Origin of the sequence: Flavihumibacter cheonanensis (assembly GCF_022352215.1) — a bacterium.
Lineage (GTDB): Bacteria > Bacteroidota > Bacteroidia > Chitinophagales > Chitinophagaceae > Flavihumibacter > Flavihumibacter cheonanensis.
Window position 1 is genome coordinate 115,343 of the sequence record NZ_JAKRWF010000004.1, and the last position, 57,671, is coordinate 173,013.

53 protein-coding genes and 1 tRNA gene (1 of these 54 cut by a window edge) are annotated in these 57,671 nt (G+C 45.5%); 32 read left to right on the forward strand and 22 right to left on the reverse strand.

Annotation, left to right across the window (positions count from 1 at the left end; all coding sequences use genetic code 11):
- A protein-coding gene (locus MD536_RS16920) for a TraB/GumN family protein (RefSeq protein ID WP_239602290.1) crosses the window boundary here: on the forward strand, window positions 1-90 show its final stretch. It extends 3,357 nt beyond the left edge of the window; only the last 90 of its 3,447 coding nucleotides appear in the window; its start codon lies off the left edge, out of view; its stop codon occupies window positions 88-90.
- On the opposite strand, the gene MD536_RS16925 is transcribed toward MD536_RS16920, so the two are convergent.
- Genes MD536_RS16925 through MD536_RS16945 form a run of 5 tightly spaced genes read right to left on the reverse strand, consistent with a single transcriptional unit; the run spans window position 71 to window position 6,991 of the window.
- Window positions 71-547, reverse strand: coding sequence for a RidA family protein (locus MD536_RS16925; RefSeq protein ID WP_239602291.1), 477 nt, complete (start codon window positions 545-547; stop codon window positions 71-73). The two genes, MD536_RS16920 and MD536_RS16925, sit on opposite strands and share 20 nt — an antisense overlap.
- Window positions 548-606: 59 nt before the next feature.
- Window positions 607-1,323 (reverse strand): MIP/aquaporin family protein, encoded by a 717-nt coding sequence (locus tag MD536_RS16930; RefSeq protein ID WP_317208132.1) that lies wholly within the window; start codon window positions 1,321-1,323, stop codon window positions 607-609.
- A gap of 15 nt (window positions 1,324-1,338) precedes the next feature.
- Window positions 1,339-2,892: a glycerol-3-phosphate dehydrogenase/oxidase gene (locus MD536_RS16935; RefSeq protein ID WP_239602293.1), complete on the reverse strand. Its 1,554-nt coding sequence runs from the start codon at window positions 2,890-2,892 to the stop codon at window positions 1,339-1,341.
- A gap of 32 nt (window positions 2,893-2,924) precedes the next feature.
- Window positions 2,925-4,424, reverse strand: a complete 1,500-nt coding sequence (gene glpK / locus MD536_RS16940) for a glycerol kinase GlpK (protein ID WP_239602300.1) — start codon at window positions 4,422-4,424, stop codon at window positions 2,925-2,927.
- Window positions 4,425-4,471: 47 nt separating this feature from the next.
- Window positions 4,472-6,991 (reverse strand): DUF5686 family protein, encoded by a 2,520-nt coding sequence (locus tag MD536_RS16945; RefSeq protein WP_239602302.1) that lies wholly within the window; start codon window positions 6,989-6,991, stop codon window positions 4,472-4,474.
- A 122-nt stretch (window positions 6,992-7,113) separates the two neighbouring features.
- On the opposite strand from MD536_RS16945, the gene MD536_RS16950 reads away from it, so the two are divergent.
- The 3 genes from MD536_RS16950 to creD are packed head-to-tail and all read left to right on the forward strand — an operon-like array spanning window position 7,114 to window position 9,826.
- Window positions 7,114-7,731: a hypothetical protein gene (locus MD536_RS16950; protein ID WP_239602304.1), complete on the forward strand. Its 618-nt coding sequence runs from the start codon at window positions 7,114-7,116 to the stop codon at window positions 7,729-7,731.
- 12 nt (window positions 7,732-7,743) lie between these two features.
- On the forward strand, window positions 7,744-8,040 hold the full coding sequence (locus MD536_RS16955; protein ID WP_239602305.1) for a winged helix-turn-helix domain-containing protein: 297 nt from the start codon (window positions 7,744-7,746) through the stop codon (window positions 8,038-8,040).
- A gap of 25 nt (window positions 8,041-8,065) precedes the next feature.
- On the forward strand, window positions 8,066-9,826 hold the full coding sequence (gene creD, locus MD536_RS16960) for a cell envelope integrity protein CreD (RefSeq protein WP_239602306.1): 1,761 nt from the start codon (window positions 8,066-8,068) through the stop codon (window positions 9,824-9,826).
- 62 nt (window positions 9,827-9,888) lie between these two features.
- Here creD and MD536_RS16965 read toward each other — a convergent pair whose 3' ends face one another.
- The gene (locus MD536_RS16965) at window positions 9,889-12,306 is read right to left on the reverse strand and encodes an outer membrane protein assembly factor (protein ID WP_239602307.1); all 2,418 of its coding nucleotides are present in this window, start codon (window positions 12,304-12,306) and stop codon (window positions 9,889-9,891) included.
- Entirely contained in the window at window positions 12,242-13,354 is a 1,113-nt protein-coding gene (locus MD536_RS16970; RefSeq protein ID WP_239602308.1) for a hypothetical protein, read from the reverse strand. The genes MD536_RS16965 and MD536_RS16970 overlap by 65 nt, the downstream gene beginning before the upstream one ends.
- A 70-nt stretch (window positions 13,355-13,424) precedes the next feature.
- Here MD536_RS16970 and MD536_RS16975 point away from each other — a divergent pair, with 70 nt between their 5' ends.
- Window positions 13,425-14,069: an MBL fold metallo-hydrolase gene (locus MD536_RS16975; protein ID WP_239602309.1), complete on the forward strand. Its 645-nt coding sequence runs from the start codon at window positions 13,425-13,427 to the stop codon at window positions 14,067-14,069.
- A gap of 97 nt (window positions 14,070-14,166) precedes the next feature.
- Here the strand turns inward: MD536_RS16975 and MD536_RS16980 are convergent, their stop codons facing one another.
- On the reverse strand, window positions 14,167-15,660 hold the full coding sequence (locus tag MD536_RS16980; protein ID WP_239602313.1) for a lipopolysaccharide biosynthesis protein: 1,494 nt from the start codon (window positions 15,658-15,660) through the stop codon (window positions 14,167-14,169).
- An 85-nt stretch (window positions 15,661-15,745) separates the two neighbouring features.
- Between MD536_RS16980 and MD536_RS16985 the strand changes: the two genes are divergently transcribed.
- Window positions 15,746-16,393 carry a hypothetical protein gene (locus tag MD536_RS16985; RefSeq protein WP_239602315.1) on the forward strand — a complete coding sequence of 216 codons (648 nt, stop codon included), beginning with the start codon at window positions 15,746-15,748 and terminating at the stop codon, window positions 16,391-16,393.
- A 414-nt stretch (window positions 16,394-16,807) separates the two neighbouring features.
- Here MD536_RS16985 and MD536_RS16990 read toward each other — a convergent pair whose 3' ends face one another.
- Genes MD536_RS16990 through MD536_RS17000 form a run of 3 tightly spaced genes read right to left on the reverse strand, consistent with a single transcriptional unit; the run spans window position 16,808 to window position 18,734 of the window.
- Window positions 16,808-16,969, reverse strand: a complete 162-nt coding sequence (locus MD536_RS16990) for a hypothetical protein (RefSeq protein ID WP_239602317.1) — start codon at window positions 16,967-16,969, stop codon at window positions 16,808-16,810.
- Complete coding sequence (locus MD536_RS16995; protein ID WP_239602319.1) at window positions 16,966-17,964, reverse strand: cytochrome-c peroxidase; 999 nt, start codon at window positions 17,962-17,964, stop codon at window positions 16,966-16,968. The genes MD536_RS16990 and MD536_RS16995 overlap by 4 nt, the downstream gene beginning before the upstream one ends.
- A complete protein-coding gene (locus tag MD536_RS17000; RefSeq protein WP_239602320.1) occupies window positions 17,961-18,734 on the reverse strand; it encodes an MbnP family protein in 774 nt (257 codons plus the stop codon). The genes MD536_RS16995 and MD536_RS17000 overlap by 4 nt, the downstream gene beginning before the upstream one ends.
- A 19-nt stretch (window positions 18,735-18,753) precedes the next feature.
- On the opposite strand from MD536_RS17000, the gene dtd reads away from it, so the two are divergent.
- The 5 genes from dtd to MD536_RS17025 all read left to right on the forward strand — a co-directional run bounded on the left by dtd (window position 18,754) and on the right by MD536_RS17025 (window position 21,724).
- Entirely contained in the window at window positions 18,754-19,206 is a 453-nt protein-coding gene (gene dtd / locus MD536_RS17005) for a D-aminoacyl-tRNA deacylase (protein ID WP_239602322.1), read from the forward strand.
- Between the two features lie 40 nt (window positions 19,207-19,246).
- Window positions 19,247-19,579, forward strand: a complete 333-nt coding sequence (locus tag MD536_RS17010) for a nucleotide pyrophosphohydrolase (RefSeq protein ID WP_239602323.1) — start codon at window positions 19,247-19,249, stop codon at window positions 19,577-19,579.
- A 63-nt stretch (window positions 19,580-19,642) separates the two neighbouring features.
- Entirely contained in the window at window positions 19,643-21,097 is a 1,455-nt protein-coding gene (locus tag MD536_RS17015; RefSeq protein WP_239602325.1) for a glycine--tRNA ligase, read from the forward strand.
- A gap of 20 nt (window positions 21,098-21,117) precedes the next feature.
- Window positions 21,118-21,405 (forward strand): hypothetical protein, encoded by a 288-nt coding sequence (locus tag MD536_RS17020; RefSeq protein ID WP_239602327.1) that lies wholly within the window; start codon window positions 21,118-21,120, stop codon window positions 21,403-21,405.
- A gap of 49 nt (window positions 21,406-21,454) precedes the next feature.
- The gene (locus MD536_RS17025; RefSeq protein ID WP_239602328.1) at window positions 21,455-21,724 is read left to right on the forward strand and encodes a hypothetical protein; all 270 of its coding nucleotides are present in this window, start codon (window positions 21,455-21,457) and stop codon (window positions 21,722-21,724) included.
- Window positions 21,725-21,726: 2 nt separating this feature from the next.
- Here the strand turns inward: MD536_RS17025 and MD536_RS17030 are convergent, their stop codons facing one another.
- A complete protein-coding gene (locus tag MD536_RS17030; protein WP_239602330.1) occupies window positions 21,727-22,476 on the reverse strand; it encodes a ferredoxin--NADP reductase in 750 nt (249 codons plus the stop codon).
- Between the two features lie 104 nt (window positions 22,477-22,580).
- On the opposite strand from MD536_RS17030, the gene MD536_RS17035 reads away from it, so the two are divergent.
- Complete coding sequence (locus MD536_RS17035) at window positions 22,581-22,952, forward strand: transmembrane 220 family protein (RefSeq protein ID WP_239602332.1); 372 nt, start codon at window positions 22,581-22,583, stop codon at window positions 22,950-22,952.
- 29 nt (window positions 22,953-22,981) lie between these two features.
- On the opposite strand, the gene MD536_RS17040 is transcribed toward MD536_RS17035, so the two are convergent.
- A complete protein-coding gene (locus tag MD536_RS17040) occupies window positions 22,982-25,978 on the reverse strand; it encodes a T9SS type A sorting domain-containing protein (protein WP_239602334.1) in 2,997 nt (998 codons plus the stop codon).
- A gap of 127 nt (window positions 25,979-26,105) precedes the next feature.
- Between MD536_RS17040 and mfd the strand changes: the two genes are divergently transcribed.
- Both mfd and MD536_RS17050 read left to right on the forward strand, forming a co-directional pair.
- Window positions 26,106-29,531, forward strand: coding sequence for a transcription-repair coupling factor (gene mfd, locus MD536_RS17045; RefSeq protein WP_239602336.1), 3,426 nt, complete (start codon window positions 26,106-26,108; stop codon window positions 29,529-29,531).
- Window positions 29,528-30,202: an HAD family hydrolase gene (locus tag MD536_RS17050; protein WP_239602338.1), complete on the forward strand. Its 675-nt coding sequence runs from the start codon at window positions 29,528-29,530 to the stop codon at window positions 30,200-30,202. The genes mfd and MD536_RS17050 overlap by 4 nt, the downstream gene beginning before the upstream one ends.
- Here the strand turns inward: MD536_RS17050 and MD536_RS17055 are convergent.
- Window positions 30,194-30,625 carry a GNAT family N-acetyltransferase gene (locus MD536_RS17055; protein ID WP_239602340.1) on the reverse strand — a complete coding sequence of 144 codons (432 nt, stop codon included), beginning with the start codon at window positions 30,623-30,625 and terminating at the stop codon, window positions 30,194-30,196. The two genes, MD536_RS17050 and MD536_RS17055, sit on opposite strands and share 9 nt — an antisense overlap.
- A gap of 158 nt (window positions 30,626-30,783) precedes the next feature.
- On the opposite strand from MD536_RS17055, the gene MD536_RS17060 reads away from it, so the two are divergent.
- From MD536_RS17060 to rnc, 3 genes are all read left to right on the forward strand, one after another.
- Window positions 30,784-31,020: an acyl carrier protein gene (locus tag MD536_RS17060; protein ID WP_026751146.1), complete on the forward strand. Its 237-nt coding sequence runs from the start codon at window positions 30,784-30,786 to the stop codon at window positions 31,018-31,020.
- 93 nt (window positions 31,021-31,113) lie between these two features.
- Window positions 31,114-32,367, forward strand: coding sequence for a beta-ketoacyl-ACP synthase II (fabF, locus tag MD536_RS17065; RefSeq protein ID WP_239602341.1), 1,254 nt, complete (start codon window positions 31,114-31,116; stop codon window positions 32,365-32,367).
- 55 nt (window positions 32,368-32,422) lie between these two features.
- Window positions 32,423-33,154, forward strand: a complete 732-nt coding sequence (gene rnc / locus MD536_RS17070) for a ribonuclease III (RefSeq protein ID WP_239602343.1) — start codon at window positions 32,423-32,425, stop codon at window positions 33,152-33,154.
- A gap of 298 nt (window positions 33,155-33,452) precedes the next feature.
- Here rnc and mce read toward each other — a convergent pair whose 3' ends face one another.
- The gene (gene mce, locus MD536_RS17075) at window positions 33,453-33,863 is read right to left on the reverse strand and encodes a methylmalonyl-CoA epimerase (protein WP_239602345.1); all 411 of its coding nucleotides are present in this window, start codon (window positions 33,861-33,863) and stop codon (window positions 33,453-33,455) included.
- Between the two features lie 132 nt (window positions 33,864-33,995).
- On the opposite strand from mce, the gene MD536_RS17080 reads away from it, so the two are divergent.
- The 8 genes from MD536_RS17080 (at window position 33,996) to MD536_RS17115 (ending at window position 42,771) form a co-directional block, all read left to right on the forward strand.
- Window positions 33,996-35,186, forward strand: coding sequence for a cysteine desulfurase family protein (locus MD536_RS17080; protein ID WP_239602346.1), 1,191 nt, complete (start codon window positions 33,996-33,998; stop codon window positions 35,184-35,186).
- Window positions 35,187-35,225: 39 nt separating this feature from the next.
- Window positions 35,226-35,558 carry a HesB/IscA family protein gene (locus tag MD536_RS17085; RefSeq protein ID WP_234867889.1) on the forward strand — a complete coding sequence of 111 codons (333 nt, stop codon included), beginning with the start codon at window positions 35,226-35,228 and terminating at the stop codon, window positions 35,556-35,558.
- A 90-nt stretch (window positions 35,559-35,648) separates the two neighbouring features.
- Entirely contained in the window at window positions 35,649-36,374 is a 726-nt protein-coding gene (gene gldF, locus MD536_RS17090) for a gliding motility-associated ABC transporter permease subunit GldF (RefSeq protein WP_234867890.1), read from the forward strand.
- 2 nt (window positions 36,375-36,376) lie between these two features.
- On the forward strand, window positions 36,377-38,083 hold the full coding sequence (gene gldG, locus MD536_RS17095) for a gliding motility-associated ABC transporter substrate-binding protein GldG (RefSeq protein ID WP_239602347.1): 1,707 nt from the start codon (window positions 36,377-36,379) through the stop codon (window positions 38,081-38,083).
- A 6-nt stretch (window positions 38,084-38,089) separates the two neighbouring features.
- The gene (locus tag MD536_RS17100) at window positions 38,090-39,043 is read left to right on the forward strand and encodes a TerC/Alx family metal homeostasis membrane protein (protein WP_239602351.1); all 954 of its coding nucleotides are present in this window, start codon (window positions 38,090-38,092) and stop codon (window positions 39,041-39,043) included.
- A gap of 6 nt (window positions 39,044-39,049) precedes the next feature.
- Complete coding sequence (locus tag MD536_RS17105) at window positions 39,050-41,524, forward strand: bifunctional UDP-N-acetylmuramoyl-tripeptide:D-alanyl-D-alanine ligase/alanine racemase (protein ID WP_239602352.1); 2,475 nt, start codon at window positions 39,050-39,052, stop codon at window positions 41,522-41,524.
- Between the two features lie 41 nt (window positions 41,525-41,565).
- The gene (locus tag MD536_RS17110) at window positions 41,566-42,285 is read left to right on the forward strand and encodes a lipoprotein signal peptidase (protein WP_239602354.1); all 720 of its coding nucleotides are present in this window, start codon (window positions 41,566-41,568) and stop codon (window positions 42,283-42,285) included.
- A 12-nt stretch (window positions 42,286-42,297) separates the two neighbouring features.
- Window positions 42,298-42,771 carry a hypothetical protein gene (locus MD536_RS17115; protein WP_239602355.1) on the forward strand — a complete coding sequence of 158 codons (474 nt, stop codon included), beginning with the start codon at window positions 42,298-42,300 and terminating at the stop codon, window positions 42,769-42,771.
- A 249-nt stretch (window positions 42,772-43,020) separates the two neighbouring features.
- On the opposite strand, the gene fumC is transcribed toward MD536_RS17115, so the two are convergent.
- The 3 genes from fumC to MD536_RS17130 are packed head-to-tail and all read right to left on the reverse strand — an operon-like array spanning window position 43,021 to window position 45,665.
- A complete protein-coding gene (fumC, locus tag MD536_RS17120; RefSeq protein ID WP_239602357.1) occupies window positions 43,021-44,415 on the reverse strand; it encodes a class II fumarate hydratase in 1,395 nt (464 codons plus the stop codon).
- Between the two features lie 42 nt (window positions 44,416-44,457).
- On the reverse strand, window positions 44,458-45,240 hold the full coding sequence (locus MD536_RS17125; RefSeq protein WP_239602358.1) for an enoyl-CoA hydratase/isomerase family protein: 783 nt from the start codon (window positions 45,238-45,240) through the stop codon (window positions 44,458-44,460).
- Window positions 45,241-45,257: 17 nt separating this feature from the next.
- On the reverse strand, window positions 45,258-45,665 hold the full coding sequence (locus MD536_RS17130; RefSeq protein WP_239602359.1) for a cobalamin B12-binding domain-containing protein: 408 nt from the start codon (window positions 45,663-45,665) through the stop codon (window positions 45,258-45,260).
- 87 nt (window positions 45,666-45,752) lie between these two features.
- Between MD536_RS17130 and MD536_RS17135 the strand changes: the two genes are divergently transcribed.
- Entirely contained in the window at window positions 45,753-46,745 is a 993-nt protein-coding gene (locus MD536_RS17135; RefSeq protein ID WP_239602361.1) for an aldo/keto reductase, read from the forward strand.
- Between the two features lies 1 nt (window position 46,746).
- On the opposite strand, the gene MD536_RS17140 is transcribed toward MD536_RS17135, so the two are convergent.
- Window positions 46,747-47,457: a hypothetical protein gene (locus MD536_RS17140; RefSeq protein ID WP_239602363.1), complete on the reverse strand. Its 711-nt coding sequence runs from the start codon at window positions 47,455-47,457 to the stop codon at window positions 46,747-46,749.
- 29 nt (window positions 47,458-47,486) lie between these two features.
- Complete coding sequence (gene gltX / locus MD536_RS17145) at window positions 47,487-49,016, reverse strand: glutamate--tRNA ligase (protein ID WP_239602364.1); 1,530 nt, start codon at window positions 49,014-49,016, stop codon at window positions 47,487-47,489.
- Window positions 49,017-49,058: 42 nt separating this feature from the next.
- Here gltX and MD536_RS17150 point away from each other — a divergent pair, with 42 nt between their 5' ends.
- The gene (locus tag MD536_RS17150) at window positions 49,059-49,706 is read left to right on the forward strand and encodes a polysaccharide deacetylase family protein (protein ID WP_239602366.1); all 648 of its coding nucleotides are present in this window, start codon (window positions 49,059-49,061) and stop codon (window positions 49,704-49,706) included.
- A 127-nt stretch (window positions 49,707-49,833) separates the two neighbouring features.
- On the opposite strand, the gene MD536_RS17155 is transcribed toward MD536_RS17150, so the two are convergent.
- Entirely contained in the window at window positions 49,834-50,718 is an 885-nt protein-coding gene (locus MD536_RS17155; protein WP_239602368.1) for a hypothetical protein, read from the reverse strand.
- Window positions 50,719-50,812: 94 nt separating this feature from the next.
- Between MD536_RS17155 and MD536_RS17160 the strand changes: the two genes are divergently transcribed.
- The 4 genes from MD536_RS17160 (at window position 50,813) to MD536_RS17175 (ending at window position 54,442) form a co-directional block, all read left to right on the forward strand.
- Window positions 50,813-51,586 carry a TatD family hydrolase gene (locus MD536_RS17160; protein WP_239602370.1) on the forward strand — a complete coding sequence of 258 codons (774 nt, stop codon included), beginning with the start codon at window positions 50,813-50,815 and terminating at the stop codon, window positions 51,584-51,586.
- Window positions 51,587-51,602: 16 nt separating this feature from the next.
- Entirely contained in the window at window positions 51,603-52,643 is a 1,041-nt protein-coding gene (locus MD536_RS17165; RefSeq protein ID WP_239602372.1) for an asparaginase, read from the forward strand.
- 73 nt (window positions 52,644-52,716) lie between these two features.
- Window positions 52,717-52,804 (forward strand) — tRNA-Ser (locus MD536_RS17170).
- A gap of 162 nt (window positions 52,805-52,966) precedes the next feature.
- Complete coding sequence (locus tag MD536_RS17175) at window positions 52,967-54,442, forward strand: alpha/beta hydrolase-fold protein (protein ID WP_239602374.1); 1,476 nt, start codon at window positions 52,967-52,969, stop codon at window positions 54,440-54,442.
- A gap of 43 nt (window positions 54,443-54,485) precedes the next feature.
- Here the strand turns inward: MD536_RS17175 and MD536_RS17180 are convergent, their stop codons facing one another.
- On the reverse strand, window positions 54,486-55,820 hold the full coding sequence (locus MD536_RS17180) for a hypothetical protein (protein ID WP_239602375.1): 1,335 nt from the start codon (window positions 55,818-55,820) through the stop codon (window positions 54,486-54,488).
- Between the two features lie 131 nt (window positions 55,821-55,951).
- On the opposite strand from MD536_RS17180, the gene MD536_RS17185 reads away from it, so the two are divergent.
- Complete coding sequence (locus MD536_RS17185) at window positions 55,952-57,664, forward strand: IlvD/Edd family dehydratase (RefSeq protein ID WP_239602377.1); 1,713 nt, start codon at window positions 55,952-55,954, stop codon at window positions 57,662-57,664.
- Window positions 57,665-57,671 lie beyond the last annotated feature (7 nt).

Consider the following 57,671-nt stretch of genomic DNA (forward strand, 5'->3'; position numbering starts at 1 on the left):
GGAGAATACACTGGTGTGTATTATGATGAGCTACTAGATGAATCGAAGCTAATGGAACAGTTTGAAGCCTTTATTCAATCTCTACAATAACTTCTACTTCTATTGCGATATTATTGGGCAATGCATGAAAACCTACTGCAGAACGTGCATGTTTCCCTTTTTCACCAAAGATTTCAACCATGGTATCGGAATAACCATTCATAACTTTTGGCTGCTGGGTAAAGCTGCTTTCACAATTCACCATGCCTAATACTTTGATGACCCGCTTTACTTTTTTGAGATCGCCCAGGTAATCTTTCAGCACTGCAATATGATTGAATGCCACAGAACGTGCAGCTGCATAACCTTCTTCAATAGTCAGGTCTTTCCCAACTTTACCGGTGATGTCTTTTCCAGCTGCATCCGTGGGACCTTTTCCGGAAAGATAGAGCAGCTTACCTGTTTGTACCACATTTACATAGTTGGCAACCGGCTTGGATACGGCTGGTAATGTAACACCTAGTTGCTTTAATTTTTCTTCTGGCGATTGTGCTTGTGTTGTTGACATGATCAGGGTTAAGATGACGAATGATAAATAACGCATGGTATGGAAGTGTGAATTATGAATTATGAACTAAGCAGTAAATGATAAATGGCGGCGGCGATGAAGCTTCCTAAAATGGGTCCCAACAGGGGAACCCAGGAGTAAGCCCAGTCGCTATTGCCTTTACGACCCAAAGGTAGTAGGAAGTGGGCAATACGCGGACCAAGATCACGGGCCGGATTGATAGCATAGCCTGTTGGTCCGCCCAGTGATAATCCGACACCTAAAACCAACAGGGCTACTGGTAATGCATCCAGTGCTCCTAAACTATTGGTTGGTGCTATTATCAGTAACACCAGCAACAGGAAGATGGCAGTGGCTACTGTCTCCGTTAGCAGGTTGCTGACCGGATTTCGGATAGCCGGTCCCGTTGCAAAGACAGCCAGTTTCAATCCTTCATTTTCGGTTGCTTTGAAATGATCTTTATAACAAATCCACATCAGTACGGCACCACTAAAAGCGCCGGCCACCTGGGCAAGTATATACAGTGGTACGTCCGCCCAAGGGAATTTTCCCGTGAGGGCAAGCACTATACTTACAGCCGGGTTCAGGTGGGCTCCACTAAATTTGGATACTGCAAATACACCCAGGAAAACGGCCATGGCCCAGCCGAAACTGATTACGATCCATCCACCATTGTTTCCCTTGGATTCTTTTAATAAAACATTGGCCACCACACCATTTCCGAATGCAAGCAAAATGGCGGTTCCAATGAATTCAGCTAAATAAGGATTCATCATATAGCAAGCGTTGGTTTATTTGGCTACATAGTTGGATGCAATGCTGCAGAATGCATCTGTTTGCTCCTGCTCCCATTGCAGGTCTTCTTTTAATTCTGTTGCCATCAGGTGTGCTACCGTGGAGGCTGCTGTAATAGCCGCTCCGGCATTTAACAGGATGGCTCTTGTTCTTCTGGCTAAGGCATCATCCACTGTCATGCACATTTCTTCCCGCACCGCCCAAACAATTTCTGCTTTTGTATAGGGCAGATCCGGATGAATTTTTTCAGCCAGGCTGGGATTCTCCTGTTGCAATGCCTGGATCTTGGCCCAGTCGCTTCCATAATAGTACCCATGATCTGTATAATTGGGTACCTGCATCGCTCCGTGAATGGCTAAGTCATGCGTTACACAAGGCCGGTCTTCCAGTTTACCCGCCTGGATAGCAACTTTCACGGCATCTTCTGCCATCTTACGGTAGGTAGTCCATTTGCCTCCTGTAATACTGATTAGTCCGGATTCACTGGTTTCAATAAAATGATCCCTCGATAATCCGGACGTGCTGCTGGCATTGCCTTTTACCAGGGGACGTAATCCTGAAAACACCGACAATACATCAGATCGCTGGGGATCATTGGCGAGGTAGAGTTTGATATTATCGAGGATAAACTGAATTTCATCTTCCTTTGGTATAGGTTCCATACTGGGCTTGTCCACCGGTATATCAGTTGTTCCTATGATGGTATGCTGATGCCAGGGAACTGCAAATAAGACCCTGCCATCGGATGTTTCCGGTATAAGGATAGCTGTATCTCCCGGTAAAAATTTCCTGTCTACTACCAGGTGCGTACCCTGGCTCAAGGATAAGACCGGTTCTTTGGAAGGATCATCCGCTTTTCGAAGATGGTCTGTAAATACACCGGTAGCATTTATAAAACAGCCGGCATGTATCGTGTAGGCATCTCCGTTAAGCTGATCAACCGCATCAATGGCAACCAGTTGTTTGTTCTCTTTATGCAGTCGGCCTGCCTTCATATAATTCAGCACAACCGCTCCCTGTTCAGCAGCCGTTTGTGCCATATTGATGGCTAACCTGGCATCATCAAATTGCCCGTCGTGAAATAATACGCCTCCTTTCAATCCTTCCGGATCCAGTGTGGGGGCTCTTTCCAGGGTTTCCTCGCGCGACAGAAACAAGGATGGTCCAAGCCCAAGATCGCCAGCCATCCAGTCGTAGATTTTTAATCCGAGTCCGTAAAAGGGTCCCTGCCACCACTTGTAATTTGGTAACAAAAAGGATTGATTCTTCACCAGGTGAGGTGCGTTCTTACGCAAGCGTCCTCTTTCCTTCAACGCTTCCATTACCAGTTTTACATTTCCTTGTTGCAGGTAGCGTACTCCTCCATGTACCAGTTTGGTAGATCGGGAGGATGTCCCTTTTGCGAAATCTGTCTGCTCTATAAGAATCGTCTTATATCCACGGGAAGCAGCATCGATGGCGATGCCCAATCCTGTAGCCCCACCTCCAACAATACATATATCCCAACGTGCAGTATTCTTTAATTGAAGAATCATTTCCGAACGTACCATAATCATTTTTTTCCGGTTCTTGTTCTGTATTTCTATCGCTCATCTGCCCAGGCGATACTTGCTTTTATTGCCCTTTCCCATCCGCGTGTGAAGGATCTCATTTCTTCGGTTGTGCGTTGGGGATGGAATTCTTTCGCGGCTTTCCATTGCTGCTGAATATCTGCCGTACTTTCCCAATAACCTACGCCCAATCCTGCCAGGTAAGCAGCGCCGAGTGCAGTTGTTTCATACACTTCTGGCCGAATAACCGGCACCTGCAACAGATCACACTGGAATTGCATGAGCAGGTTATTGATAGTAGCACCACCGTCCACTCGTAATTCTTTGATGGGTAATCCAGCATCGGCTTCCATGGCTTTTAGTACATCCATGGTTTGATAGGCAATACTTTCCAGGCAGGCCCTTGCAATATGCGCTCGAGTGGTACCCCGCGTTAATCCAAAAACAGTTCCCCTTGCATGCTGGTTCCAGTGAGGAGCACCCAATCCGGCAAAAGCAGGTACAATGTAAACACCATCGGTATCAGTAACACGAGATGCGAGGTCTTCAATTTCTGCGGATGACCGGATCATATGCAAGCCATCGCGCAGCCATTGTACTACCGCGCCGCCTATGAAAATACTGCCCTCTACTGCATACTCAACTCGATTGTTAAGTTTCCAGGCTACCGTTGTCAGCAGTTTATTGGAGGAGTGCACAATTTTATCACCGGTATGCATCAACATGAAACAACCGGTTCCATAGGTGTTTTTCACCATGCCTGGAGTAGTACATTGCTGTCCGAATAATGCCGCCTGCTGATCACCTGCAATACCGGCAAGCGGAATGTTCGCATTTTTAACTACAGATTCCGTGACTCCATATATTTTACTACTTGGAATGATTTCCGGCAACACAGATGCAGGTATATCAAAGAGCTTGAGTAACTCTTCATCCCATTCACAGGTTTCAAGGTTCATGAGCATTGTGCGACTTGCATTGGATACATCCGTCGCATGTACTTTGCCGTTAGTGAGTTTCCAGTTCAGCCAGCAATCGATAGTTCCAAATGCAAGTTCTCCTTTCACTGCTTTTTCTCTTGCGCCGCTTACATTATCCAGGATCCATTTCAGTTTGGTAGCAGAGAAATAGGCATCAATTACCAAACCGGTTTTGGTCTGGATAAGAGGAGCCAGTCCATCTGCTTTGAGTTGATCACAATAACCTGCTGTTCGGCGATCCTGCCAAACGATGGCATTGTAAATCGGTTTGGAGCTGGTCCTGTCCCAAACCACTGTTGTTTCCCGCTGGTTGGTGATGCCAATGGCAGCAATATCGGCAGTTGTTAAGGAGGCTTTTGCGATGGCTTCTGCCATCACAGAAAACTGTGTGGCCCATATTTCCTCCGCATCGTGTTCTACCCATCCGGGTTGGGGATATAGTTGTGTGAATTCTTTCTGCGCGATATGACAGATCTGACCGTATTTATCAAATAATATAGCTCTGGAGCTGGTAGTTCCCTGGTCGAGTGATAAAATGTATTTTTCCGGCATGCATCGAATTTTGCTTTTTAAGATAAGCAAAATATACTGGTTCGGGCTTAGAATGCCAAACGGAAACTGCCAAAAATGCCAAAGCGACCCACTCTTGCTTCTGGAAGGGGTCGTGGACTTACCCTCCAGACGAAATCCAGCCGGAATACCTTCAGTATATTATCTACCCCGGTACCTAGTTCAACGTATGTTTTTCCATCCAGGTTCTGGAACTGGTTGAACGCGTTATCAAAATTCAACGCGCGGTTCGCTTCAGACAAATCACCACTGATTCCTTTTGCTGTCCAGAACTGACGGAATTTTAATTTCCGGGTCAGTGGTATCAGCCTGAATATCCCATTGCCGATATTATGCTCTACATTGAATCCTATATAACGATCATGGATATACTCAAATCGCTGCATCAGGTTAAATGCATATTTATTGTAGTAATAAATTTCGTTACCAGGTGCAACATTCAATAACATGTAAGGTAGAGTACCGGTAGTTTTTCCTCCAAACAGATTATAGTAGAGTGTTCCCACAGGAGCTACTTTTACATAATCGGAAATGCTGAGATAATATTTATTGTAGCTGTAATCGCTGTTAAATACACCCGGAAAGCCACGTGCATACATAAACTCAACAATAGGATAGGAGCTGCCCAGGCTGAAGCGGTTGAAATTGGTTTCAAAGAATCGCTCATTATAACCAAATCGCAATTTAATTGCCATTTCGAAATTGGTTAAGGGCGTTCCTTTTTCTCCGTTGATCTGGAATATCTCCTTCGGCGGAATATTTTTCAGCGGATCAAAACTTTTATGTGTACCAATAATGGTAGCCGATATGCCGGGACTCCATTCTTTAAAGTATTCCAGCTTCGCTTCCTTGATCTGCATGAACTTGATTGGTATGCCCGGCTTTCGGATAGCAAGTGCAAAGATGTTATCGGTACTTATTTCATCATAATAAACCTGTCCATTATCCAAATCCTTGGTATAACTACCATGAATATACGAGCGGGGTGATCTGCTGAATAAATACTTGGCCTCTGCTTTGTATTTAAACACCCGATCTCCAAAGCCATAGGCCAGGTAGCCATGCAGGTAGAGATCTTTATGAAATTTGGTATTGGTTCCAAGGTCAAAACGGGTACGGAATCCTTCCCAGAGGTTACCCGTGAACCAATTGTACCAGGGACCGATTTCAAAATTGCCCACATTGCGGTAACCGGTAGCCAAAAAGTTGAGCGTAGTTACATAACGTTTGAACAGCGGCATTTTCTGCAGCGTGTCAATCATGTCATAAATCGCTTTCTCATTTTTGGTAAGTGATTCATGCCGGGAATCAGACCAGTAACTGTCCTCTTTTTTCATAGCACCTTCCGCAAACAGGATCTCGGACTGAACTTTATTTTTTGCAATGGAATCCCGGATAAAGGGCTGGTCAACTACCACATTTCTATAGGTAGTGGTTTTTCTGCCAATCACCCCGAACCTCGATTTTCCGATCGGTGCAATATCTGCCACGAATTTATCTTTTGCAAGAAACCAGGTGCTGTCGCTGATCAGCGCATATTCCTGGATCAGGGAAAGTTTGTCAATAAAATTGATATTGGCTTCTCTACTCAGGTGCAGGGTCATTTTCTGGATGGCCCATGTTGGATCATGTACCCAGGCATCCCCTTCAAAGGTATTTTCACCCCGGCGTTTAGGCTGGAACACAAAATGAATCAGTCGCTGGCCGGCTACATATTGGGTGTCAAGTACCGTATAGTTATAATAAGCCGGACCATTATCACTCAACGGACTCACAAACTGTTTGTCAAAAACCGGAATAAAATTGTTGTAGATATTGATATTCTGTTCAGTTCCTCCAAGCAGTTTGGATATACTCTCATTCTCAACCCCCATGGTTTTAACTCCCTTGATAATTTCACGGGTTCTCCAGGGTGATTTCTGATAATAATAATTGGAAATGGTTTCAGTCAGGTAAACCGGGAGAAAAGGCTGGCCTTCCGAGGTATCCACATTATCAAAAATGAAATCAAAGGGCTTAAGCGGACCTAATTCCTTCAATTTTTCCTTATTGATACGGTTCAGGTCAAGTTCCAGCTTGTTGTATAATTCGTAGGTAAAATTGTTGAACCGGTAGCGGTCGTTGTATGGTTTACGCTTGTTGATTCTTTTCCACATGAGGTAGCCGCGATCAATTTTACGCTTCACGACAACTTCCTTGGTGTATTTACCGCGTTCCAATGCCAGCACCAGCTCCATTACCTGGCCGTCGGCCGAAATTTGGGTCATGCCCGGATGAATGGGTATTTTCAGATCCTGGTAACCCACATAGGTTACAACCAGCGTATCAGTAGGCCATTCCGCAAAACGAAATTCAAAATGCCCCGCCGAGTCAGTCAGTTTTCCCTGGGTACTGGCGAGGAATTGAAGCGATGCAAAGGGGATCCTCTCCTCACTTAATTTGTCCTTCACATAGCCCCGGATGGTTTTGGTCTGCGCCTGGGTGAATAAGGTTAATAATAAGGAAAGCACTAGCCCGACTGCACGTAGCCGAATGGGTCTCAGTTCCATAGAAGCGCAAAATTAGGATATAGAACGAAGGATTTACCGAATTTAACAGATGTGTTAAAAAGGAATATTTTGAAATCCGGATTTCCTTTACTTACTTTGAAATTCAAAGTGCTTTAGTAAATATGGAAACAAGTTCATACCAGGACCTTCGGGAGATCCGCCAGATGATGGAAAAAAGCAGCCGGTTCATCAGCCTGAGTGGCTGGAGTGGGATTGCAGCTGGTTTTTCGGCCCTGGCGGGTGCCTTTTTTGCCAACCGTTACATAAAAGCCTATTATGCCAATGCATATGGTACACCGGATGCTTGTCCCGCCTGCCTGAAACAGGACCTGATCGTTATCGCCGGCCTGGTTTTTATCAGCGCCCTGGTACTTGCTTTCTTTTTTACCTATACCCGCTCCAAAAAGGACGGGGTGGCTATTTGGGGTACAACTGCACGCAAACTGCTCTGGAATACCATGTTACCTATGGCCATTGGTGCGGTCTTTATTTTCCACCTGATGGAAATGCAGTACTATTCACTGGTTGGAGCCAGCTCCCTGCTTTTTTATGGACTCGCACTGGTGAATGGCAGTAAATATACCCTGGGTGAAATCCGGTTTTTAGGATATGGACAGCTGCTAACCGGCTTGTATTGCCTTTGGTTTCCAGGTAACGGACTGGCTGCCTGGGCCTTTGGATTTGGTATCTTGCACATTGTATATGGAATTGCTATGTGGTGGAAATATGAAAGGAATTAAGCCGCGACAAACATGAATCCGATAGATCAGTTAAATAAAATTTTCGATAGCCGTATCCGGCTTGGTATCATGAGTTCACTATTAGTGAATGAGAAGATGAGCTTCAACGAGCTCAAAGAACTCATTGGTGTAACTGATGGCAACCTGGCTTCTCACCTTAAAACCCTGGAAGACAGCGGGTATCTAAAAGTTCAGAAAGGTTTTATCGGGCGTAAAACAAATACCTCTTATTCCGTAACAAAAGCAGGCGAAAAAGCCTTCAAACAGCACCTGGATGCATTGGAAAAAATGATCCGATCGATACAGTAAATTTTTTTTACCTAAATACTTTGAAATGCAAAGCGCTTTGAATAATAAGTTTTCTGCTCTTGCTCTGATGGCGATCTATATATGGATCCGCACTGCCCTGATTTTTGCGCTCCTGTTGATGGTGGGTTTTTTATTGCTCCTACCAGAAGACGATATGAACTGGCTGCTGGCATTGGTTCCAGGTTGCTTAATTGCCAGTATTCCTTCCCTGGTAGTAGTATTTGTTGGAACGGTGATCATCACCCGTACAATGGATCAATACCCCCGACGCCTGAAATCTTTCCTGTTGCTGCTGGCAGGAATCGTGCTGATACATTCCGCAGGAATGGCCCTGCTCATTTTCTTCCTGGGAGGCAGACCAGAGGAATGGCAATTGTGGATGGCACTTACAGCCGCGCTGCTACTTTCGGTTATACTTGGCAGTTACCTGACAAGGAAACGTATTTACCATGTGCTTATACTAAATCAATCATACCAATCAATTATGGAACAACAAACCAACTCTCCGATTTTATTTAAAGGAATCATTACCGGGGTTCTGATCCTGCTTATGATGATTCCCACCCTCTTTATTTCCAGCCTGGTGCAGGAACGCAAAGCCCGCCAACGCGAAATTGTGGAGGAAGACAGCAAGCGATGGGCCGGTGCGCAGGAATTATCCGGTATCTTCCTCGTGTTACCTTATGAGCAACCTTTTAAAGATGAGAAAGGTAAAGAAACGATGATCCGAAAAGAGTTGCTGGTACTTCCGGAGGATCTTACTGTTGGCAGTACAATGGAACCGGTTGTACGCACCCGCAGTATTTACAAAGTGCTGCTGTACCGCACAGACACAAAATTCTCCGGTCATTTTGCCATTCAGTTACCTAAAGAAATCCTACCGGAACAGGTTATCTGGAAAGATGCCAGCATCAATTTGGGCTTGTCTGATATCAAGGGGATTGAAGAAAAAGTTGTGGTTAAGCTCGATGCGCAGGAACTGGAATTATCTCCTGGTTTATCCAATAAGGAATTGGTCAAAACAGGGCTTTCAGCACCCGTTGATTTAACCGGTCTGAATCCTGCCAAACTTAGCTTTTCAACACAGTTGAAACTTCGGGGTAGTGAACAATTGCATTTTATTCCCCTTGCAGGTAACAGTACCTACGATGTTCAATCAACCTGGCATAGTCCTTCCTTTGATGGTACCAGTTTACCAGCTAAACATACTGTTCAGGATAGTGGATTTACAGCCAGCTGGTCCTTTAGCAAAGCCAATCTGCCCTTCGGTACCATCCTGCGCGAAGTGGATCTCAACGAGACTGATTTTTCTTTTGGTGTGTCCATGATCCAGCCAGCAGATCATTATGCCAAAACAGAACGCAGTGTGAAATATGCCATCCTTTTTATTGGTCTTACATTTTCTCTCTTTTTCGTAATTGAGCTGATGCAGAAGAAACCGGTACACCCGGTTCAGTATGTACTTATAGGTATTGCACTCTCTGTTTTTTATACGCTGTTGTTATCTGTTTCGGAATTTCTGCCTTTTGATTCGGCCTATGGAATTGCAGCGATTGCCACCATTTTGCTGATCACCCTCTATGCAAATGCGCATTTCAAAAGCTGGAAGACAGCGTCTCTGTTTGCGCTCGTGCTTAGTTGTCTTTATCTCTTTGCCTTCATTCTGGTTCGCCTGGAAGACACAGCCCTCCTGGTTGGAAGCATCGGCCTCTTCCTGATTCTCGCACTGGTTATGTATGGTACACGGAAAATCAACTGGTACCCTGCTGTACCGGTATCCTCCTGATCCCACAAAAAAGGCTGCATCAATTACTGATGCAGCCTCTTCGTTTATGCCTTGCTGTTTGTTTAGAAATCGATACCCATTGCAAAATGCCAGATAGGTTTGCCTTTGAATACGCCATTCATTTCCCAACCGGTATCCAGTCTCAGGAAATATCCCAGCAGCGTGGATCTTGCACCAAACCCGTATCCACCAACAAATGGACCAACACCACCCGCTTTGATCTTAACCAGCACATTTCCTTCTTGGTACACTCTCGAAGGGCGCTGAATGCCATTGTAACTTCCATTCCACGCAGTTCCCAAATCTACAAACTGCACCAACTGGAAATTCCGTAAAAACGCATTGTTGATCGGGCGCTTCAATAGCGTAGTAAATACAGGCAACCGGAATTCACTGTTTATTACTACCGCATTGTTTCCGTTGGTGATATTCTGCCGGTGACCTCTCATGTTCACTGCCAATGCCTGAAAGGCATAGTCGGGGTCCTGCGGTTGTACTTCATTGTTAGCCTTGGGGAATAACCATCCATCCTGTCCACCCAGGTAGTACACGATTTTTTTATCACCCCAGGAGAAGTCTGCAGCAACACGTCCTGCCCAGATAAAGTTCTGGAAGATGGGATAATAATAACGCGCATCCCAACCCAGGTTGAAAGTGTTTCTACCAGCAATGGTTTTATTGGTATTCGCCAGTTGTGTATTGTAATCAATATAGGCTTTGTAACGAAGTCCGTTTAATATGTTCAGGGTTTTCTGAACCGTATTGTCATGTACATATTCGAGACGCAACAAACCATAGGTCTGTTTGGCATCATCAATGGTCAGAGTCTGCGGAGGATCTGAGATGGCTTTGATTACCACTTTGTCAGAACGTACGCCTGCATTGATTCGCAAACTCCGGATTTTATCAAAGGGATAACGTACTCCTACCTGGTAGAGATTGGTGAATAACTTAGCCGGACCGAAAATACCTCCACCCAGGTTGGCTGAGCCCACATCGGTTCGACGATAATACAAGGCACTATAATCAAAGCGATGTTTCAGATAATCCACCCTTGCCAGGTATTCAGAACCGGAATTAAAGAGCGACTGAGAACCCGGGATAAAAATATTCGGTTGTCCTACGTTGATAGGAAATCCTTGTCCGGCTGTATTGATCAATGGCGATCTGAACATACCCGTAAATCGCAGATCTTCCATCATATCATATACAGTCACTTTGAACATGCCATTGAATCCATTATTGGCACTGTTCGTAACTGGCAATGATCCGGTGAAGGGTTCATAGCGGGTTACCAATACATCGTTGTTGAACAAAGAACCGGTTACCTGGTCCACAGAAAATTTCCAGGTATAGTCAAATCGTCCGGCTTTCTTCAACACCGTTGGAGCTTCTTCTTCCAGTCTTTTTTGCCTGTTTCGGGCGATGGCAGCAGAATCTACCGGCTCATCATCAAACTCCGTTTCAAATTCAATGATGGGTACTTTTTTGGCTGTATCAACAGGCGCAGTCGGACGAATTTGTGCAGGAATACCCCTTGCCATTCTTAACTGGTCTACTGTCCGTTTGCGGAAATCTGTTGGCCTTGGATTGATATTCCTCTTACGCAACGTGTTCTCGTCCACCTTCAGCTTATACAGGAATTTTAGCTCTCCTTCCTGGCGTACTTCACTTACAATATCATTGTCTCCGGCCGATTTGGTTTCCTTCAATCCACTCTGGTAGTTGGTGATAGGAAATACATAAGCCGAATCATTGGTGATAGAAAAAGTATAAATCGTATCAGGCTCTGTTTTGTCATAGAACTTCAACAGTGAATCCAAATCCCTGTAATCAGGATTGCGAAGGATATCATCACCCACCTGGTAAATAGTATCTACTCCCGCCCTTGTAGTTGCGAAGAAACCGGCATAGCGGTTATTGATACCGTTTTCATCTGCTGCAAAAGTGAAGTGATTGGTATTGTACTGCGTTGGATAACGCGCATTGCCATATTTCAGATTACTCAACTGGGAGATCTGCTTGAATTCACTTTTGTTGAAATTATCAACCAGGAAAATATTATACCGATAGTTGGAAGGCAATACGGTATCGGCTGATGGCGCATTCGCGGATGGCCTGTTGGATGCGTAAAGAATTCCCATTTTATTGGGGAAGCTCACAAAACTGGGATCCAGATCATCATACACATCATTGGTTACCTGCTCTACTCTTTCTCTGTCGATTTTAAAGGTGAAGATATCAGACTGGCCGTTTTTCACAGCACTCAGCAGGAGCGTATTGTCATCGTTCATGAACTTGATATCCTGTATCTGTTCAAACTGATCCAGTACCAGTTTGTCGCGTTTAATCTTGCTGAAAATATCATAGGTGAACATACGGATCTTGCCTTCTGTACTGTACACCACAAGCAGTTTATTCCCTTTGCCATTCCAGGCTAGTAAGGGATAATGCGGGTCCTGTTTTGCTGCGAACCCCATTTTTCAGCAGTACTTTTTTCGTTACATAATCTTCATAGAACAGTACGCACTGCAATCCTTTTTTGAATTCCACCACTGCATAAGCCTGGCTTCTGGCCACCGGGTTCGGAGTGAAATTATAATAGTCGAGGTTTTTGTTCACCTCTTCCACTACCGACATGGTTCCTTTCGGATTGTTTCTTCTTCCGCGGATATCCTTGTAGTACTTATCCTCATTATAACTCATGAAATCAGACAGTACTTCTTTGAATTTCTTCTTCGCAATACGATTAGAAGCACCATTCAGGTTGCGGTACAATCTTGCCAGGTAAAGGAAATACTTGGTATTATCCTTTTTATAAATCTCCTCGATATAGCGCCAAAATGCATGTCCGGCAAGATCCGGTTGTTCAAATGCAAACTGATAGAAATTCCGGTATCTGCCAGAGAGCATGGCTGATTTCAACTGATCATCCAGTTGTGTGCTCCAGTTCTCTGCCGCATAGGCCACAAAACCATCGGTCATCCATTTGGGTAAATCAAGTAAGGCCTGGTTGGCAGCAAACTCACCCAGGTCATCGCCAAAGAGAATATTATCCAAAAGAATTTTTGCAATTCCCTGTCTGACCTGGATGCGCAGGTTGTTATGATCACTGTTGTAATGAACAATCACTTTATTGTTAACCAGCTTGGTATTTCCACCATTTATCTGGATATCAGTGGAGAGCCCGATATTGGTTTGCTGCATATCGTTGTAACTGTTGTACATCACGATATTTGCGCGGCGCTGCAAGCCATATTCCATGAAGGTTTCAATTTCCGGTAGCTCTTTCTCGGCCAGTTGTGCTACAATTTTAGCGATGGGTTCCCCCTGCTGACTGTAGTATGTATTGAAGTTTTCTGTCTGATAATATTGCCATTTGAACTTTTTGTATTGCACCCGGTTTTTACCAAATTCGACCGTGTTTACCTGTGCGCTCAGGGGACTGATACCGTTCCATAGGAGAAGGATTAAGAGGGCCAGCCTGGTACTAACGCGCAAATACAAATGATTCTTCGGAAATTGCATACCCAGTGATTGTGGTCTAAAATTATGGTTTTCAGGGGTAACCCGGAAATCCCGACTAAATAATAGAGCTATGTTAACAATCCATTTTTTTGAATTCAGTCCCATCGCGGAAAATACCTATGTGTTATATAATGAATCGGGTGATTGCCTGATCATCGACCCCGGTTGTTACCACCAGGGAGAGGAGCAGCAGCTGAAATCCTTTATAACAACTACGAAACTTACTCCCAAACAGTTGTTGAACACGCATTGTCATCTTGATCATGTTTTTGGTAACCGCTTTGTGCACGAAACCTGGGGACTTCCCCTTTACCTGCACCCGGCGGAAAAAATTGTGCTGGACTATGCCCCGGAAGCCGGTCGGCGCTGGAACCTGCCTTTCCAATCGTATGAAGGTCCACTTCACTACTTTAAGGGGGGTGATATCATCCGCCTGGGTGAAGATGAACTGCAGGTTATTGAAGCACCTGGTCATTCACCCGGACATGTTTGCTTCTATTGTGAAAAGCAGGCCTTCCTGATTGGAGGGGATGTGCTGTTTCGCAGAAGCATTGGGAGAACTGACCTTCCCGGCGGAAACCACCAGCAATTGCTCAACAGCATCCGGCAAAAATTGTTCGTCCTGCCGGATGAAGTCCGGGTTTACCCCGGCCACGGTGAAAGCACTACGATTGGGTATGAGAAGAGGGGGAATCCTTTTTTAAGTGAGACGTGAGACGTGAGATGTGAAACGTATGGAACAGGAGACAAAGGATACTGGAGGCTGGAGTCTCCTTTGTGTCCTGTCTCCTTTGTCTCCCCTTTCTCACGTCTCACGTCTGACGTCTCACTTTCTTCCATTCCCTCTCCTCCACCTTACTCACAAAATAAACAAACCCTGCCAGCAGTAGCAGCCCGGTGAGCAGGCTGAACCAGAGCGGGGAATAAGCCATCAGGATCAGGCGGTGAAGGCCTACTATCAGGCTAACCAGTACCAGGTAGGAGATAAGTTTCTTTTTCGCATAAGGCACAGGGTAATATTTTTGACCCCAGTAATAGCTGAGTATCATCATTACCAGGTAACAGGTAAAGGTGGCGATTGCTGCACCCAGGTAATGTAATACCGGTATCAGCAGGATATTCAGCAAAATGGTGATAACAGCACCGATCACCGTGATATAGGCCCCATAGAGATTTTTGCCGGTGAGTTTATACCATATACTGAGGTTATAATAAATACCCAGGAAGATATTACCCATCGCCAGCAAGGGCACAATATACATGCCCTCACCCCAGGCGGCCGACTTTAACGTGATGATCCATTTCAGGAAATCGAGGTTGAGGCCGATAAGCAGAAACATAAAACAACAGGCCAGCACAAAGAATTTCATCACACGCGCATAACCTTTTTGGGCGCCTTCTTCCCTGGACTGATTGAAAAAATACGGTTCTGCTGCCATCCGGAATGCCTGTATGAAAATCGTTATGAGCACTGCCAGCCGGTACACGTTGGCAAATATGCCCAGTTCATGTTTGGCCTCCGCTTCGGGCAGATCCACCACATGCTGATAGATCAGTCGGCTTAGTACATCATTCACCATGCCACCCAGGCCTACAATGATCAGCGGATAGCTATACTGCATTACTTCCTTAAAGAGCGCTTTATCAAAGTTCCATTCAAATCCGCGCAGTTCTTTCACCAGTAGAAGAAAGGTTAGGATACTGCCTAACAGATTACCTATTAAATACCAGCCGATTCCAATATCCAGTTGCTGGATCAGGCGAAGGGGACTCTCGGGATGCTTGCTTACATACCCGGGTAAAAAGCCCAGAAATAGGAATACAATTGAAACATTCAGGAGAATACCGATCAGTCGCACAAAAGCATATCTCCGGGGACGGTTTTCCTGTCTCAGTTTGGCAAAGGGCAGGGTGGAGAGGGTATCAAAAAGCAGGATCCCAATCATGTACAGAATATATTCCGGGTGTGCCTCCAGGTTAGCCCATCTCGCTATGCTTTCTTTATTAAAATAAAGAAGTGCTACAAAAACCAGGCTGGTGGTGAACAGCGAGATGGATATCGTGTTAAATAACTGGTGTTTATCCTTGTCCTGGCTGAATTTGAAATAGGCAGTTTCCATTCCATACGTGAATAAAATATTCAGAAATGGAATCATCGCATATACCTGGGTGATATCAGCGGTAACTGCCGGTTGTGCAAAAAGAAAGGGCAGGGCCATATTCATCAGGTAGCCCATAAAGCGGGCTACGATGGTGGGTACGCCATACCAAAGTGTTTGTCCGGCTAACTTTTTTATTCCGCTCAAATCTTGCTGGTTGTTTGGACAAAAATAGTCGGAATTCAACAGGCTGCCGGCATTTTGTACATTTGATCAACGAAAATCAGGGATTATGAAACAGATCAGCTTCTTTGCAGGACTTATTTTATTCTCAGTAATTGCAATGGCGCAGGCAAAATCCGTTCAGGGAATTGCCGAGTATCAAAAATCAAAACTGCCTGCTGCAGTTATTGAACTGCCTTATGCACCTTCTACAATTGAGGCGGCAGTAGATGAGCATTTCAGTAAAAAAGGACAAAAGCCGGCCAATGCTAAAGATTATAAAGTATTCAGGAATGTTGATTTGGGTGGTTCCGATCGCTACGATGCCTATCTGAAAGTGGAACGTAAGAGTCGAAAAGAAAAAGAAGCTGCTGTGGTTTATATGGTGGTTACCAAACCGAATGAACTGATCACTGCCAAGTCGGGTTCCGATCAGGCGGGAGTAAGCGAAGCACGGCACTTTCTGGATAAGTTGGTGCCTGATGTAGAAGAGTATCAGTTGAAGCTGGATATCGCGGCACAGGAAGAAGTAATTCGCAAAGCGGAAAAGAAATACACTTCCTTACTGAATGACTCCACTGATCTTTCCAAGAAAAAATTGCAATTGGAAGAAAAGATCACTGAGAACAGTCAATCCCTCCAAAGCCAGCAGGCCGAATTGGAAAAGGAGCGCCAGGCACTGGAGGCGATAAGGCAGAGGAGGAAGGGGGAGAAGTAGTATGGAAAAGGAGACAAAGGAGAAGGGAGAAAGGAAGATGGGGAATGGAAGATGGAGAAAAGGGAGAATGGATGAGGAAGGGAGGAAAGGGTATAGGCGTAGCGGTTCTGGGACGTTGTTGGGTTATTGGTGGGTCAAATGAATGACCTAGGAATACGTAGGAAGACGAAGGATGGCGTAGGATGAACAAAAAAAATTGATCTGAAGTGAAGGCTAACCTGGACGTTGTTTTGCTTTGCAACTCCCGCTGCTACAGCATTTGATGGCTGCAGGCTTCCATTTGGGAACCAAAAATAATTGGCTCATGTTTAGCCCTGATTGGCTCAAAATACACAGAATTTGGCCCAAATACTGCATAATTGGCTCACAAGTACCTCTAATTGGCTCACAAATACTCTTATTTGGCTCATAAATTTATAGATCAGCAAAATTGAATTCCCCCTTTGATTGGATTGCTTTCTCTTCCCAATCCGCTTCGATTACGGCTTCAGGAAAACTGTGTGCCTCCTTTGTTTCCTCTTCCTTTCCTCCATCTTCCATTCCTCCCTTCTCCTCTGTCCCCTCCTCACGACTCATCTTGTGAGGAATGGATCATTGATCAGTTTCTCATCGGTCAATGTCTTCAGGAATTCTGTCAGTAAAGAACGTTCCACTGCACTTAGCGGTATCGTCTGATTGTAATGCTGGTATACATCTTCCAGGTTCCAGAGGCGGCCGTCGTGCATATAGGGGAAAGTGAGTGCCACATTACGAAGGCTCGGTACTTTGAATTTGAGGGAATCTGCCTTACTACCGGTGATGCGCATGCGACCTACATCATTAAATGCAGGATTTAGTGGTAGTCCGTTGCTCATAAACTCCAGGTTGGTGAACAAGGGTTCCACATGACAACTGTTGCATTTTTTTTCCAGGAAGATTTTGTAACCTGCTTCCTGGTTTACATCAAATTGTGCCTGCCCGCGTTTTACCTGGTCGTATTTGGAATTGGCCGATACCAGCATCAGCATGTACTGTGATAAGGCTTTTGTCATAGTTGCCGTGGTGATCTCCGGACTCCCAAATACCCTGTCAAACTCCTTCTGATAATTGGCATCCGCATTCAGTTTATTTAAGACATTTTCGATGGTCTCGGCCATCTCATTGGGTGCAGTGATTGGCGCAAGCGGCTGCAGATCCAGGTGAGTAATCCCTCCATCATGATGAAAATTACTATGCCAGGCAAGGTTGAAGAGTCCGGGTGCATTGCGCGTAGTAAACTGATCATTAAAACCATGACTCAGATCGTGCTCAAAAGTGGCAAAGGCTGCAAAGGGTTGGTGACAGCTTACGCAGGGAAAGTTCCCATCTTTGGAGAGTCGTCCGTCAAAAAATAATTTTTTCCCGAGTTCCACTCCTTCTTTGGTAAGCGGGTTGGAACTGAAATCATAAACAGGGTCGGGCCATCCGGCTGGTTTTGGAAATTCGATGGATTCCAGTTTGCCCTTTCCTGCATCGTTTTTAGAACAGCTGATGCCCCATTGCATCAGGGCAAAGAGAAACAGGATCAGGGTGCTGTAATAAATCGATTTCATTCTTCCACACTGCTTTGGGTAACGGTAAACAACCCACTGAAATTGCGGGAGATATTCCATGCTAGTTCACCTGGGGTCATGGATACGGCATTGCTGGCAATGCTCAAAGGATAAGGACCTGTAAACCATTTTTCCAGCTCCACATCAATATCTACTACCAGTGTTTGTCCCGCTTTTAATTGGGCAGCTCCTGAAACCGGTAAACTGATAGTTTGGGCTGCATTATAGGGGATGCGAAAACCACCGATATGGTATTCAACCATATTGTTTGGAGTTGTGGCATCGGGGCTCCGACCTTCCAGTTTGGCGAATATATAACCGCTGTTCCAGGTCCAGAACATGCCTTGGAGTGGATCCAGTGCACCACTTTGCACACCACTTACATTACGGGCACTATCAACTCCCAATAAAAATTGAAAAGATTGATAACTGCCTGCGGGAATCCTTGTTTTTATTATAAGGCTTGCTGGTTGCGCTGCATCTGCCAGGTAATAAGGATCACCGGTGCTGTTGATAGTTCCTCCACCTACTCTTTGGCCGGTTATTTGTCCACTGTAAAACTTAAAAACCCTCGGTTCGAATCTTTCTGCGTTTGGAAGCGTATAGGTTTGGTCAAAGCTAATAGGAGTTCCTTGCATCAGGGGGTGAAAACGAAATTCCAGGTTGGCTTGCTCCGGGAGTTCATCCTCCCCGGCTTTTTGGCAGGAAGGTAAAATCCACAGGATCCAACAGAGCAGGGTAAGCGCAGAATATCTATTTTCGATCCTCACATAGGAAAGGTACAAATTAATGCGAGTAGTTATACAAAGGGTTGAATCTGCTTCGGTGGAAATTGACCAGAATCAGGTATCGGCAATTGGTCCGGGTTTGTTAGTGCTGGTAGGCATTGAAGATGCAGATACGGAGGAAGATATAACCTGGCTGAGCGCCAAGATTGTTCAGCTGCGGATTTTTAATGACGCGGAGGGTGTAATGAACTGTTCTCTTAAAGATATTGGCGGTGAACTGCTGCTGGTTAGCCAGTTCACCCTGCATGCCAGTACCAAAAAGGGAAATCGCCCCTCCTATATCCGGGCCAGCAAACCGCCTGTGGCAGTTCCACTCTATGAAAAACTGATCGCACGCCTGGAGGCTGAGCTGGGCAAACCCATTGGTACCGGGGTATTCGGCGCCGACATGAAAGTCTCCCTGGTCAACGATGGCCCTGTGACCATCCTCATGGACACCAAACAAAAAGAATAACCACCCGTCCGGTGGCACCGGACGGGTAAACGAAGAAAATATGCAAGACATAACCATAAAACAAGCGCAGCAGCAGGTGGATGAATGGATCCGCACCATCGGTGTCAGGTACTTTAATGAACTCACGAATCTGGGTATTTTGATGGAGGAAGTGGGGGAATTGAGCCGGCTCATGGTTCGGCAATACGGAGAGCAATCCTTCAAGGAATCTGACAAGGGCCGCGAGCTCGGGGATGAAATGGCCGATGTACTTTGGGTGCTGATCTGCCTGGCCAACCAAACAGGCGTAGACCTGAACGCTGCCTTCCAAAAGAATATGGCCAAAAAAACCCTCCGGGATCAGGACCGCCATCGCTCCAACGAAAAACTCTAACGCTTCCCTTCACCCGTCCGGTGCCACCGGACGGGTGAAGTATTTTACTATATTTGCGCACCTATGGCAAGTGATAACAATAAGTTTCAGGCGATTATTTCCCATTGTAAGGAATACGGGTTCATTTTTCCCTCCAGTGAGATCTATGATGGATTGAGTGCCGTATACGATTATGGTCAGTATGGCAGTGAGCTGAAGAAGAATATCCGCGACGACTGGTGGAAGTGGATGACCCAGTTGCATGAAAATATTGTTGGGATCGATGCGGCCATTTTTATGCATCCTACCACCTGGAAAGCCAGCGGTCACGTGGATAATTTCAGTGACCCGATGATCGATAACAAGGACAGCAAGAAACGCTACCGGGTTGACCATCTTATTGAAGCCCACGTTGAAACCCTGTCTGAAGAAGCTGGAAATGCCCTGTTAACCCAAATGGACCAGCTACTGGCAAAAGAAGATTTTGCCGGACTCAAATCCCTTATCGAAGAAAATAAGATCAAATGCAGTATCAGTGGTACCTGTAACTGGACAGATGTACGCCAGTTCAACCTGATGTTTGCCACAGAATTTGGTGCAGTAAGTGGTGAAAATGATGATAATATGGTATACCTGCGGCCCGAAACTGCCCAGGGTATCTTTGTAAACTTCCTGAATGTGCAGAAAACCGGCCGGATGAAAATCCCCTTCGGGATTGCCCAGGTCGGTAAAGCTTTTAGAAATGAAATCGTTGCCCGGCAGTTCATTTTCCGCATGCGGGAGTTTGAACAGATGGAAATGCAGTTTTTCATACGCCCCGGCACACAAAAAGAATGGTACGAATACTGGAAAGCGGAACGCATGAAATGGCACCTGGGACTGGGTATCCCGGCTGACCGCTACCGGTTCCACGACCATGTTAAACTGGCCCATTACGCAGATGCGGCCTGTGATATCGAGTACAATTTCCCCATTGGTTTTAAAGAGGTAGAGGGTATTCATAGTCGGACTGATTTTGATCTTCGTAATCATCAGGAGTACAGTAAGAAAAAAATGCAGTATTTTGACAATGATTTAGACGCGAATGGAAAACCGTATGGAAACTATATTCCGTATGTAATAGAAACCTCCATCGGGCTCGACCGCACGGTGATGATGGTTCTCAGCGAAGCCTATGAAGAACAGGATCTTAGCACACCCGACAAACAAGATAGCCGGGTTGTATTAAAGTTTCCACCCAAATTAAGTCCAATAAAATTGGCCATTCTGCCTTTAGTTAAGAAAGATGGCCTGCCTGAGATCGCCCGCCAGCTGATGGATGATTGCAAGGGGTCCTTCCGGTGTTTCTATGAAGAGAAGGATACCATTGGTAAACGTTATCGCCGGCAGGACGCCATCGGTACACCTTTTTGTATTACCATCGACCATCAGACCAAGGAAGATGGTACAGTGACCGTTCGGTATCGGGACAGTATGACGCAGGAAAGAATACCTATGAGTGCCGTAAAAGGGATGGTTGAAAAAGCCATCGCGTCGTAACAATTTTATTGACTTACACTATGATGCAAATTACTGTACACTTTGGAGTGATTGCTCTTGGATTAGGAGCTGCCGTATGCGTTGGCCTGTTGTTCCGAATGGGCCAGGTAGGATCCCTGCGGAAACAAATCATGGAACTGGAGCGGGAAAAGATGCAGGATCATGCAGAAATCCTTCAACTTCAGAAGCAACTCGCTGATTTACAGCACTCAAGAGCCAGTCAACAAACCCCTACGCCCGTGGTCCCCTTGATTGAGAAAGATCTGGGCGCAGGCGACTTATCGAAAAACAAGCGGGCCTCGCAATAAGCAGGCAATAAGGCAGATAGGGGGGCGTTATAGATTCAAACCAATATCTATGATGCCATCCAGTATCAATATGGTCGTCCTGTTGGGCGCTGTTGCGGTATTCACCGTCGGAGTGCTGCTTGGTTTTGTGTGTCGGAACAGACAACTGCAAAAATCTCAAAAAAGAATCCTGGAATTGGAAACGGAAATGGTGAACAACCATGCCGAAATTCTGCGTTTACACAAACTGACTGCAGAACAGGAAGAACCGGAATTGGAGAAAGTTCCTGTGATCAGCCTGCATAAAGCCAAAGATGCGATTGTAAGAAAGCATTCCTGAGCTTATCCGTATAATTCCTGGTGAATATCTTTTTTCTCAAATCCCAACGCGAGAATTCGCTGCTTGGCTTCATCTATCATATTCTTCCAGCCACAGAGATAAAAATGGGCCGGATAGTTTCCTTCCGGTTTCTCCTGCTTTTTTTCCTTGCAAATCTCCTCATACACCTGGTGTACATAACCGGTCCTTACCAAATGATCCCCTGCCTCTTCCCTTGAAAAGGTTGGGATATAATGAAAGGAGGGAACAGCCGTTTCCAATTGCTTTAATTCAGGACCATACAAACAATCCCCAAATTTCCGGCAACCAAATATCAGGTAGATATGCTGATGCGGTACATTGTTTTCCAGTATATAATGGGTCATGGACCGAAAAGGCGCTACTCCCGTTCCCGTACAAATGAAAAACAGATCCCGCTCGATTGATTCAGGTAATACAAATACACCTGCTGGTCCGCGAAAAGTTAACTCTGACCCTACCTCCACTTTATTAAACAGGTATTCTGTTCCCAAGCCTCCTTCCAGTAACACAATCACCAGCTCAAATACATTCGTGCCATCTGGCCAGGAGGCAATGGAATAACTGCGCCACCTTTTATTCTTCTGCTCATGAATCGGTAAATCCAGGGTCACAAACTGCCCCGGTTTGAAATCAAATCGTTCCAGCTCCGGTACCTGGATCCAGAAACGTTTGGTACTGGAGGTTTCATTTTCTATGCGGATGACCTTTCCGGTTTGCCAGGGGGGGAGCATAGGCAGCAATTTGTAGTAAGTTAAGGAAAAGGGGGGAATGGAAGATGGGGGAAGGGAAGATGGAGGAAGGAAGAGGGATTCCGGAATTTTCCGATCTTACAAGTATGAAATGGGTAAACTATATATTCCTTGTGCTTTTCCTGCTGAGTGCAGCGCTGCAATACAATGATCCGGATCCTTATTTGTGGATTCCTATTTATTTATGGGGTGCCTGGCTTTGTTGGCTGGCTCTTAAGAAAAAATTTCCGTCGGTTCTATACCTTTTGTCTGCCTTGTTTTACATCGGCTATGCTACCTGGCTTTTCATAGCACCCGACGGGGTGATCAGTTGGGCAAAGGAACATGATGCCGAAAGTCTTGTACAAACAATGAAAGCCACCAAACCCTGGATTGAACAATCCCGCGAATTTGGTGGCCTGCTTATATTACTGCTTTCGTTATTCTTGAATTGGTTCCTCGCCCGGAAAAAGACCTGATGCATATCTTTTTAGCCCTTTCCTCCATACTAGTTCTTCAAAAACTTCTTCACAAACTGCTGCTTGTAATCATTACTGGTTATGGTCAGGATATAGGTTCCTCTCGATAGCCTGCTGACATCAATGCTTCCATTCTGATAGCCACCAGTTCTCTTCAAAATCAACTGTCCATTCAGGTTATATACCTGGATCACCAGCTCTTTCACCTCAAACATGTTTCCGACCCGGTACTCCAGGTTGTTACTGGTTATGGTTGGATAAGAGAAGCGGATAAAGTTTTTATCATTGCGCACCGGATCATTCACGCCGGTTCCAACATTCGGTTTGAAATTCGGCTGCGGTATCGTAGTGAAATACATCCCGTTACCATGCGTTCCTACCAATAACACATTGTCCTGCGGACGATAAGCCAGTGATGTTACTACTGCATAATTCAGGGTTCTTCCACCTTCCCGCTTCCATACAATAGGTTTACTGGCGGTAATGGAATCACGAATGCTGATAGCACTGTACAAGCCTACAGAAGTTCCCACATAATATTCCGTAAACTCATTGCCGGTTGCATCCTTACGCGCAACGATGGCACAACTGCGTATAGACGGCAGTGTTAGATTACCTTCCACCATGGTCCAGGTCGGATTGGCGGATTTCGCATTATTGGTTGACCAGATATTGAAATCGCGCCTGGTATTTCCTCCAACGGTTACCTGGTAATTGGTGTACACTACCATAATTTCATTGTCATCATTCGGATTGATGGCAATTCCTCCTACACAAACCCGGGCTGAATTCAGGATGGTATTTATTGCCGGAGGCGTAATTTCTACCGGCTGGGTTGCAGGTGCTGCATTTCGTGGATCATTCAACCGGAATACTCTTCCCTCTGTTGTTCCAATATACATTGTACTCGCTGGGGTATAAGGCCCATGACTGAGTTTGATAGCCCGAATGCCAATATCGTTTCCAGATGGATTGGCAGCATTGGTTTTTGCAGCTACACCGGTTAATTCTGTCCAGCCACTGCCTGCTGTTACAGTGGTGGCATTGGTAGTTCTGAAGATGCGGTTGAAATTGGCGTAATATAAGTTCTCCGGATTATCATTATCCAGGCTAAAATAGGTAACGAATTCACCTTCACCTCCTCCCGGATTTGCAGTTAACCCACTGGAGGGCTCTATTGCATTGGCTGCATTGGGTGTGAGCCGAACCAGTGTTCCCAGCTGACTTGTCACAAATAAGGTGTAATCACTGAAGTTGATGAATTTGCCAATGGCAGCAGCACCACCATCACCCGATCCTGCCTGAACATGATCATTCACATTTCCATTTCTGAAATAAGCACCATTGTCCTGCATGCCTCCAATGAAATTATTCACCTGGTTGCCGGTTGCACGATGCTCCAGGTTCACATGATAATATTGGGTTGTCTGATAACCGGTAATCATTGTCCAGTCAACCGGCAAAGTTTCAGAATCGGTACCCATGATATTATCTGTTATATGCAGGCCTCCATCTGTTGCACAGAGCGCACGATTTGGATTGGTGGGGTCAAACACCAGGTTGTGTATATCCGGGTGGTTATTATCGTAATTAGCTACAGGGAATGTAGTAGCAGATGCTCCCCAGTATTTATAACCACCAATCCAACTGGTGGAAGTAGTGTTGGAAAATCCATTGGTAGAACGATACAGGTTGGTTCCTCCTACAAATACCACATTCGGATTATCTGGTTTTACCGTCAGCAACATATTATACCCACCCTGTAAAGCAAGCGGATCAATGCCATCCCGTTGTCCCGGGAAATTGGGCATATTCGAACTCAAATTGGTAAAGGTCGAATTGCTGAAATCAAACTTGAAAAGATCTGCCTCCGGCGAACCACTGCTTCCTTCCTGAGAAAGGCCATTTTCATACATGGCGTACAATATATTATTATTGGATGGCGCCAGCGCGATGATAATTCTTTTCGCTGCTGTGGTTGGCGCTCCTGCACTGTTATAGGAGTTCGCTCTCCAGCCCTGTATGGAATCCTGGTTTACTGTCTGGCCACCCGCGAATCTGGTCCAGGAATTGGTATTCCCGGTTGCACTTACCCATAACCCACGCAGGTCCTGATCTGCAAATCCTCCATTTACTGCCAGGTACACTCTTCCTGTACTCGTTACCGCAACATCCAGTTGTCCATTGTCTGCTGCTGCAGGCTGAGTTCCTGCAAATACTTCCTGGAAACTCACGCCTTCATCTGTACTTCTCAATAATCTTCTGTGTCCGGCTACATATACATGCCCGTTTACGGGGTTGACTACAATTTTATGTACGATATCAAAGGGGGCATCAAATACCTCCAGGCTTCCCTGGAAGGTGCTGGTTACCCGCTGCCAGGTGGCCCCATTATCGGTTGATTTAAATAAGCCATTTCCCAGGTAAAAAGCGCCTCCCGCAGAGGGTGAAGCTGAGTTGCCTAATGGCTCACCCCCACCCGCATACCAGATATTCTGTTTACCGGTTCTTGGATCCTGCGCTATTGCAGTTACATTGTGAATTTCATTGTCCGGGGTTACTTTGGTCCAGCTGCTTCCTCCATCGGTAGACCTGAACAAACCTCCACTCACCGCACCGGCTATGATTACATTATTTCCTGCTGTTCCAAACCGAACATCAAATGCTACCGCACGGGTACGACCCCCGAAATTGGCTGGTCCCGCAGCCTGGTAAGTATTATCCGCGAAAGGCGATAACCATCCTGCCTGCTCCTGCTCCCGAACCGGAATCCTTCTTGCGATCGCCAACTCCCTGTCCATTACGCCAATAGGGAAAATGCCGGTTCCTCCATCCTTCAGCATATCGTACTCATATTGTACGCGCTGTTGACTAAAAAAGGCCCGCTCGGCCTGAGTTTTCTTTTTCCTGGGTTTATTTCCCCGGTAAATAGAACCGTTTTCCTGGGTATCAGCAGAAAATAAAAGAATGCCGGCAAGGATGACAGTTACTGTGGTAAGTGAGGCAGCAGTTATGACTTTGTTCATACGGAGTAGTTAAAGCCTACGTTTTTTTACAAAACGTTTTTATAAGCTTAGTGGTTGACACAAGTTATAAAAAACTATTCGTATTACCTTTGCACCCTTCACCCCCTTAACCGGGGGTATTTGTGTAATGAATTTGGAACATTTACTGGAGCAGTACGCTAAAGACCCCCGCCTCTTTCAATTGGCGGACAGGCTCACTATGTCCGTACCCCAGCACCTCGTGCTGAAAAACCTGACCGGCAGCTCCCCGGAATTCTTGCTGACAGCGCTTTTCAAACATTCAGTCTCGGAACAACTCAATCATGTTGTTGTACTTAACGATGCGGAAGAAGCAGCATACTTCCACAATACCCTGGAAAGTTTGTCCAAAGCACTGGATCTTTTTTATTTCCCTTCTTCCTTCCGTATCAAAAAAAATTACCGGCTGCTGAATAGCAGTCACGTTATGCTGCGAACGGAAGCCCTGACCCGACTCAGTGCAGGGGGTAATAAAAAGATGGTGATCACCTATCCCGAAGCGCTGTTTGAAAAACTGGTACGACCAGAAACGCTCAGTGGTAATATCATTCGCATTAAAGTGAATGATACCCTGGATACGGTTAAACTCTATGAACAGTTGACCGATGCAGGTTTCACCCGGACTGATTTTGTCTATGAACCCGGACAATTTGCTGTTCGTGGAGGCATCCTCGATATCTACTCCTTTGGCAATGAAAAACCGTATCGGGTTGAACTTTTCGGTAATGAGGTGGATAGCATCCGCCTCTTCGACCCTGAATCACAGCTAAGCGAGCGAAAACTTTTGCAGGTTAATATCATTCCGAATGTGCAGGCTGAAATGCCGGATGAAGCTACCATCTCCCTGTTTGATTATTTCCCAGAGAATACGGTGGTTTGGATGAACGACTGGACCTTTGTAAAAGAACGCCTCGAACTGCAGGAAGAAGAATTGGATTTGTTCCTCACCCGAAATGAAGCGCATGTTGCCCGCGAAGAAGAGGAAGAAGATAAACTTATTCGCACGGTTATTAAAAAAGATGAGTTTCTCACAGCTGAGGAGATTGCATCTATTCTTCAACACCATCATATCGTTGAACTCGAAGGCCATGCCAATTGGCAGGGAAGAGTAGCTTATGAAGTAGATTTTCAAACCCGTCCGCAGCCTGCTTTCAACCGCCAGTTTGAATTACTCATCAAAGATTTGCAACAATGGGAGAAGAAGAAATTTCAATTGTTTCTCTTCGCGGAAAATCCCAAACAGCTGGAGCGATTACACAGCATTTTTGCCGACCTTAAAGCTGAAATCAATTTCACTCCGATTCCCGCAGCTATTCACGGAGGATTTATTGATGAAGGATTGAAACTGGTTTGTTATACCGATCACCAGATCTTTCAGCGGTATCACAAGTACAAGGTTAAACAGGCCTACAATAAAAACAAGGCGCTGACCATTCGTACCCTGCGTGAATTACAACCCGGTGATTTCGTATCACATATTGATCATGGGGTAGGAGTATACAGTGGCTTGCAGAAACTGGATGTGAATGGCAAATTGCAGGAAGCTGTTCGTATCATTTATAAGGACAGTGATATCCTCTATGTGAATATCAACTCCCTGCATAAAATTTCCAAATACACCGGTAAAGAAGGCACCGTTCCAAAAGTAAACAAACTGGGTAGTGATGCCTGGGCCAAACTCAAAGAGAAAACCAAGACCCGCGTTAAGGAAATCGCTTTCGATCTGATCCAGTTATACGCACAACGTAAAGCGCAAACCGGATTCCAGCACACTCCGGATACCTATCTGCAAACGGAGCTGGAAGCTTCCTTCATTTATGAAGACACACCGGATCAAAGCAAGGCTACCGCGGATGTGAAAAAAGATATGGAATCACCTTCGCCCATGGACCGATTGGTTTGTGGTGATGTAGGTTTTGGTAAAACTGAAGTCGCTATTCGGGCTGCCTTCAAATCAGTGGTAGATGGTAAACAGGCTGCTGTTTTGGTACCTACTACGATTCTTGCTTTTCAGCATTATAAAACATTCTCAGATCGCCTGCGTGATTTTCCGGTGACCGTGGATTATATCAACCGGTTCAAATCTGCTAAGGAGAAAAAAGAAACACTCAAACGCGTTGAAGAAGGCAAGATTGATATACTGGTGGGTACGCATGCCATCCTGGCCAAAGATGTAAAATTCAAGGACCTGGGCATTCTCATCATTGATGAAGAACAGAAATTTGGTGTAGCACACAAAGAGAAAATCAAAACGCTTCGTACCAACGTAGATTGCCTCACCCTAACTGCTACCCCTATCCCAAGAACCCTGCAGTTCAGTCTGATGGGCGCACGGGATCTGAGTATCATGAATACACCGCCGCCTAACCGGCAACCCATTCAAACAGAAGTGCAGGTGTACAATGAAGATTTTATACGGGATGCGATCTATTTTGAAACTGAAAGAGGCGGACAGGTTTTCTTTATTCACAACCGCGTGAAAGGCCTGGCAGAAATGGCGGCCATCATTCAGAGTCATTGTCCCGATTTAAGTATTGGCTATGCACACGGACAAATGGAAGGTCATGAACTGGAAGAGCGTATCCTGGATTTCATCGATAAGAAATACGATGTATTGGTTTGTACCAATATCGTTGAGAGTGGTGTGGATATTCCCAACGTGAATACAATCATTATCAACAACGCACACCAGTTTGGATTAAGTGACCTGCATCAGTTGAGAGGGCGTGTGGGCAGAAGTAATAAAAAAGCCTTCTGTTATTTGCTGGCACCGCCGATGAGTACCCTGCCTTCGGATTCTAAAAAAAGACTCCAGACATTGGAGCAACACAGTGAACTGGGCAGTGGATTCCAGATTGCCATGCGCGACCTGGATATCCGCGGAGCCGGTAACCTGCTTGGGGGCGAACAGAGTGGATTCATGGCTGAGATCGGATTTGAAATGTACCAGAAGATCCTGGATGAAGCGATCAGAGAACTGAAACGCACTTCCTTCCGCGAACTGTTCAAAGAAGAAATTGCACGGCAGGAAGATTATGTGCAGGATTGTACCATTGATACCGATCTGGAAATACTGATCCCGGATGAATATGTTGAAAGTATTGGCGAACGTTTGTCCTTATACCAGCGCCTCGACAACTGTGAAACAGAGGATGAATTGCAGGCTTTCCACCAGGAAATGGGCGATCGTTTTGGTCCGGTTCCTCCGCAGGTGGAAGATCTCTTTGATACCGTGAGGATTCGCAAACTCAGTGTGGAACTTGGATTTGAAAAGCTCTTGTTGCGCGACCAGGTACTGAAATGTTTCTTCGTTAACAAACACGATTCACCTTATTTTGAATCAGAACTGTTTCATAGTATCCTGGCTTATCTTCAAACCTATACCAACAATGCACGCCTGAAACAAAGCGGAAAGAATTTCCTGCTGGTAGTGGAAGGCATGAAGGATATGGCAACCATATTGACCTTCCTGCAACGGATGCACAAGCAGGTAGTGGAAATTCCCCAAACAAAAGAAAAAGAACCAACCATATGATATCGGCCATCTTATTTGATCTCGACGGAGTGATCCTGGATTCCAACCCTGTTATTGAAACATTCTGGGGCAAGTGGGCAGAACGGGAAGGTATCCCTTTTAATAAACAGATCATTAAGGAAAAGATTCATGGAAGAACTACCTGGGAAACGATTCATACACTATTTCATCACGCAGATGATGTACGCAAACAGGAAATTTATGATGATGGCGTATCCTTTGATTTAACCATGCAGCCAGCCCTGATTCCGGGCGTGCAGGAATTTATTTCGGGTATTGCTGACCGTGGGTTACCCTTTATATTAGTTACGAGTTCCCCTCATAAACGTGCCTGGCATTTTTTACACCAGCAAGGGTTGGATCAGCATTTCACCGACAGCATCACCATGGAAGATGTAACCAAAGGCAAACCGGATCCTGAGCCCTATCTGAAAGGTGCAGCCAAATTGGGTATAAATCCGGAAAACTGCCTGGTATTTGAAGATTCCGACAGTGGTATCAAATCAGGATTAGCTGCGGGTATGCGGGTTGTGGCTGTGAACAACAGCAATTTTGATCATGAACGTGTGATCTGGATGATTCGAGATTTCACTGAGTTGCAGGTAGAGGCGCAACAACTGCGATTGAAAGGTCAAGGGGATTCCGGAAAACTTGCTTTTCGCCTACCGTAAGCGTTTTTCCATGATGTAGTGAGGAATCGTCACCTCTTCAAATTCCTCACTGGAGATCTGGTAACCCAGGTGTTCATAGAAGCCAACTGCTGTTTTTCGGGCATGCATGGTGAGGCGTTTGAAACCCTGGTCGCGGGCGATATTTTCGGCAAAGTTCATCAGTGCCCGGCCAATTCCTTTGCCCTGCAGGTTATTATTGACTGCCATCTGGCGCAGGCGAACCACACCATCCCCTTCATTTACCAGCATACAACAGCCCAGCATCTTATCATCATCAAAAGCCCCGATCAGGATTTGATCTTTCTCCTGCATCAGTTCCTCCTGGCTAAAACTCAGTCCCAATGGCTTACGCAGGATTTCATCCCGCAACTTGATCATTTGCTGGTATTCCGGAGTGCCGTGGTCAATGATTTTAAGTGCCATCTGCTGCGTTTTGTGCTGTTCGGATTTGTAATTTAAAAAAATTTACTACTATGTGTTAGCTTATCAGCCAGATTTCGGGTCAGAAATTAAAAAAAGCATCAAAAATTGTTATTTACCCAAAAAGTATATTTTTGCAGCCGTAACTAAACTTTACTACAATGTCAGACATCGCAACAAGAGTTAAAAAGATCATTGTTGACAAATTAGGAGTAGACGAAGCAGAAGTAACTAACGAAGCTTCTTTTACCAATGATCTTGGAGCTGACTCTCTGGATACAGTAGAACTGATCATGGAATTCGAAAAAGAATTCAACATCTCTATCCCGGATGAGCAGGCCGAAACCATAACTACTGTAGGCCAGGCTGTTGCTTATTTAGAAGAGCACGCTAAGTAAACGGAACTCCGTTTCAGGCAATATTTAATCCGCCTCTCGAAAGCATTTCCGCTAAGAAGGCGGATTATTCACTTTTAAAATCCGGCAATCTACATGGAACTTAAAAGAGTTGTAGTCACAGGTATGGGTGCGCTGACTCCGATCGGGAATACCCTGGAGGAGTACTGGCAGGGTCTGATTAATGGCACTCCCGGCGCTAACAATATCACTTTGTTTGATGCCTCCAAATTCAAAACAAAGTTTGCCTGTGAGGTTAAGAACTTTGATCCAACGCAGTTTCTCGATAAAAAGGAAGCCCGAAAAATTGACCGGTTCACCCAGTTTGCCCTGGTAGTTTCAGATGAAGCTATGGCAGATGCGGGACTGAATCGCGAAAATGTCAACCCTGATCGTACAGGGGTGGTATTCGGCAGTGGAATCGGTGGACTGATTACCTTCCAAAATGAGGTAATGGACTTCGCCAAAGGCGATGGCACTCCGCGATTCAATCCCTTCTTCATTCCCAAGATGATCCTGGATATTGCAGCCGGACAAATCTCTATGCGCCACAACCTGCGCGGTCCCAATTTTGCTGTAGTGAGTGCCTGTGCGAGCAGTACCAATGCTATTATTGAAGCTGTTAACCTGATTAAGCTGGGCAAAGCAGATATCATCGTAAGTGGTGGTTCTGAGGCAGTTATCAGTGAAGCAGGGGTAGGTGGATTCAATGCCATGAAGGCAATGAGTGAGCGCAATGACGAGCCCGCTACCGCCAGCCGTCCTTATGATAAAGACCGGGATGGATTTGTAATGGGTGAAGCAGCCGGTATCCTGATCCTGGAAGAACTGGAGCATGCGAAAGCCCGTGGTGCCAAAATCTATTGCGAAATTGCCGGTGGTGGCGCTACCGCGGATGCGCATCACATTACAGCTCCCCATCCGGAAGGATTAGGCGCGCGCAATGTAATGCTGGCGGCCCTGGAAGATGCGGGAATGCAGCCATCCGATATCGACTACATCAATACACATGGTACTTCAACTCCTTTGGGGGATGTAGCTGAGGTAAAAGCAATCATGAACGTGTTTGGCGAACATGCCTATAACCTGAATATCTCTGCTACCAAGTCGATGACCGGGCATTGTCTGGGTGCGGCTGGGGTAATTGAGGCCATCGCGGCAATTCAGGCAGTGGTGCATGATATCGTTCCGCCAACCATCAATCACTTTACGGATGATCCGGAACTGGATCCCCGGCTGAATTTCACATTCAACAAAGCACAAAAACGCACGGTACGGGCTGCCCTGAGCAATACATTTGGCTTCGGCGGACACAATGCCTGTGTGATTGTGAAGAAATTTGAGGGTTAATTTAGTAAGTCTGGCGCCAAACGCTTAAATTGACCCCGGTAACTAAACGAAATCTGTGGGTTTATTTGATAGCATTCTGAAAGGTTCCTCTCCCGAAACGACGGAGTTCAAGAAACAATTGAAAAACGTACTCGGGTTTGCGCCTGGAAATACCGACCTATATAAAACTGCACTGACGCACCGGTCGGTAAAGGATTCTTCTGCAGATAACAATGAGCGGCTGGAATACCTTGGCGATGCCATTTTAAGTGGTATTGTGGCTGATTTTCTCTTCAAAAAATACCCCTATCGCGAGGAAGGTTTCCTGACAGAGATGCGCTCCAAGATGGTCAACCGGGTAACCCTCAATGAAGTGGCTATCAAAATGGGCCTCAAAAAAATCGTCTATTTCAACAAGTTTGATAATTCTCTCAAGGTGAGCCAGATCTTTGGCAATACCCTGGAAGCAGTGGTAGGGGCTGTGTACCTGGATAAGGGATTCAAGAAAACCCGTACCTGGGTTTTGGAGCGGATCATCCTGCCCTATATGTTTATGGATGATCTGGAACTGCTCGAAATCAATCACAAGAACAAATTATACGGTTGGGCCAACAAAAATGGCAAGAACCTCGAATTTGAAACCCTTGAAGAGAAGTTTGAGGGAGGCCGCCGCCTCTTCACCATCGGTGCGGTGGTAGATGGCCAGTTGCTCGCCCAGGGCAAGGCCTACAATAAAAAAGACGCCAGCCAGGTAGCTGCCCAGGCCGCCGTGGAGAAGCTGGGGTTGAATAAGGAAAGTGAGACCTAGTATGGAAGATGGAGGAATGGAAGAGGGAGAAGGGAGACAAAGGAGAAATAGGAGCTCTGATTCCAGTTCCCCGAAGTATCCTTATTCGATTCCGGAACGCTTCACGGACGCTTCACGGACGATCCCAGAACAGTGAAACAATAGTGCCGGAGCGGTTCCAATTGACTGACTGGTCACATGAAAGCAGCCGAATGGATAGAGAAAAGACGCCGAATGGCTGAAAAAGTGAAAAGTGAAAGGTGAAAAGTGAAAGTTAGTGAAAAGAAGAAGGTGAAAGGGGAAGGATCTTTTTCACGTCTCACTTTTCACCTTTCACCTCCATGCACAGCTCCACCAACACCCCTGTCGTTCCCTTCGGATGTAAAAAACAGACCAGCTTATTATCCGCACCGGGTTTGGGTTCGGGATTGAGGAGTTCAAATCCTGCTGCGCGGAGGCGGTCCATTTCAGCATAAATATCTTCCACGGCAAACGCAATATGATGCATGCCTTCACCCTTTTTCTCTATGTAGCGGGCGATTACTCCCTGCGGGTCGGTGCTTTCAAGTAATTCAATTTTGCTTTCTCCCGCTGCAAAAAAAGCGGTACGCACTTTCTCTGTTATCACTTCTTCGGTCTTATAGCAAGGTGTATTCAAGAGGGCTTCATAGAGCGGGATCGAGGTTTCCAGGCTTTTTACAGCAATCCCGATATGTTCAATTTTATTCATGTGTCACCTGATTTTTGAACCAGAGGAAGTGTGCTCGGAGCAGGACATCCACCAGCAATTCAAAGATAAGGGGTGGTTTTGCTGACTTTACCCTTATCCGAACGATTGCTTGTAACTTTATGTTCTAAGTATATGGAAACTCCTTTTCAGGTACCGGTTTATCTGGATAACAATGCCACCACCCCCATGGATCCGAGGGTGCTGGAGGCCATGATGCCCTATTTCACCAAACAGTTTGGCAATGCCGCCAGCAGGTCACACGCCTATGGCTGGGCTGCAGAGGAAGCAGTTGAGCTCGCACGTGAACAGGTGGCCCGGTTGATCGGAGCCATTCCCCAGGAAATTGTATTTACCTCAGGGGCTACCGAAGGAGTGAATCTGGCTATCAAGGGCGTGGCAGAAATGTATGCCTCCAAGGGTAATCATATTATTACCTGCCAAACCGAACATAAAGCTGTAATCGATACCTGCAAGCACCTGGAAAAAAAAGGACTGGAAATCACCTGGTTGCCGGTAGATTCAACCGGGATGATCAACCTGCAGGAACTGGAAGCCGCAATCCGGCCCACTACAATCCTGATTGCCATCATGTATGCCAACAATGAAACAGGCGTAATTCTGCCTGTTCGGGAAATCGGGGCGATTGCTAAAAAGCATGAAGTGCTCTTTTTTACCGATGCCACCCAGGCAGCAGGAAAGATCCCGGTGGATGTGGTCACTGATCATATTGATATTTTAACCCTTTCAGCGCATAAAATCTATGGTCCCAAAGGTGCCGGAGCTGTATACGTGAGAAGAAGGGATCCCCGGGTTCGACTAACCGCGCAAATGGATGGCGGAGGTCATGAACGTGGGATGCGTTCGGGTACGTTGAATGTACCGGGCATAGTGGGACTAGGAAAAGCGGCTGATCTATGCAGGTTGGAAATGGAGGCAGAGGCAGCGCGACTTACAGCTTTGCGAAACCGCCTGGAAGAGGGAATCTTATCAATACCGGGGGTGGTCCTGAATGGACATCCATCCAACCGGTTACCTCATACCCTGAATATCTCCTTTCCCGATCGGGATTCCAATAGCCTGCTCTTACAGTTTAACAAAAAACTGGCCTTGTCTGCTGGTTCGGCCTGCACTTCTGCAACCCTGGAACCGTCTTATGTATTGAAAGCCATGGGTTTCTCAGATGAGCGATCCTATTCAGCCCTTCGCTTTGGCCTGGGCCGCTTCACCACAGAAGCTGAAATTGAGTGGGTGCTGGAATTGTTCAGGCAGGAATTTCACTCCGCCTCGGCGGATGCCACCCGTCCGGTGCCACCCGTCCGGTAAAAAATGTAAATTTGTATATCGAAACAAACGGAGACGACTATGTTATTTGTAAGTGATAAAGCAAAGGATAAAGTATTGAAGCTGCTGGATGAGGCAGATGTAAACAAAACCGGGGACTATTTCCTGCGGGTTTCCGTTGTGGGAGGAGGATGCTCCGGACTCAGCTACAAACTGGATTTTGACAATGTGAGCAAACCGGCCGACCAGGTATTTGAAGATAATGGCATCAAGGTAGTAACCGATTTGAAGAGTTTTCTCTACCTGGTAAATACCACCCTGGAATTCTCCGACGGCCTCAATGGTAAAGGTTTTTATTTCAGTAACCCCAATGCCAGCAGAACCTGCGCCTGCGGGGAAAGCTTTGCAGTATAAGGTATGTGAGACGTCAGACGTGAGATGTGAGACGAGGAAATTCAGCGTCTCACGTCTCACGTCTCACATTTCACCTTATTTTTACCCCCTATGTGGTCAATTGCTAAAAAAGAGTTCAGGCAGTTTTTTGGAAGTCTGACTGGCCTGGTGGCTATCGTCGTTTTCCTGCTGCTAAACGGACTTTTTCTTTTTGTATTTCCCGATTCCAGCATACTGGATTATGGTTATGCGAGCCTGGATAAGTTCTTCCAGCTTGCACCCTGGATCCTGCTCTTCCTGGTTCCGGCTGTTACCATGCGCAGTTGGTCCGATGAATTCAGGGCAGGAACTTTTGAAATCCTGGCAACCCGGCCACTGAAACCATCCCAACTGGTAGTTGGAAAATTCCTGGGTGCCTATGCCATCGTGGTAATTGCACTGCTCCCTACCATCCTCTATGCGTTCAGCGTTCAGGCATTGGCGGTAGACAAAGGCATCGATTGGGGTGGCACTATCGGATCCTATATCGGACTGTTTTTGCTGGCTGCTGTTTTTACTGCCATCGGTACCTGGTGTAGCAGCCTGAACTCCAATAGCGTAATCGCCTTTCTATTAAGTGCATTTATGTGTTTCATTTTATATACCGGCTTCAACGCGCTGAGCCAGTTACCCGCCCTGCAGGGAAATGCCGATTATCTGCTGCAAAAAATCGGTATCGATTTCCATTATCAAAGCATCAGCAGGGGCGTAGTAGATAGTCGGGATATCATTTATTTCGGCAGCGTAATTGCTTTTTTCCTGCTCATCACCAACCGTAAAATTGCGCTGAACCAGTAAGTATGAAAAAGAACCTGCTTTCCAACAAATTTTATTGGATGCTTTTACTGCTGGTTGTTATCGCAGTAAACTGGCTCGCGGAACAAGTTCCGGTGAGATTAGATCTTACTGCAGAAGGTCGATACACATTATCATCACCTACCCGCAAGCTCTTAAACGAAATTGAAGAACCTGTACAGATCGATGTCTTATTAAGTGGCGAATTACCCGCCGGCTTTAAGAAACTCGCCGCCAGTACCGATGATCTGTTGCGCGAATTCAAAGCTGTTGGGAAATCCAATATCCGGTTTCAGTTTATTAAACCCGGAGAAGGATTGAATGATACAGCAAAAGCGATCCTGTATGATTCCCTATCGCGCCTGGGACTCAACCCTACTAACATTAAGGCGCAAACGAAGGAAGGAGAGGGACAGGAAGAGCGCCTGGTATTCCCGGGTGCCGTCATCCAGCACAAGGGAAGAACTACTGCAATTGATTTATTGCAGGGCGTGAGTGCAGCAGGCGGACTCGAATCACTTAACACGGCAGAAGCCTTGCTCGAATTCAAGTTTGCCAATGCAATCAAACAACTGAACCAGGATACCGTTCCTCTGATAGGCTACCTGGTTGGAAATGGACAACCTCTTACCTACCAGGTCCAGGATCTGATTGAAAATGTATTGCGTAAAAATTATGCGTTCCGCATACTTCCTATTGATAGCGTGGGATTGATCCCCCCGGTTTTTGATGCCCTGATCATAACCAAGCCTACCAGCACTTTTAGTGATGAACAGAAAATTAAACTGGATCAATATGTGATGCAGGGCGGAAAACTGCTTTGGATGATTGATAAGCTTTATGCAGAGATGGACAGTCTCCAGCGTACGCAAAATGAATTTATTGCCTTTGACCGCGGACTCGAACTGGATGACCTGCTATTCCGCTATGGCGTACGCATCAACCAGGATCTCCTGCAGGACCTGAATGCAGATAAAATGCCTTCCGTTATTGGTTCAGTGGGAGGCAAACCTCAAATTCAATTGCTTCCCTGGTTTTATAGTCCGCTGCTGTCCAATTACAGCGGTCACCCGATTGCCAAAAACCTGGATTATGTGTTGACCCAGTTTCCCAATACCCTGGATACGGTGGAAGCTAAAGGAATTCAGAAAACGATTTTATTGGCCAGCTCCCAACAGGCACGCACACTCGAAACGCCTGCTAAAGTGAGCTGGAATTCAGTGCAAACGGAAGAAGACTTCAACACCTTCAATAAATCGAGCATCCCGGTTGCGGTATTGCTGGAAGGGAAATTTACTTCTCATTATGCGAATCGCCTGAGTACAGAACAGAGAACATTCATAACCGCACAGGGACAAACAATTAATACACAATCTCCCGAAAGTAAAATGATTGTCATTGCGGATGGAGATATCGCCCTGAATGCAGTAACCCAGAATGAAGGTCCGCTTCCGATGGGCATGAATCCCTATACCAAGTTCCAGTTTGCGAATCGTGATTTCATTCAAAATTCCATTGAATACCTCGTAGATGAATCCGGTATCCTGGAAACCAGGGCCAAGGATTTCAGTCTGCGTTTACTGGATCAGAAGAAACTGGAAGAAAGCAAAACCAACTGGCAACTGATCAATATTGTGGTACCGATCCTGTTGATGATTGCCTTTGGATGGGCTTTCCACTATTTCAGAAAGCTGCGCTATCAGCATAAATAAGAGAACATGACACCCGAACAGATTACGTATTTAGTATTTGGCATCGTTGTAGTGCTGGCCCTGGTATTTGACCTCGGGTTGATGAGTAAAAAATCATCTGAGGTAACTATGAAAAAAGCGTTGGGGCAAACCATTTTCTGGGTTTCCCTGGCGCTTGGATTTTTTGTATTTGTATGGTTTGAAGATGGACAAAAACCAGCATTGGAATACCTCAGTGCTTACCTGATGGAATGGTCGCTCAGCATCGACAATATCTTTGTATTCATACTCATCTTCACTTTCTTTGGCGTAAAGCAGGAATATGTGCCGAGAGTCTTGCTGATTGGAATTATCCTCGCCATTGTTTTCCGCATCATTTTCATATCGGTTGGTATTGTGCTGATTGAACGTTTTGAATGGTTACTATATGTTTTCGGAGCATTGCTGCTGTATACCGGTATCAAAATGTTTACAGCAAAACACGATGAAGAGACAGATATGTCGGAGAATACAGTGTATAAGTTCCTGCAGCGTATACTCCCGCTGGTGGCGCATGATGGTGGTGGTAAGTATACGATCATGAAAGATGGAAAACGGTATTACACCAGCATGTTTGTGGTGGTGATTATGCTGGCAACCACCGATATTGTATTTGCACTGGATTCCATTCCGGCGGTATTTGCTATCTCCCAGGATCGGATGGTGGTATATACGTCCAATATTTTTGCGGTTCTGGGATTGCGTTCCTTGTTCTTCCTGCTGAAAGGTGCAGTGAATAAGTTTTCTTATCTGCAACAGGGAATTGCGATTGTATTGGTGTTTATCGGCGCAAAAATGCTGATAGCATATTTTGATATTCATATGCCAATCTATGTTTCCTTGCTCGTGATTGTGTTTTGTATTAGTGCTTCCATCGTTTATTCGATTTATGTGGCCAATCAAAAGGCCGCCAAAGAGCTCGCGTCCAAAGAACCTGAATAAACAAACATGTACAGCATTTCCGATATCGCTGAAATTCTGCAGGGCCGATGGGTACAGAAAGCCGAGAATGGCCTGGTTGTACACCTGCTGAATGACAGCCGGAAACTACTTTTTCCCCAAACCAGCTTATTCTTTGCTATTGTAAGTGGTAACAGGAACGGTCACCAGTTTATTCCTGCTCTGTATCAGCAGGGCGTGCGGCATTTCCTGGTATCCGAAGAAGTGGATATTTCAGGATTGAAGGAAGCCAATATCATTTGGGTGCCGGATACAGTTAAAGCGCTCCAGGTTATTGCAGCACATCATCGCCGCCAATTTTCTATTCTGGTTATAGGCATCACCGGCAGCAATGGAAAAACTATCGTAAAAGAATGGTTGAACCAGTTGCTGGAGCCCGATTACCGAATAGTCAGAAGTCCCAGGAGTTACAACTCTCAAATTGGAGTACCCCTGAGCGTTTGGCTGATGAATGAACAGCATCAACTGGGTTTATTTGAAGCAGGTATATCTCGCAAGGGAGAAATGCAGGCATTGGCTGACATCATTCAACCGGGTATCGGCATCTTTACCAATCTGGGTCTGGCACATAGTGAAGGCTTTGCCTCGATGCAGGAAAAGCTGGAAGAAAAGTGGAAACTCTTTGATACCTGTAAAGTAATCATCACTCATTACCAGGACGACTGGATCAATGAATTTATAGAAAGCAGGGTACAAGCCGGACAGCGATTGGTTCGATTTGGTCAACATGCCAGTGCAGACCTGCTGATAAAAACAATTTCAAGAAAGGAAGACAGTGCTGAATTAGAGCTTCAATATAAGGAACTTGATTTTCGGTTAGCCCTTCCCTTTAGCAGTGATGCGGCGCTGGAAAACAGCCTGACCTGCATATTGGTCCTGCTTGAATTGGGTATAGCGCCTGATTCAATACAGCAACGAATATCCGGACTGCATGCCATTTCCATGCGATTGGAGTTGAAGGAAGGCATTAACCAGTGTTCGGTTATTAATGACAGTTATTCGGCGGATATCAGTTCGCTGGTAATTGCACTGGATTTTTTATCGCAACAGCAGCAGCATTCGAAAAAGACCGTCATAGTTTCAGATATTCCGGAAACCGGCTGGACATCTGCACAGCTCTACGAACGCGTAGCAGCTTTATTGCATCATCATGGAGTACAACGCGTGATAGGAGTTGGTCCGGATATAACAGAACATGCAGCCATCTTTGCAGCCTATGGTTTTTCAGAACTTCAATGGTTTGCAGCCACCGATCTATTATTGCAGCATTGGGAAGAGTTGAATTTCAGAGAGGAAACCATCCTGGTAAAAGGAGCCCGTCGTTTTCAGTTTGAACGGATTTCTGCCTTGCTGGAAAAGCAGGTACACCAGACCGTTATGGAGATCAACCTGAATGCGATGCTGCAGAATCTCAAATGGTACCAGCAGCGCCTACAGAAAGGAACCCGGCTCATGGCTATGGTGAAAGCCTTTTCCTATGGCAGTGGCAGTTTTGAGATCGCGAATCTGCTGCAGTTTCATGGGGTGGATTATCTGGCGGTGGCCTATACAGATGAAGGAGTGGCCTTGCGTAAGGCCGGTATTCATCTTCCAATTATGGTTATGAATGTGGCGCCACCTGGTTTTGATGCATTGGTAGAACATAATCTGGAGCCGGTCTTGTATTCCTCCAGCCTGTTTCAAAGCTTTGCGAATTTTATCCGCCAGGAAGGCATTCCACAATACCCGGTTCACCTGGAATTGGAGACTGGCATGAATCGTTTGGGCTTTGCACTGGCAGAACTTCCTTTTTTAACTGCGCAACTACCTGGTTCACCCTTTAAAATACAGTCGGTTTTCAGTCATCTGGCAGCCAGTGAAGATGCGGCATTTGATGCCTTTACCAAAGAGCAGGTGCAGCGCTTTGAACAATTTTCGGAGGCGTTGAAAGAGGTAGTTCAGTATCCGTTTCTGAGGCATATTGAAAATACCTCTGGAATTTTCCGGCATCCGCAATGGCAGTTTGATATGGTAAGGCTGGGAATTGGCCTCTATGGATTTGATGCTGCCATGGCGGGATTATCACCATTGGAGGAAGTTTCCACCCTGGTTACCACCATCGCGCAAATCAAAGACCTCGAGCCGGGTGAGTCAGTAGGATATGGTCGCAGGGGGCGGATTATAAGTCCGACCCGGATTGCCACGATTCGAATAGGATATGCAGATGGCTATCCGCGGTCTTTGGGAAATGGGGTTGGAAAATTATTGTTGAAGGGTCAACTGGTTCCGACAATTGGTTCAGTTTGTATGGATATGACCATGATTGATATTACCGGTTTGCAAGGCGTGCGGGAAGGTGATCCTGTTACGGTTTTTGGAAAAGGGCTGCCGGTTTCGAATGTGGCGGAATGGGCGGGTACCATTCCTTATGAGATCCTGACGGGTATTTCCCAGCGGGTAAAAAGAATTTATTACCAGGAATAAAACAAGTCCAACGGTTATCTTTGTTGTTTTACAAGTTGATTATGGCTAAAGCAAGGAATTTAATACTCTTAATAATACTGATTCTGGTAGCTGATCAGGCGTTGAAGATCTGGGTTAAGACCAATATGCCACTGAGTTATCATTGGGATGCAAGTCACCAGCCGCTGACACCTTATGATCGGGGGATCAAAATGTTTGGCGAGAACGCGGAGTGGGCCCAGTTGTATTTTGTAGAGAATGAAGGCATGGCCTGGGGCTGGAAGTTTGGGGGCGAATTCGGTAAAATTGCGTTAACGCTGTTCCGCATGGTGGCAGTGGTATTTGGGGTCTGGTACATTCGCAGTATATTGAGGAAGCAGCAGCATCCGGGCTTTATAGTTTGTGTGGGATTGATATTTGCGGGAGCCCTGGGTAACCTGATTGACAGTTTGTTTTATGGGCTGATTTTTGAGGAGAGTACCTATACTTCGGTGGCAAAAATGTTTCCGGAGCAGGGATATGCAGGGTTTTTACATGGGAAAGTGGTGGATATGTTTTATTTCCCGATCATACGTACCACCTATCCTGAATGGATGCCCTTTGTAGGTGGGGAAGATTTTGAATTTTTCAGTCCGGTATTTAACATCGCGGATGCTTCCATTTCTGTGGGAGTGATTGCGTTGCTGATATTCCAGAATAAGTTTCTTCCGAAAGAAGAAAAAGATAAAAAACGACCCATTGAAACCAGCACCCGTGTGAACGACGATGTGCAGGTGTCTTAAATATAAATGACTATGAAAAAGGGATTGGCATTACTGGCGCTTGTTATCGCGGTATTGATTTCAGCTTGCAGCAAGGAAACCAGTGTTGAAAAAGCGACGCAGCAAAACCAGCTGAATACCTGGAGTTTCAGTGTTGGCAGTACCCAGTACAGTGGCACCATTGATACGAGTTTTGTGGAGGATTTTTCTGTATTCCAGTTCGTAAATGTAGAAGGATTTACTCCTGTTAACAACGGACAGTGGTTTGTGAGTTTTGGCGGTACCTCCCTGCAGGTTGGTGAATACGTATTTCCCTTTGCTAATTTCGCCTATGCTGAAAATGGAGAGTTTGTTTTCGAAACAAATCCTACCACTACTGATTTTCGGATGGTAATTACGGAGCTGACGGCAGACCGGGCTGTGGGAACCTTCTCAGGAACTGTGGTGGAATCCGCAACCGGTAATCCAATTGTCATTTCCAATGGCCGATTTGCTACTACGAGATAGTTGGTAAAAAAATAGTCCCTCCCAGAAAGGAGGGACGCTAAACCCTATATTCGAAATTGACAACATTTCCTTTTAACCAAGCCTCTTGGTTTTTCAGTGGATATTGGTCGTCAAATCAATAGTAGGGAACGGACCAAAACAGAACATGAGTATTTTAGTGTACTAACAATCAATTTTGTCAATGAAAAACGGCCACGAGGGCCGTTTTATTGTTTTAGCGAGACTAGGATTTCGACGAATGGAAGGGTCTTAGAGCCCTACCATCTTCCCGGGAACCACCCACTCGTCAAATTCTTCCGGACTGAGGTAGCCGAGTTTTACAGCCATCTCTTTTAAGGTAGTTCCTTCTTTATGAGCTTTCTGTGCAATTTCGGCCGCCTTATAATACCCGATTTTGGGGTTCAGGGCGGTAACCAGCATCAGGGAGTTATCCACGTGTTTTTTAATATTCGCTTCAATTGGTTCAATTCCTACGGCACATTTGTCATTGAAACTTACACAACCTTCTCCAATCAGGCGGGCACTGTGCAGGAAATTGTAGATCATCATTGGCTTGAACACATTCAGTTCAAAATGGCCGGTTGCACCGCCGATATTGATAGCTACATCATTCCCCATTACCTGTGCCGCGATCATAGTCAGCGCCTCACACTGGGTAGGGTTTACTTTACCTGGCATGATGGAGGATCCGGGTTCATTATCCGGAATGAAGAGTTCACCAATGCCGGATCTCGGACCACTGGAGAGCATCCGGATATCGTTAGCGATTTTCATCAGGCTTACTGCAACTGTTTTCAACGCACCATGTGCTTCCACGATGGCATCGTGTGCCGCCAGGGCTTCAAATTTGTTTTCAGCAGTTACGAAAGGCAGTCCTGTTAAGGTTGCGATATGTTTGGCTACGTTTTCGCTGTAGTTGGGAGGTGTGTTGATACCGGTTCCTACTGCAGTACCACCCAGCGCGAGTTCACTCAGGTGCGCCAGGGTATTTTTAATTGCTTTCAGACCATGATCTAACTGAGATACATAACCGCTGAATTCCTGTCCTACGGTGAGCGGGGTGGCATCCATGAAATGGGTGCGACCAATTTTCACCACCTGCATGAATTGTTTGCTCTTATCAGCAAGTGTGTTGCGCAGTTTTTCAATACCAGGAATGGTTACTTCCAGGAGTATTTTATAAGCCGCGATATGCATCGCAGTAGGGAAGGTATCGTTGGAGGATTGTGATTTGTTTACGTCATCATTCGGATGCAGAAACTTTTCTTTATCAGAAAGCTGACCGCCATTGAGTACATGTCCGCGATATGCTACCACTTCATTCACGTTCATATTGCTCTGGGTACCGGATCCGGTTTGCCAAACTACCAGGGGGAAATAAGCGTCCAGTTTGCCTTCCAGGATTTCATCACAAACCTTGCCGATCATATCAGCTTTTTCTTTGGGCAGTATACCTGCTTCGAAATTGGTGATGGCGGCTGCTTTTTTCAGGTAAGCAAATGCCTGGATGATTTCCTTCGGCATTTTATTGGTATCCTGCGCGATCTTAAAATTTTCAATACTGCGCTGGGTTTGGGCACCATAATAGGCATCCACGGGCACTTTCACTTCACCCATCGTATCTTTTTCAATTCTGTAGTCCATATGGCGATTGTATTTGGTTGGCCGCAAAGTTAACGGCACAGGTTATTTTCCTTTAAAAACCGGTTGTCTTTTTTCGAGAAAGGCAGTGGCACCTTCTTTGGCATCTGCAGTATCAAAAAGCCGTCCGAATGCATTGATTTCTTCCTGTAAACCATTGTCTGCTCCAATGGCCGCAATATTCGTAAGACGGATGACTTCACTGATGGCCAGGGGCGCTTTATGGATGATGGTTTGCAGCAGGCTGTTGGCTTTGGGCAACAGTTCTTCTGCGGGAGTTACATAGTTTACGAGACCCAGTTGCAGTGCTTCGGCAGCATTGATCATGGCTCCGGTCATCATGAGTTCCATTGCCTTGCCTTTCCCGATGAGTTGGGTGAGTCGCTGTGTTCCTCCATATCCTGGGATCAGGCCGAGGTTTACTTCCGGCTGCCCGAACTTCGCCTGCTCAGCTGCGAGGCGAAAATGGCAGGCCATCGCGAGTTCACAACCTCCGCCGAGTGCAAATCCATTGACTGCGGCAATGATGGGTTTGGGAGCGTTTTCGATTTTAGAGAATACCTGTTCCTGCCCTTTTGCGGCGAGTGCTGCTCCCCCGGCTGCATCCAATTCGAGGAATTCTGAGATATCAGCTCCGGCGACAAAACTTTTTGGTCCGGCTCCGGTGATGATGGCGGCCTTCATTTCGGGATGCTTGTAAAAAGAATCCAGTACAGTATGTAATTCTTCAATTACTGTTTTGTTGAGGGCATTCAGTTTATCGGGTCGGTTGATCGTAATCGTTAGTACCCCTTCATTCAGGTGCGTTAAGATAGTTGACAGCTGCATTGGTATAGTTTTCTCTCTTAAAAATTGCGGTGTTGTTTCACCCAGTTGGTGATGTATTGCGCGATATCAGCAGTATTGGTGCCGGGTGGAAAGAGTTGCCCAACGCCCATTTCCTGGAGCTTCTTCATATCGTCTTCCGGGATGATGCCCCCGCCTGTGAGCAGGACATCCTGCATCTCGCGCTCCTTCATTAATTCAATGAGTTTTGGGAAAACAGTCATATGTGCACCGCTGAGAATACTTACTCCAATGGCGTCCACATCTTCCTGGAGGGCGGCGTTAACAACCATTTCGGGGCTCTGGCGCAGTCCGGTATAAATGACTTCCATGCCTGCGTCGCGCAGGGCAGTGGCAATGACTTTGGCGCCGCGGTCGTGACCATCCAGGCCTACCTTGGCAACCAGTACACGTACAGGTCGATTCATGTTATTCATATGGCGGGGTAAAGATAGTCAAATCACCCTTCACCCGTCCGGTGCCACCGGACGGGTGAAAAGTTGTAGCTTGGAGGGATGAGATACCGGAAATTTGGAAATACTGAGCTGTTAGTGAGTGAGGTCGGTTTTGGGGCCTGGGCAATCGGGGGCGATGCCATGGTAGGAAATACGCCCATTGGCTGGGGACCTGCAGATGATGAAAGCTCTAAAAAAGCCATTCACCAGGCACTGGACCAGGGGATCAACTTCTTTGATACCGCTGATTTTTATGGTCTGGGTCATTCAGAAACATTGCTCGGCAATACTATTGGTAGAAATCCCGATCTGTTAATTGCTACCAAAGTGGGACACCGCGCTATCAATGATACCATCGTTCTCGATTACTCTAAAACGTATATAATAAATGCTGTTGAGCAAAGTCTGAAACGCTTAAAAAGAGACCGGATCGATTATTATCAACTGCATTCAGCCCGCCTCCAGCATTTTGAAACCGAAGCTTGTATCGAAGCCATGGAGGAATTGAAACAAAGTGGAAAGATCCGGTACTGGGGTTTGTCGCTCAACAGTTTTGAACCGGCGCCTGAGGCTGATTATATCCTGCAACATCAGAAAGGATCCGGATTTCAGCTGGTATTTAACCTGATCAACCAAATTGCACTGCCGGTTATGGAAAAGGCTGCTGCCGCCGGATATGGCATTATTGCCCGTATGCCACTGCAATTTGGCTTACTAACGGGAAAGTTTAAGCGTAATCAACAGTTTGGTAAAAATGATCATCGGAGCTTCCGGCTCAATGAATCAGTATTAGATGCATCATTATCGATCCTGGAAGAAAAAATCTGGCCGCTTTGTGAAAAGTACAAGACAACCAAAACCGGACTGGCCATGAGTTTTATCCTGAGTTATCCGCAGGTAAGCACTGTGATACCAGGCATTCGTACAAAAGAACAAGCGATCGAAAATTCCAGTGGCATTGTTCAGCTGGAGGATTCCGATCGCCTGCTATTACAAAATTTATTCGGCTCAGACTGGCTTCCGTTGGTTAACCAAATGAAAGCGCTGGGTTGAATTATTTGATGGTGTAGTCAACCAGGTAAGAGGCAGTTGAAGTGTAGGTTTGTCCCAACAGACTTAAAGAATAATCTGTCTTAACCAGCCCAATCCCTTTAGCACAATAAAATTGATAGGTGCCCATCGGCATCCAGGTTCCCATGAGATTGTATTCCAAATCAACACTTGTATGAATGATGTCCTTGTAAGTTTTGCCTGCCCATGTTTTAGTTATTCCTTTCGCTGCAATTTTTCCTTTGATACGGGCTGGAAAACCATTGGCAGTTCCTGCATCTTTGGTCCAGGTATAACCTACATTTTCCTTATCGTTTAAGAAAAGTAAATTGATATCAATGGTGGCTCCATTAACGGATCCACTCTCCAGTAGCATATAATAATCGTTCTTTATTTTTCCGTAATAAACAGGCAAATCATTTATACCTTCCGCAACTTCATATTCTTTGTAAGAGATGCCGGCAATTGTTTTGGAAACATCCGTAGCTACCAGTACCGTTTTGAAGTTGGTAACAGCACTGTCCTGGTAAGTCCAGGTTGAACCCTTTGTATAAGGCATATATGAACTGCCAGCAGGTACTGGGGCACCTGTACCTGGTTCATTGTTTTCTTCTTCCAATGGATTAATTTCCTTCTGACAGGAAATAATTGCGCCAACTGCTATTAGCAAAAAAGAAGTCTTCAGGAAACGGGATGAGGTGTTATTTTTTCTCATTGGGCGACAAAATACAGTGACAAGTTTATTTATGCAAGGTTTTCCAGTCCTTTTTTAATGCGTGCGATAGTGGATGCTTTGCCAATCAGGGCTGCAATTTCAAAAACAGCCGGACCAAATTTGCCTCCTACCAGCATCAATCGAAGTGGTAATTGTAATTCTCCCACTTTGATCGCACGGGCGGTAGCCATCTCTTTAAAGGCTGTTTCAATGGAGGCTGCTGACCAATCTTGTAAATCTGCCAGTACGCCCTGCAGATCCGTAAAGAATAAATTCTTGTCCAGATTCCACTTGGCTTTCACCGGCTCCATATCAGGTGATGTAGGTGCTGCAAAAAAGAAACCTGCCTGCTCTGCAAAATCAGGTAAAAGGGTACAGCGTTCCTTTACCAGGTCTATAATAGTTGCCAGATAACTGTCATCTGTAACCGAAATACCTGCTTTGGTCAGAATTTGTTTTACATCCGGCAGCAAACGCGCTGCAGGAGCAGCTTTGATCCATTCGTGGTTGAACCATTTGGCTTTTTCGAAATCAAATTTGGCACCGCCTTTATGAACACGGCTCATATCGAAGGAAGCGATCAGTTCTTCCATGGTAAAAATCTCTTTACCACTGCCATCATTCCAGCCCAACATGGCCAGCATGTTTACAAATGCTTCCGGTAAAAATCCTCTTTCGCGGAAACCCTGTGTGAATTCATTGGTGCGCGGATCTGTCCAGTTCATGGCAAAAACTGGGAAGCCTAACCGATCTCCATCGCGCTTGCTGAGTTTGCCATTTCCATCGGGTTTTAAAATCAGTGGAAGATGTGCCCATTGCGGCATATCATCCGTCCAGCCCAGGTATTTCCATAATAAGAGATGAACGGGTGCACTGGGCAACCATTCTTCACCTCGAAAAGCATGGGTGATTTTCATCAGATAATCATCCACCACCACCGCCAGGTGATAAGTAGGCATGCCATCTTTTTTCAACAAGACTTTATCATCCACGGTGCCGGTTGAAAAACTTACTTCTCCGCGAATCATATCCGTGAAAGAAACAGTTTCATTTTCTGGCATTTTAATGCGCACCACATAGGGAACACCTTCACTGATAAGGCGCTGCACTTCATCCTCTCCCATACTGAGGGAGTTGCGCATCTTCATACGCAACTGATGATCATACTGGGGCGATGGATTCTCTGCAGTTTTAAACTGCGTGCGCATTTCCTCCAACTCCTCGGGTGTATCAAAAGCATAATACGCATATCCATTGGCGATCAGTTGATCTGCATATTGACGGTAATTTGCTTTGCGTTCACTCTGGCGATAAGGGGCATAAGGCCCGCCTGCAACCGGACTCTCATCCGGCTCCATACCGCACCAGCGAAGGGTTTCCATGATATAGTCTTCTGCGCCTTCGACAAAACGTGTATTGTCGGTGTCTTCAATTCGCAGGATGAAATCGCCCCCGTGATGGCGGGCAAACAGATAATTGAATAATACAGTGCGTACACCACCCAGGTGTAATCCCCCGGTGGGACTAGGGGCAAAACGAACTCTAACTTTTCTGGCCATAGGCCGCAAAGATAAGCCCGGTGGATTGTTTATTTTTGAGGAATGTTGTACTGGGCGAAAGGAAATAAACTGTTACAAACCCTTTATCCGAATTGGATCTGGTCGGTGCGTACCAAAGAGAAAAAAATCTACCTGAGTTTTGATGATGGTCCGCATCCGGAAATCACTCCCTGGGTATTGGATCAGTTAAAAGCCTGGAACGCAAAAGCAACATTTTTCTGCATTGGAAAAAATGTTGCTGCTTATCCAGAAGTATATCAGCGCATACTTCTGGAAGGGCATCGTACAGGTAATCATACCATGAATCATTTAAATGGATGGAAGAGTAATACAGCAGATTATTTCAACAACATTCTGGAAGCAGGAAAATATATTGATAGTAAACTGTTTCGTCCGCCTTATGGAAAACTCACGCGCTTCCAGGGAAAAGCACTTAGGGAAGCAGGTTATGAAATCATCATGTGGAGTTTGCTGAGTGCTGATTTTGATATCCGATTATCCCCATCGGATTGCTGGGTGTTGGTAAAGAAAAATTACCGCGCTGGAAGTATTCTCGTATTCCACGACAGTGAAAAAGCGTGGCCCCGATTGAAAGAGATTTTGCCGATGTTTTTAGAGCAGGCAAGCAGTGAAGGGTACACATTTGAGGCCCTTGCTATGGGTACTGCTATCAAAAACAGGGTGGAATAAATAGGGTAAAAAAATATCTGAAAAAATGAGGTACCCCCTAAAAAAGAGTTGGGCCTGGGTAGAAACCCTGGCCCGTTTTTAATCCGTACCCTATGAAAACTGATTTAAAGGTAAATTAAATTTTTTATTACTTCAAAGTAATTTCTCGGGAAACCCCATTTACCGTGATGGTGGCTTTATTGTCACATTCGCCGTTTCCAAAGTCCAGGCTGGCTTTTCTGCCATTCAGGCGCTGGATTTCCTGGGTGCCGGCACTGATCCAACGACAGCTGAAAGCCTTTTCCAGGGGTTTGGTGGTGGTGCTGGTCCAGGTACCTGTTTTGTCGCCAATAGTAACAGTACCGGAGCCATTGCTGGTAATGGCGAACACATCATCAGTAGGCACATAGGGGGTACCGGAGCCGGAAATCATGTTGAAGGTGCGAACGCGGTTCCAGTTGATCTGGTTGCCGTTCTCCCGGCTCAGTTTACCATCGATCACCCTGGTTTCAAAGGCCCACTGGTTGGCGGTGCTCTTGTTTTCGAGTGTATGAGTGCCTTCTACTTTCACTCCATTTACATAATAATTGGTAAATGTGGTGGTGGCTTTGCTGCCTGGCAGGATCATATGGCCGGTATAAACTGTGCTGAACTTGCCTTTGCGGGTTCTGCCATCGCGACCGAGGCAGCCTTGCGTGCCAAAATCTACAGTAACGGTGATTGGGAAACCATCGCCGGTTTTGGTGAGTGTCAGGGTAAAGCAGGTACTTTGTAAGGGACCTGGCTGGTCGCTGTTAGCAGACTGGAAAACGCCGGTACCGCCAATTGCTACTTGCTGATCGGCGCCCATTACATTATTAAATACATCATCGTACATGAGTTCTGCTTCGGCTTCCGCTTCTACGGTAGCCTGGGTCAGTTCGGGATCGCGGTCAACCTGGGCGTCGTTGTTTTTGGAGCAGCTTGAAAAGCCGATAACAAGGACAGCAGTGGCCATCAGGAAGAGTGATTTCTTTGGGTGGTTCATTTTCATAAAAGGTGATTTGAGTTTTCTAAATCTTTAGAGATTAGAAAGGGTTGCATGTAAAACGTTTAAAAAGGAATAAAATTTTCTGGAAATTTGCCGGATGAGGTTAATCGATACCCATTGTCATTTATATGTAGAGGAGTTTGAGGCTGATGTAAAAGAGGTGGTGGAAGCTGCGCAATCCGCTGGTGTTCAACGCATTTACCTGCCAGCAATTGATTCTGCTGAGCACGAAGCCCTGTTAAAACTGGAGGAAGTTTATCCTGGTTATTGTATCGCCATGATGGGCTTGCATCCCTGTTATGTAAAGGAGAACTACGAAGAAGAACTACGAAAAGTGGAGGATTGGCTGGCCAAACGACCCTTTGCAGCGGTGGGGGAGATCGGACTTGATTTTTATTGGGATCGAAATTATGATCAGCAGCAGTACGAGGCCTTTCGCCGGCAACTGGAGTTGGCGAAACATTATAAGATACCGGTATCGATACATTCCAGGAACTCCACATTGGAATGTATTAAAGAGGTAAAAGCCCAGCAGGATGGGGGACTCAGTGGGGTCTTTCATTGTTTTGGAGGCAGTTATGAGTTGGCAAAGGAGGTGGTGAAACTGGGATTTTACCTGGGGATCGGTGGAGTGGTGACGTACAAAAAAGCCGGATTGCCGGAAGTGTTGAAACATATACCAATGGAGCATATTGTATTGGAAACCGATGCTCCTTATTTATCGCCGGTACCGTACAGGGGTAAACGAAATCAGCCTTCCTATCTGTTACCCATAGCCGAAAAGTTGGCGGAAGTGTATGAGATAAGTATAGAAGAAATTGGTGAGATTACCACCGCGAATGCCAACCGGCTCTTTCAATACCAGCCTTAACAGCACGAACTGACATATGAGAAAAAACAGAAACACACCCCGGATACTCATCATCTATACCGGGGGCACTGTTGGTATGGTGATGGATCCACTGACAGGTGCCTTAAAACCAATTGGGTTTAAAGAGATCCGGGATAATATACCCGAGATTGTAAAGTTGGGTTATGAAGTGGAAGTGCATGCCTTTAATCCGCCGATGGACTCCTCCAATATGACACCGGAAGTATGGGTGGAGTTAGCGATAATCATTGAGAAAAACTATTCAGCTTTTGATGGTTTTGTGATTTTACATGGATCGGATACGATGGCCTTTACAGCTTCCGCCCTTAGCTTTTTACTGGAGCATTTATCCAAGCCGGTGGTGCTGACCGGATCGCAGCTGCCAATAGGGGAGATCCGGACGGATGCCAAGGAGAATATCATCACGGCCCTGGAAATTGCGGCGGCGCGTAAGGGCAGCAAGGCAATTGTGCCGGAGGTATGTATCTATTTTGATTACAGTCTGTTTCGCGGGAACCGCGCCAAGAAGTACAATGCCGAGAAGTTTGAGGCCTTTTATTCCATGAATTATCCGGCGCTGGCGGAAGCAGGAATCAATATCAAGTATAAAAAAGAGTTTTTGCTGAAGCATGCCGAGCAGCCGCTGAAGGTGCACAAGAAATTGGATCCGGCGGTGGCGGTGTTGAAGATCTTTCCCGGAATTACCGAGGCAACGGTAGAGGCGGTGTTGCAAACTCCGGGTGCAAAGGCCGTGATATTGGAAACCTTTGGAAGTGGCAATGCGACTACGGCGCCCTGGTTTTTAGCAGCAGTAAAGCGGGCAATTGATAAGGGGCTTACTGTTATTGATATCACGCAATGTGATGGTGGTTCGGTGGAGCTGGGGATGTATGAAACCAGCAGGGCTTTGAAAGAGATGGGCGTGGTATCGGGTCACGACATGACTTTTGAAGCCACCCTCGCCAAACTGATGTTCCTTTTGGCCCAAAAGCCCTCCCGGCGCCGGTTGCATGAATTATTGGAAACTTCCTTACGGGGGGAATTGACGAATCCCTGAGAAACCCTATATTTGCGTCCCGATTTTACCGGTCGGGTCCCACCGCTCGGGTGGCACCGGTCGGGTAAAGTTTGGAGAGATGTCCGAGTGGTTGAAGGAGCACGCCTGGAAAGTGTGTATACCTCTAAAGGGTATCGCGGGTTCGAATCCCGCTCTCTCCGCTGAAAATCTGAAATAGAAAGAAGTAAAAGCCTGTAACAGAAATGGTTGCAGGCTTTTTTTATAGTACTCTTCGAGGCAAAAATATTTTATTATATGACAAATATTTATTGAAAAACAATAAATATATATTATTTTTATGTTGATAGAATAAACTGATCAACATGAAAAATAGTATACTTATCCTCATAGTAGTATTAATCTATGAGTTTGTATCTGCCCAGCAGTCGCAGCCCATCACAATAGGAAAAATAGAAACGATTCATTCCAGCATCTTGCATGAAAACAGAAAGATCTGGGTGTATTCTCCGACCAATACATCTTCTCTTGAGCAACCAGGCAAGCGATACCCGGTTTTGTATTTATTGGATGGGGAGGCGCATTTTTATTCCACCATTGGTATAATCCAACAATTAAGCCAGGCCAACGGAAATGGTGTATTACCGGAGATGATAGTGGTCGGCATTGAAAATACCAATCGATTCAGGGATTTAGTACCTTTCTATCCGGCTTCAGAAAAGATTGAGAAGGCGAATCCTTTCATGAATTTCCTATCGGCTGAATTGATGCCATATATTGAGGAACGCTATCCAACTGCACCTTATAAAGTAATTGTGGGACATTCCTTAGGCGGACTTACCGTAATTGATTTGCTGGTTCATTATCCGTCTCTGTTTAATGCCTACATTGCCATTGATCCAAGTTTGTGGTATAACAATGAAAAATACCTGAATCAGTATCTGTTCCACTTACGTAATCAGCAGCTAAGCAATAAAAAGTTGTTTATTGGCATTGCTAATCCACTAGCACTCGGAACGACACTCGCAACTGTTAATGATGACAAAACTAATGAAACAAAACCTGTACGTGCAATAATGAAGTTTGATCGATTCCTGCAAACAAATTCAATTCAATTGAAATATGCTTATAAGTATTATGATCAGGACAGACACAACACCGTACCATTGATAACTGAATATGATGGGTTACGCTTTATTTTTAATTTTTATTCTTTTGACGCTTTAGAAAAAGATTTTATTGATACGAGCACCCGGATTGTAGAAAGATTACAAACACATTACCAAAAAATTTCATCGGAATTAGGTTATAAATCAAGTCCGCCTGAAACGCTCATTAATTATTTGGGCTACGATGCTCTGAGAAAGAAACAGTACAATAAAGCAGGAGCTTATTTTAAAATGAATATAGAGAACTATCCTTCCAGCAGCAATGTTTTTGATTCCTATGGTGATTTTTTTGCTGCAAAAAAAGATACGGTTAATGCAATAATGAATTATGAAAAGGCATTGACAATTACAATGAATGCCATTACCCTGCAAAAATTAAATGTTCTGACTAAACAGGAGCCCTATCAATTACCACTTGCTGACTTAAAAAAATATACAGGTGTCTATATATTGGAGTATTACAACCTGCCAGTTGTTATTGAACTACAAAGCGGCAAATTGATTGCGAAAGTTAGTGGTGATTCGGATAGTGAATTGGTACCTGTTGCAAAAGATTTATTCACCGTTAAAAATAAACTGGGATACAGTATAACTTTCACATTCCAAAACAACAAACCGGTATACTTTATATCCGTTCAGCCCAATGGAACATTTAAAGGAGTGTATAAGTAGTCCGGTTGAAGGATCCTCCATTAATCCATTGAATTGTTTTGGCCTACAATTTTCTGAAAACAACCAGCGGACAAGCAACAGATGTCAGATAAACTGGATTCTGATTATATCCGGATGGATTAAAACACTCATAGGGCGCTCCGAATGTTTCGCCTTTGCGGAAATCATTTTCTATTAACTCAGCTATATACTCACGGGCAAGCGCAGTTGCAGCACCAGGGTCTGAAAGTTTAATGGCATTTACTACCCATCCGGTTGGAGTTCCCCAGTAAGCCCCGTTCTGATATAAGTTTTTGGGAGAAAGTGAAATTTCCCAGGCAGTATTCTCATTAAAATCATCTGTTGTAAGTATATGCCGGATATTGCCTTTATAACTTAAACTGCCAGCTTTATAGGCATCAACAAAAAGTTTGGATACGCTCATTGCAGCATCTCCCTCCAGCAGACTAAGATGAACAGCGAGAGCCGTAGCCCAAACATCTGGTTGCGCGCTTCTGCCTGTTGAAGCCAGTAACATTCCTCTTTTATCAGAAAATATGCCTGGTAAATAAGTTTTAATCTTCTCTGCCATCTTTCGGTACTGCATTGCCTCCTGTGATTGAACCAGTTCCAGTAAATCTGCAAGTTCATTGGCTGCCCTGTACTTTAGAATAGATGCAAAACTTAAATCACCGGTTATAGTCTGGACATCTCTGAATCCAAAATCCACCCCTCTCATTTTTTCTGTAGCATATACCATATGTGTTTTGACATTGGAAGGCGGCATATGAAAAGCAGCCTTTAGCCGGTCTATCAATCGTTTCCCATTTATTTCCTTTTTGAGAATTTTTCGATCACGGCTTTGCGCTACGTAATAGTGCGCCATATGAATAAAAAAGAACTGATCGCAAAATGGTGGCAAAGTTCCAAACTCCGGAGTTCCCTGGTTTTCAAAATCATAGGTGCCGGGAAAATAAATCGGCTTGCCATCATCAATCCTGATATGATCCGCAACCGAACCAACGGGAACCAGACTTCCTCCTTTTGTGATCCAGGCCTGATCACACTGTGTAGAGGCTGTTAATTCTAACATATGCTTTTGTTCAGCTACCGAAATAAAGCCTGTTTCTAATGACATCGCATAATCCCTTATCCAGAAGGAGGGATAGGCATTTCTTCCGCCGGGTCTGATTAGCGTACCCCCGGTTTTATTAGTCCCAAATTCATTTGAAATGAATTGTCCAGGATATATTCTGGATGCTTCCAGGACATCTCTGGTTAATTGTTCAAGAAATAAAAGCTGATCCTTTGTTAGGATTGATTCCTTTTGATTTGTTTGTGTTTTTCCGTCAACTGGAAAACACATATACAGAATCAGCAGAAATAGAGCAATCCGCATAAAATAGGTTTGTGTATATGTAATTTACAAGAACAATTTTGAATCCGCTTTCAACTCTTCTTCCAAAAGTTAATTACATTTAGTTGCCGCCTGTATTACCTCTATAGCTGGCGGGTCATAAACATACCCAAATGGAGCAATCACTCAGAAGCCAGCAATGGTTCGGGAAAAAAGGAAAGGACGGATTTATCTACAGGGCCTGGATGAAGAACCAGGGAATACCCGATTATGAACTTCAGGGAAAACCGGTTATCGGGATCTGTAATACCTGGTCGGAGCTTACTCCCTGTAACGGACATTTTCGTGAACTGGCAGAGTCTGTAAAAAAGGGGATCATTGAAGCAGGCGGATTCCCGGTTGAATTTCCTGTTATGTCGCTCGGAGAAACCCTGATCAAACCTACAGCTATGCTCTACCGCAACCTGGTTAGCATGGATGTAGAGGAATCCATCCGTGCCAATCCTATTGATGGGGTCGTGTTGCTCTGTGGTTGCGATAAAACAACACCTGCACTGGTGATGGGCGCCTGTAGCGTAGATATTCCTTCCATTGTTGTATCCGGTGGTCCCATGTTGACCGGAAAATTTAAAGGCCGGGATATTGGTACCAGCGATCTTTGGCGGTTTTCTGAAGATGTCAGAACCGGTATCATGTCGGAGGAAGAACTGAATCTGGCGGAAGCTGGCATGTGCCGGAGTAAAGGTCATTGTGCAGTGATGGGGACTGCCTCTTCTATGGCAAGTATGGTAGAGGCCCTGGGATTATCCTTACCAGGAAATGCAGCGATCCCTGCAGTAGATGCTGCAAGAAAAGTATTGGCACAACTCTCCGGTAAGCGAATTGTGGATATGGTACGGGAAAATCTTACACCTTCGGCTATACTTACCCGTGCTGCTTTCGAAAATGCCATCAAAGTAAATGCAGCAATTGGGGGCTCTACCAATTTTGTTATTCATTTGCTGGCTATTGCAGGTCGGGTTGAGCTGCCGCTGACCATTGATGATTTTGATACACTTTCAAAAAACATTCCGCTACTTGCCAACCTGCAACCCTCAGGTGAGTATTTTATGGAAGACCTCTATTATGCTGGCGGGATTCCGGCTGTAATGAAAGAACTCAGCAATGAATTACATCTTGATTGCCTAACCGCTAATGGAAAAACGGTTCGTCAGAATATAGAAAAGGCAACTGTCTACAACCGGGAAATCATTTCCACAATGGAGGAACCATTCAATGCTTTAGCCGGTTTTATAGTATTACATGGAAACCTTTGTGAAGGTGGTGGCGTTATGAAACCTTCTGCAGCGGATCCTAAACTGATGCAGCATACAGGCAAAGCAGTTGTATTTGAAAACATAGAAGATTATAAAGCTAGAATCGATGACCCCGATCTGGAGGTGGATGAAAATTCAGTACTGGTCTTAAAGCATGTTGGTCCCAAAGGTTACCCAGGTATGCCGGAAGTGGGGAATATGGGTCTGCCCAAAAAACTACTGGAAAAAGGAATAAAAGACATGGTTCGCATTTCAGATGGTCGTATGAGTGGAACAGGATTTGGTACCGTGGTGCTCCAAATTTCTCCAGAAGCAGCTGTGAATGGTACGTTGGCGCTGGTACAGAATGGTGATCTCATTCAATTGGATGCAAAAGGACGTCAATTGAATTTGCTGGTGACTGAAATGGAATTAGAAAAAAGAAAGGCAGCGCTTCAAGCACCCGTCAATCCATTCCACAGAGGTTATGCCAAACTATTTGTTTCGCATGTGGAACAGGCTCATCTCGGGGCGGATTTTGATTTCTTAAAAGGAAAATCCGGTAGCGAAGTGCTGCGTGATTCTCATTAATAAAACC

Bases quoted from the DNA above. Each gene is read 5' to 3' on its own strand.
- MD536_RS17105 (WP_239602352.1), top strand. From the start codon at position 39,050: ATGTACAGCATTTCCGATATCGCTGAAATTCTGCAGGGCCGATGGGTA.
- MD536_RS16995 (WP_239602319.1), bottom strand. From the start codon at position 17,964: ATGAAATCGATTTATTACAGCACCCTGATCCTGTTTCTCTTTGCCCTG.
- dtd (WP_239602322.1), top strand. From the start codon at position 18,754: ATGCGAGTAGTTATACAAAGGGTTGAATCTGCTTCGGTGGAAATTGAC.
- MD536_RS16985 (WP_239602315.1), top strand. From the start codon at position 15,746: ATGAAACAGATCAGCTTCTTTGCAGGACTTATTTTATTCTCAGTAATT.
- MD536_RS17100 (WP_239602351.1), top strand. From the start codon at position 38,090: ATGACACCCGAACAGATTACGTATTTAGTATTTGGCATCGTTGTAGTG.
- gldF (WP_234867890.1), top strand. From the start codon at position 35,649: ATGTGGTCAATTGCTAAAAAAGAGTTCAGGCAGTTTTTTGGAAGTCTG.
- MD536_RS16925 (WP_239602291.1), bottom strand. From the start codon at position 547: ATGTCAACAACACAAGCACAATCGCCAGAAGAAAAATTAAAGCAACTA.
- MD536_RS17180 (WP_239602375.1), bottom strand. From the start codon at position 55,820: ATGCGGATTGCTCTATTTCTGCTGATTCTGTATATGTGTTTTCCAGTT.
- MD536_RS17115 (WP_239602355.1), top strand. From the start codon at position 42,298: ATGAAAAAGGGATTGGCATTACTGGCGCTTGTTATCGCGGTATTGATT.
- MD536_RS17035 (WP_239602332.1), top strand. From the start codon at position 22,581: ATGAAATGGGTAAACTATATATTCCTTGTGCTTTTCCTGCTGAGTGCA.
- MD536_RS17040 (WP_239602334.1), bottom strand. From the start codon at position 25,978: ATGAACAAAGTCATAACTGCTGCCTCACTTACCACAGTAACTGTCATC.
- MD536_RS16955 (WP_239602305.1), top strand. From the start codon at position 7,744: ATGAATCCGATAGATCAGTTAAATAAAATTTTCGATAGCCGTATCCGG.
- MD536_RS17140 (WP_239602363.1), bottom strand. From the start codon at position 47,457: ATGAGAAAAAATAACACCTCATCCCGTTTCCTGAAGACTTCTTTTTTG.
- MD536_RS17050 (WP_239602338.1), top strand. From the start codon at position 29,528: ATGATATCGGCCATCTTATTTGATCTCGACGGAGTGATCCTGGATTCC.
- MD536_RS17010 (WP_239602323.1), top strand. From the start codon at position 19,247: ATGCAAGACATAACCATAAAACAAGCGCAGCAGCAGGTGGATGAATGG.
- mfd (WP_239602336.1), top strand. From the start codon at position 26,106: ATGAATTTGGAACATTTACTGGAGCAGTACGCTAAAGACCCCCGCCTC.
- MD536_RS16935 (WP_239602293.1), bottom strand. From the start codon at position 2,892: ATGGTACGTTCGGAAATGATTCTTCAATTAAAGAATACTGCACGTTGG.
- MD536_RS16930 (WP_317208132.1), bottom strand. From the start codon at position 1,323: ATGATGAATCCTTATTTAGCTGAATTCATTGGAACCGCCATTTTGCTT.
- MD536_RS17025 (WP_239602328.1), top strand. From the start codon at position 21,455: ATGATGCCATCCAGTATCAATATGGTCGTCCTGTTGGGCGCTGTTGCG.
- MD536_RS16990 (WP_239602317.1), bottom strand. From the start codon at position 16,969: ATGAGTCGTGAGGAGGGGACAGAGGAGAAGGGAGGAATGGAAGATGGA.
- MD536_RS17085 (WP_234867889.1), top strand. From the start codon at position 35,226: ATGTTATTTGTAAGTGATAAAGCAAAGGATAAAGTATTGAAGCTGCTG.
- MD536_RS17055 (WP_239602340.1), bottom strand. From the start codon at position 30,625: ATGGCACTTAAAATCATTGACCACGGCACTCCGGAATACCAGCAAATG.
- MD536_RS17165 (WP_239602372.1), top strand. From the start codon at position 51,603: ATGAGAAAAAACAGAAACACACCCCGGATACTCATCATCTATACCGGG.
- fabF (WP_239602341.1), top strand. From the start codon at position 31,114: ATGGAACTTAAAAGAGTTGTAGTCACAGGTATGGGTGCGCTGACTCCG.
- MD536_RS17125 (WP_239602358.1), bottom strand. From the start codon at position 45,240: ATGCAGCTGTCAACTATCTTAACGCACCTGAATGAAGGGGTACTAACG.
- MD536_RS16975 (WP_239602309.1), top strand. From the start codon at position 13,425: ATGTTAACAATCCATTTTTTTGAATTCAGTCCCATCGCGGAAAATACC.
- MD536_RS16945 (WP_239602302.1), bottom strand. From the start codon at position 6,991: ATGGAACTGAGACCCATTCGGCTACGTGCAGTCGGGCTAGTGCTTTCC.
- MD536_RS17160 (WP_239602370.1), top strand. From the start codon at position 50,813: ATGAGGTTAATCGATACCCATTGTCATTTATATGTAGAGGAGTTTGAG.
- MD536_RS17150 (WP_239602366.1), top strand. From the start codon at position 49,059: ATGTTGTACTGGGCGAAAGGAAATAAACTGTTACAAACCCTTTATCCG.
- MD536_RS17135 (WP_239602361.1), top strand. From the start codon at position 45,753: ATGAGATACCGGAAATTTGGAAATACTGAGCTGTTAGTGAGTGAGGTC.
- MD536_RS16950 (WP_239602304.1), top strand. From the start codon at position 7,114: ATGGAAACAAGTTCATACCAGGACCTTCGGGAGATCCGCCAGATGATG.
- mce (WP_239602345.1), bottom strand. From the start codon at position 33,863: ATGAATAAAATTGAACATATCGGGATTGCTGTAAAAAGCCTGGAAACC.
- fumC (WP_239602357.1), bottom strand. From the start codon at position 44,415: ATGGACTACAGAATTGAAAAAGATACGATGGGTGAAGTGAAAGTGCCC.
- MD536_RS17015 (WP_239602325.1), top strand. From the start codon at position 19,643: ATGGCAAGTGATAACAATAAGTTTCAGGCGATTATTTCCCATTGTAAG.
- MD536_RS17080 (WP_239602346.1), top strand. From the start codon at position 33,996: ATGGAAACTCCTTTTCAGGTACCGGTTTATCTGGATAACAATGCCACC.
- gldG (WP_239602347.1), top strand. From the start codon at position 36,377: ATGAAAAAGAACCTGCTTTCCAACAAATTTTATTGGATGCTTTTACTG.
- MD536_RS16965 (WP_239602307.1), bottom strand. From the start codon at position 12,306: ATGGGGTTCGCAGCAAAACAGGACCCGCATTATCCCTTACTAGCCTGG.
- MD536_RS16970 (WP_239602308.1), bottom strand. From the start codon at position 13,354: ATGCAATTTCCGAAGAATCATTTGTATTTGCGCGTTAGTACCAGGCTG.
- MD536_RS17110 (WP_239602354.1), top strand. From the start codon at position 41,566: ATGGCTAAAGCAAGGAATTTAATACTCTTAATAATACTGATTCTGGTA.
- MD536_RS17130 (WP_239602359.1), bottom strand. From the start codon at position 45,665: ATGAATCGACCTGTACGTGTACTGGTTGCCAAGGTAGGCCTGGATGGT.
- MD536_RS17030 (WP_239602330.1), bottom strand. From the start codon at position 22,476: ATGCTCCCCCCCTGGCAAACCGGAAAGGTCATCCGCATAGAAAATGAA.
- MD536_RS17175 (WP_239602374.1), top strand. From the start codon at position 52,967: ATGAAAAATAGTATACTTATCCTCATAGTAGTATTAATCTATGAGTTT.
- creD (WP_239602306.1), top strand. From the start codon at position 8,066: ATGCAAAGCGCTTTGAATAATAAGTTTTCTGCTCTTGCTCTGATGGCG.
- MD536_RS17185 (WP_239602377.1), top strand. From the start codon at position 55,952: ATGGAGCAATCACTCAGAAGCCAGCAATGGTTCGGGAAAAAAGGAAAG.
- MD536_RS17155 (WP_239602368.1), bottom strand. From the start codon at position 50,718: ATGAAAATGAACCACCCAAAGAAATCACTCTTCCTGATGGCCACTGCT.
- glpK (WP_239602300.1), bottom strand. From the start codon at position 4,424: ATGCCGGAAAAATACATTTTATCACTCGACCAGGGAACTACCAGCTCC.
- MD536_RS17020 (WP_239602327.1), top strand. From the start codon at position 21,118: ATGATGCAAATTACTGTACACTTTGGAGTGATTGCTCTTGGATTAGGA.
- gltX (WP_239602364.1), bottom strand. From the start codon at position 49,016: ATGGCCAGAAAAGTTAGAGTTCGTTTTGCCCCTAGTCCCACCGGGGGA.
- MD536_RS17060 (WP_026751146.1), top strand. From the start codon at position 30,784: ATGTCAGACATCGCAACAAGAGTTAAAAAGATCATTGTTGACAAATTA.